This window comes from Shinella agrisoli, assembly GCF_046557955.1.
Classification (GTDB): Bacteria; Pseudomonadota; Alphaproteobacteria; order Rhizobiales; family Rhizobiaceae; genus Shinella.
Genome location: NZ_JBJIEP010000033.1, coordinates 1 through 46,470 on the forward strand (window position 1 = coordinate 1; position 46,470 = coordinate 46,470).

Annotated in this window: 46 protein-coding genes, 1 tRNA gene and 1 riboswitch; of the genes, 23 read left to right on the forward strand and 24 right to left on the reverse strand. The window is 67.4% G+C overall.

The genetic code is table 11. The annotated features are described in order from the left end of the window. Positions 1 to 214: 214 nt before the first annotated feature. Positions 215 to 991 (reverse strand): L,D-transpeptidase, encoded by a 777-nt coding sequence (locus ACIIOY_RS24320; RefSeq protein WP_411037263.1) that lies wholly within the window; start codon positions 989 to 991, stop codon positions 215 to 217. 237 nt (positions 992 to 1,228) lie between these two features. On the opposite strand from ACIIOY_RS24320, the gene ACIIOY_RS24325 reads away from it, so the two are divergent. The 3 genes from ACIIOY_RS24325 (at position 1,229) to ACIIOY_RS24335 (ending at position 5,362) form a co-directional block, all read left to right on the forward strand. Continuing rightward, a complete protein-coding gene (locus tag ACIIOY_RS24325; RefSeq protein WP_411037264.1) occupies positions 1,229 to 2,626 on the forward strand; it encodes a methylmalonyl-CoA mutase family protein in 1,398 nt (465 codons plus the stop codon). Between the two features lie 223 nt (positions 2,627 to 2,849). Then, complete coding sequence (scpA, locus tag ACIIOY_RS24330; RefSeq protein ID WP_411037265.1) at positions 2,850 to 4,982, forward strand: methylmalonyl-CoA mutase; 2,133 nt, start codon at positions 2,850 to 2,852, stop codon at positions 4,980 to 4,982. Positions 4,983 to 5,071: 89 nt separating this feature from the next. Continuing rightward, the gene (locus ACIIOY_RS24335; RefSeq protein WP_411037266.1) at positions 5,072 to 5,362 is read left to right on the forward strand and encodes a hypothetical protein; all 291 of its coding nucleotides are present in this window, start codon (positions 5,072 to 5,074) and stop codon (positions 5,360 to 5,362) included. On the opposite strand, the gene ACIIOY_RS24340 is transcribed toward ACIIOY_RS24335, so the two are convergent. The 4 genes from ACIIOY_RS24340 to ACIIOY_RS24355 form a co-directional block, all read right to left on the reverse strand. Next, positions 5,355 to 6,983 (reverse strand): cisplatin damage response ATP-dependent DNA ligase, encoded by a 1,629-nt coding sequence (locus ACIIOY_RS24340; RefSeq protein ID WP_411037267.1) that lies wholly within the window; start codon positions 6,981 to 6,983, stop codon positions 5,355 to 5,357. The two genes, ACIIOY_RS24335 and ACIIOY_RS24340, sit on opposite strands and share 8 nt — an antisense overlap. Positions 6,984 to 7,161: 178 nt before the next feature. Next, positions 7,162 to 8,172, reverse strand: a complete 1,011-nt coding sequence (locus tag ACIIOY_RS24345) for a ligase-associated DNA damage response exonuclease (RefSeq protein ID WP_411037268.1) — start codon at positions 8,170 to 8,172, stop codon at positions 7,162 to 7,164. A gap of 66 nt (positions 8,173 to 8,238) precedes the next feature. Next, positions 8,239 to 8,685: a MarR family winged helix-turn-helix transcriptional regulator gene (locus ACIIOY_RS24350; protein ID WP_411037269.1), complete on the reverse strand. Its 447-nt coding sequence runs from the start codon at positions 8,683 to 8,685 to the stop codon at positions 8,239 to 8,241. Between the two features lie 58 nt (positions 8,686 to 8,743). Next, positions 8,744 to 11,044: an EAL domain-containing protein gene (locus ACIIOY_RS24355; protein WP_411037270.1), complete on the reverse strand. Its 2,301-nt coding sequence runs from the start codon at positions 11,042 to 11,044 to the stop codon at positions 8,744 to 8,746. Between the two features lie 236 nt (positions 11,045 to 11,280). Between ACIIOY_RS24355 and ACIIOY_RS24360 the strand changes: the two genes are divergently transcribed. The 3 genes from ACIIOY_RS24360 to ACIIOY_RS24370 all read left to right on the forward strand — a co-directional run bounded on the left by ACIIOY_RS24360 (position 11,281) and on the right by ACIIOY_RS24370 (position 13,482). Next, positions 11,281 to 12,651: a TIGR03808 family TAT-translocated repetitive protein gene (locus ACIIOY_RS24360; protein WP_411037271.1), complete on the forward strand. Its 1,371-nt coding sequence runs from the start codon at positions 11,281 to 11,283 to the stop codon at positions 12,649 to 12,651. 166 nt (positions 12,652 to 12,817) lie between these two features. After that, positions 12,818 to 13,072, forward strand: coding sequence for a type II toxin-antitoxin system Phd/YefM family antitoxin (locus ACIIOY_RS24365; protein WP_411037272.1), 255 nt, complete (start codon positions 12,818 to 12,820; stop codon positions 13,070 to 13,072). Next, a complete protein-coding gene (locus tag ACIIOY_RS24370; protein WP_411037273.1) occupies positions 13,072 to 13,482 on the forward strand; it encodes a type II toxin-antitoxin system VapC family toxin in 411 nt (136 codons plus the stop codon). The genes ACIIOY_RS24365 and ACIIOY_RS24370 overlap by 1 nt, the downstream gene beginning before the upstream one ends. A gap of 28 nt (positions 13,483 to 13,510) precedes the next feature. Here ACIIOY_RS24370 and ACIIOY_RS24375 read toward each other — a convergent pair whose 3' ends face one another. Further along, positions 13,511 to 13,984: a copper chaperone PCu(A)C gene (locus ACIIOY_RS24375; RefSeq protein WP_411037274.1), complete on the reverse strand. Its 474-nt coding sequence runs from the start codon at positions 13,982 to 13,984 to the stop codon at positions 13,511 to 13,513. Positions 13,985 to 14,129: 145 nt separating this feature from the next. Then, positions 14,130 to 14,513, reverse strand: coding sequence for a hypothetical protein (locus ACIIOY_RS24380; protein WP_411037275.1), 384 nt, complete (start codon positions 14,511 to 14,513; stop codon positions 14,130 to 14,132). A gap of 249 nt (positions 14,514 to 14,762) precedes the next feature. Here ACIIOY_RS24380 and ACIIOY_RS24385 point away from each other — a divergent pair, with 249 nt between their 5' ends. Then, complete coding sequence (locus ACIIOY_RS24385; RefSeq protein ID WP_411037276.1) at positions 14,763 to 15,422, forward strand: glutathione S-transferase family protein; 660 nt, start codon at positions 14,763 to 14,765, stop codon at positions 15,420 to 15,422. On the opposite strand, the gene ACIIOY_RS24390 is transcribed toward ACIIOY_RS24385, so the two are convergent. Next, positions 15,382 to 16,323 (reverse strand): LysR substrate-binding domain-containing protein, encoded by a 942-nt coding sequence (locus tag ACIIOY_RS24390; RefSeq protein WP_411037277.1) that lies wholly within the window; start codon positions 16,321 to 16,323, stop codon positions 15,382 to 15,384. The two genes, ACIIOY_RS24385 and ACIIOY_RS24390, sit on opposite strands and share 41 nt — an antisense overlap. A 103-nt stretch (positions 16,324 to 16,426) precedes the next feature. Between ACIIOY_RS24390 and ACIIOY_RS24395 the strand changes: the two genes are divergently transcribed. After that, positions 16,427 to 16,627 (forward strand): hypothetical protein, encoded by a 201-nt coding sequence (locus tag ACIIOY_RS24395; protein ID WP_411037278.1) that lies wholly within the window; start codon positions 16,427 to 16,429, stop codon positions 16,625 to 16,627. Positions 16,628 to 16,781: 154 nt separating this feature from the next. Here ACIIOY_RS24395 and ACIIOY_RS24400 read toward each other — a convergent pair whose 3' ends face one another. Continuing rightward, positions 16,782 to 17,177, reverse strand: a complete 396-nt coding sequence (locus tag ACIIOY_RS24400; protein WP_411037279.1) for a VOC family protein — start codon at positions 17,175 to 17,177, stop codon at positions 16,782 to 16,784. 117 nt (positions 17,178 to 17,294) lie between these two features. After that, positions 17,295 to 18,302 (reverse strand): asparaginase, encoded by a 1,008-nt coding sequence (locus tag ACIIOY_RS24405; protein WP_411037306.1) that lies wholly within the window; start codon positions 18,300 to 18,302, stop codon positions 17,295 to 17,297. Positions 18,303 to 18,386: 84 nt separating this feature from the next. Between ACIIOY_RS24405 and ACIIOY_RS24410 the strand changes: the two genes are divergently transcribed. Together ACIIOY_RS24410 and ACIIOY_RS24415 are read left to right on the forward strand one after the other, a co-directional pair. Next, the gene (locus ACIIOY_RS24410; protein WP_411037280.1) at positions 18,387 to 19,124 is read left to right on the forward strand and encodes a DUF3750 domain-containing protein; all 738 of its coding nucleotides are present in this window, start codon (positions 18,387 to 18,389) and stop codon (positions 19,122 to 19,124) included. Between the two features lie 86 nt (positions 19,125 to 19,210). Then, positions 19,211 to 19,636, forward strand: a complete 426-nt coding sequence (locus ACIIOY_RS24415) for a GFA family protein (RefSeq protein WP_411037281.1) — start codon at positions 19,211 to 19,213, stop codon at positions 19,634 to 19,636. A gap of 17 nt (positions 19,637 to 19,653) precedes the next feature. Here ACIIOY_RS24415 and ACIIOY_RS24420 read toward each other — a convergent pair whose 3' ends face one another. Beyond that, a complete protein-coding gene (locus ACIIOY_RS24420; RefSeq protein ID WP_411037282.1) occupies positions 19,654 to 20,520 on the reverse strand; it encodes a sigma-70 family RNA polymerase sigma factor in 867 nt (288 codons plus the stop codon). 108 nt (positions 20,521 to 20,628) lie between these two features. Here ACIIOY_RS24420 and ACIIOY_RS24425 point away from each other — a divergent pair, with 108 nt between their 5' ends. The 3 genes from ACIIOY_RS24425 to ACIIOY_RS24435 all read left to right on the forward strand — a co-directional run bounded on the left by ACIIOY_RS24425 (position 20,629) and on the right by ACIIOY_RS24435 (position 23,730). Further along, on the forward strand, positions 20,629 to 21,087 hold the full coding sequence (locus tag ACIIOY_RS24425; RefSeq protein ID WP_411037283.1) for a carboxymuconolactone decarboxylase family protein: 459 nt from the start codon (positions 20,629 to 20,631) through the stop codon (positions 21,085 to 21,087). A 115-nt stretch (positions 21,088 to 21,202) separates the two neighbouring features. Next, the gene (locus ACIIOY_RS24430; protein ID WP_411037284.1) at positions 21,203 to 22,639 is read left to right on the forward strand and encodes an MFS transporter; all 1,437 of its coding nucleotides are present in this window, start codon (positions 21,203 to 21,205) and stop codon (positions 22,637 to 22,639) included. A 116-nt stretch (positions 22,640 to 22,755) separates the two neighbouring features. Beyond that, the gene (locus ACIIOY_RS24435) at positions 22,756 to 23,730 is read left to right on the forward strand and encodes a sensor domain-containing diguanylate cyclase (protein WP_411037285.1); all 975 of its coding nucleotides are present in this window, start codon (positions 22,756 to 22,758) and stop codon (positions 23,728 to 23,730) included. 5 nt (positions 23,731 to 23,735) lie between these two features. Here the strand turns inward: ACIIOY_RS24435 and ACIIOY_RS24440 are convergent, their stop codons facing one another. The 6 genes from ACIIOY_RS24440 to ACIIOY_RS24465 form a co-directional block, all read right to left on the reverse strand. Next, a complete protein-coding gene (locus tag ACIIOY_RS24440; RefSeq protein WP_411037286.1) occupies positions 23,736 to 24,737 on the reverse strand; it encodes an NAD(P)H-quinone oxidoreductase in 1,002 nt (333 codons plus the stop codon). Positions 24,738 to 24,826: 89 nt separating this feature from the next. Beyond that, positions 24,827 to 26,641, reverse strand: a complete 1,815-nt coding sequence (locus ACIIOY_RS24445; RefSeq protein WP_411037287.1) for an EAL domain-containing protein — start codon at positions 26,639 to 26,641, stop codon at positions 24,827 to 24,829. A gap of 122 nt (positions 26,642 to 26,763) precedes the next feature. Beyond that, positions 26,764 to 27,201, reverse strand: coding sequence for an EamA family transporter (locus tag ACIIOY_RS24450; RefSeq protein WP_411037288.1), 438 nt, complete (start codon positions 27,199 to 27,201; stop codon positions 26,764 to 26,766). Beyond that, positions 27,198 to 27,587 carry a fluoride efflux transporter CrcB gene (crcB, locus tag ACIIOY_RS24455; RefSeq protein ID WP_411037289.1) on the reverse strand — a complete coding sequence of 130 codons (390 nt, stop codon included), beginning with the start codon at positions 27,585 to 27,587 and terminating at the stop codon, positions 27,198 to 27,200. Before crcB ends, ACIIOY_RS24450 begins: the two co-directional genes overlap by 4 nt. A gap of 103 nt (positions 27,588 to 27,690) precedes the next feature. Further along, positions 27,691 to 27,754: riboswitch (Fluoride riboswitch) on the reverse strand. 38 nt (positions 27,755 to 27,792) lie between these two features. Further along, positions 27,793 to 28,959: an acetyl-CoA acetyltransferase gene (locus ACIIOY_RS24460; RefSeq protein WP_411037290.1), complete on the reverse strand. Its 1,167-nt coding sequence runs from the start codon at positions 28,957 to 28,959 to the stop codon at positions 27,793 to 27,795. 243 nt (positions 28,960 to 29,202) lie between these two features. Further along, positions 29,203 to 29,751 carry an HdeD family acid-resistance protein gene (locus tag ACIIOY_RS24465; RefSeq protein WP_411037291.1) on the reverse strand — a complete coding sequence of 183 codons (549 nt, stop codon included), beginning with the start codon at positions 29,749 to 29,751 and terminating at the stop codon, positions 29,203 to 29,205. Between the two features lie 152 nt (positions 29,752 to 29,903). On the opposite strand from ACIIOY_RS24465, the gene betI reads away from it, so the two are divergent. The 5 genes from betI to ACIIOY_RS24490 all read left to right on the forward strand — a co-directional run bounded on the left by betI (position 29,904) and on the right by ACIIOY_RS24490 (position 35,736). Further along, positions 29,904 to 30,500 carry a transcriptional regulator BetI gene (gene betI / locus ACIIOY_RS24470; RefSeq protein WP_411037292.1) on the forward strand — a complete coding sequence of 199 codons (597 nt, stop codon included), beginning with the start codon at positions 29,904 to 29,906 and terminating at the stop codon, positions 30,498 to 30,500. A gap of 49 nt (positions 30,501 to 30,549) precedes the next feature. Further along, positions 30,550 to 32,079, forward strand: a complete 1,530-nt coding sequence (gene betC, locus ACIIOY_RS24475) for a choline-sulfatase (RefSeq protein WP_411037293.1) — start codon at positions 30,550 to 30,552, stop codon at positions 32,077 to 32,079. 1 nt (position 32,080) lies between these two features. Beyond that, positions 32,081 to 33,544 carry a betaine-aldehyde dehydrogenase gene (gene betB, locus ACIIOY_RS24480; RefSeq protein ID WP_411037294.1) on the forward strand — a complete coding sequence of 488 codons (1,464 nt, stop codon included), beginning with the start codon at positions 32,081 to 32,083 and terminating at the stop codon, positions 33,542 to 33,544. A 199-nt stretch (positions 33,545 to 33,743) separates the two neighbouring features. Then, on the forward strand, positions 33,744 to 35,396 hold the full coding sequence (gene betA / locus ACIIOY_RS24485) for a choline dehydrogenase (RefSeq protein ID WP_411037295.1): 1,653 nt from the start codon (positions 33,744 to 33,746) through the stop codon (positions 35,394 to 35,396). Between the two features lie 58 nt (positions 35,397 to 35,454). Beyond that, a complete protein-coding gene (locus tag ACIIOY_RS24490) occupies positions 35,455 to 35,736 on the forward strand; it encodes a hypothetical protein (RefSeq protein ID WP_411037296.1) in 282 nt (93 codons plus the stop codon). On the opposite strand, the gene ACIIOY_RS24495 is transcribed toward ACIIOY_RS24490, so the two are convergent. Then, positions 35,729 to 36,199 (reverse strand): DUF2214 domain-containing protein, encoded by a 471-nt coding sequence (locus ACIIOY_RS24495; RefSeq protein WP_411037297.1) that lies wholly within the window; start codon positions 36,197 to 36,199, stop codon positions 35,729 to 35,731. The two genes, ACIIOY_RS24490 and ACIIOY_RS24495, sit on opposite strands and share 8 nt — an antisense overlap. 10 nt (positions 36,200 to 36,209) lie before the next feature. Next, on the reverse strand, positions 36,210 to 36,542 hold the full coding sequence (locus tag ACIIOY_RS24500; RefSeq protein ID WP_411037307.1) for a DUF6152 family protein: 333 nt from the start codon (positions 36,540 to 36,542) through the stop codon (positions 36,210 to 36,212). A 331-nt stretch (positions 36,543 to 36,873) separates the two neighbouring features. Here ACIIOY_RS24500 and ACIIOY_RS24505 point away from each other — a divergent pair, with 331 nt between their 5' ends. The 3 genes from ACIIOY_RS24505 to cysN are packed head-to-tail and all read left to right on the forward strand — an operon-like array spanning position 36,874 to position 40,119. Then, the gene (locus tag ACIIOY_RS24505) at positions 36,874 to 37,626 is read left to right on the forward strand and encodes a phosphoadenylyl-sulfate reductase (RefSeq protein ID WP_411037298.1); all 753 of its coding nucleotides are present in this window, start codon (positions 36,874 to 36,876) and stop codon (positions 37,624 to 37,626) included. Positions 37,627 to 37,676: 50 nt separating this feature from the next. Next, complete coding sequence (cysD, locus tag ACIIOY_RS24510) at positions 37,677 to 38,630, forward strand: sulfate adenylyltransferase subunit CysD (protein WP_411037299.1); 954 nt, start codon at positions 37,677 to 37,679, stop codon at positions 38,628 to 38,630. Position 38,631: 1 nt separating this feature from the next. Beyond that, positions 38,632 to 40,119, forward strand: coding sequence for a sulfate adenylyltransferase subunit CysN (gene cysN / locus ACIIOY_RS24515; RefSeq protein ID WP_411037300.1), 1,488 nt, complete (start codon positions 38,632 to 38,634; stop codon positions 40,117 to 40,119). Positions 40,120 to 40,511: 392 nt separating this feature from the next. On the opposite strand, the gene ACIIOY_RS24520 is transcribed toward cysN, so the two are convergent. After that, positions 40,512 to 41,033 carry an MgtC/SapB family protein gene (locus ACIIOY_RS24520; RefSeq protein WP_411037301.1) on the reverse strand — a complete coding sequence of 174 codons (522 nt, stop codon included), beginning with the start codon at positions 41,031 to 41,033 and terminating at the stop codon, positions 40,512 to 40,514. A gap of 160 nt (positions 41,034 to 41,193) precedes the next feature. Here ACIIOY_RS24520 and ACIIOY_RS24525 point away from each other — a divergent pair. Beyond that, positions 41,194 to 41,270: transfer RNA gene (locus ACIIOY_RS24525), tRNA-Pro, on the forward strand. A gap of 84 nt (positions 41,271 to 41,354) precedes the next feature. On the opposite strand, the gene ACIIOY_RS24530 is transcribed toward ACIIOY_RS24525, so the two are convergent. Further along, the gene (locus ACIIOY_RS24530) at positions 41,355 to 41,795 is read right to left on the reverse strand and encodes a site-specific integrase (RefSeq protein ID WP_411037302.1); all 441 of its coding nucleotides are present in this window, start codon (positions 41,793 to 41,795) and stop codon (positions 41,355 to 41,357) included. A 499-nt stretch (positions 41,796 to 42,294) separates the two neighbouring features. Here ACIIOY_RS24530 and ACIIOY_RS24535 point away from each other — a divergent pair, with 499 nt between their 5' ends. Continuing rightward, entirely contained in the window at positions 42,295 to 42,948 is a 654-nt protein-coding gene (locus tag ACIIOY_RS24535; protein WP_411037303.1) for a DUF1698 domain-containing protein, read from the forward strand. A gap of 46 nt (positions 42,949 to 42,994) precedes the next feature. Here the strand turns inward: ACIIOY_RS24535 and ACIIOY_RS24540 are convergent, their stop codons facing one another. The 3 genes from ACIIOY_RS24540 to ACIIOY_RS24550 all read right to left on the reverse strand — a co-directional run bounded on the left by ACIIOY_RS24540 (position 42,995) and on the right by ACIIOY_RS24550 (position 46,161). Continuing rightward, a complete protein-coding gene (locus ACIIOY_RS24540; protein WP_411037304.1) occupies positions 42,995 to 43,342 on the reverse strand; it encodes a hypothetical protein in 348 nt (115 codons plus the stop codon). A gap of 336 nt (positions 43,343 to 43,678) precedes the next feature. After that, entirely contained in the window at positions 43,679 to 44,362 is a 684-nt protein-coding gene (locus tag ACIIOY_RS24545) for a pyocin knob domain-containing protein (RefSeq protein ID WP_411037305.1), read from the reverse strand. A gap of 1,331 nt (positions 44,363 to 45,693) precedes the next feature. Further along, positions 45,694 to 46,161 (reverse strand): BA14K family protein, encoded by a 468-nt coding sequence (locus tag ACIIOY_RS24550; RefSeq protein ID WP_411037308.1) that lies wholly within the window; start codon positions 46,159 to 46,161, stop codon positions 45,694 to 45,696. Between the last annotated feature and the right edge of the window lie 309 nt (positions 46,162 to 46,470).

Consider the following 46,470-nt stretch of genomic DNA (forward strand, 5'->3'; position numbering starts at 1 on the left):
ACGATCCTAAACGCCATCGCAAGAACAGACCCAGCCTTCAAACCATAACTCCACGGTTGCTTGACCCGAGGATCCATACGGCAGGCACGGCGGTTGTGGTGTGGATCCTCGGGTCAAGCCCGAGGATGACGGAGGAGAGGTGGGCGGACGAAAGAGAGACCGCCGGGACGAGGGAAGGCCGGAGGGGCAGAAGAGGCCGCCACACGCTCCCCCGTCAGATCACCAGGATCGGCGCCTTGCCCTTCACGCGGTCGTAGAGGTCGATGATGTCCTGGTTGAGCAGGCGCACGCAGCCGGAGGAGACGGCGCGGCCGATCGATCGCCATTCCGGCGAGCCGTGCAGGCGGTAGAGCGTGTCCTTGCCGTTCTGGAAGATGTAGAGCGCGCGCGCGCCGAGCGGGTTGTTGAGGCCGCCGGGCATGCCGCCGTTGGCCGCGGAATACTTGACGAGCTCCGGCTGGCGGCGCACCATCTCGTCCGGCGGCGTCCATTTCGGCCAGGCCTGCTTCCACTGGATGACGCCGCGCCCGGACCAGGCGAAGCCGTCGCGGCCGATGCCGACGCCGTAGCGCATGGCGCGGCCGTTCGGCAGGATGAGGTAGAGGAAGCGGTTGCCCGTGTCGACGATGATCGTGCCCGGCCTCTCGGCGAAGGGGCTCTCGACCTCCTGCCGGTAGAAGCGCGGATCGATCTCCTGGTAGGGCACGGCCGGCACCTGGTAGCCGCCGTCGTAGAGCGGGCCGTAGATCGCGGCGTAGCGCGAGGATTCCGGCAGCAGGCCCGAAGGCGGCGTCTGGCCGTAGAGGCCTATCGGGCCTCGGCCGCCCAGATATTCCGGCCGCCCTTCCAGCGCGGGATTGCGGAAATAGGGCCGGGTCTCGTAGCGGAAACGGTCCGTGCTCATGGAGGAGGTGCAGCCGGCAAGGCCGGTCGCCATGGCGAGCCCGGAGAACTGGAGGAAGCGGCGGCGGGAAAGCGCGGTGTCTGTCATGGGGTCAGGTCGATGTCCGTTTGACGGAAAGGCAGGATGCATGAGGAGGCTGAATCACTCCCTAACGAAAGGCAATTAGGTCCGCAACCCTGCCCTAATTGTGGCAATTGCGGCGGTCAGCCGGCCTGCGCGCCGCAATTTCCCGCCGGCTGTCGCCCGCGCGTCACTCTACCAAAGTGGCGCTTTACGCGGTATCCGGGATGGATATGAATGCCGGAAAACGGAGAACGCGACGGGATGGACGCGAGCATCTTGAAGGACGCGGGCTTTGCCCCCGTGGATGAGGCAAGCTGGCGGACGCTGGCGCTGAAGGCGCTGAAGGGCGCGGATTTCGAGGAAACGCTCGTCTCGCACAGCGACGACGGCCTGGAGATCCGGCCGATCCATACCCGCCGGAAGGATCCCCTTCCCCTCGCCCACGGCCACGCCTCCACGCCGCATGCCGGCGACGCCTGGACCGTCAACCAGCGCCGCGACGACGCCGACCCCGCCCGCGCCCGCGCGCAGATGGCCGACGACCTCGAAAACGGCGCGACCGGCATCGCGCTCGTCTTCTCGGGCAGCGCCGCCGCCCACGGTGCGGGCCTTGCGGCCGGCGCCGAGACCGCCTTCCGCAAGACGGCCGCCGCGCGCGCCGCGGCCCCCTTCTCGCTGCGCCTCGAAGCGGATTTTGCCGACCGGGCGCTTGCGGTCACGCTCGCCCGCGCGCTCGACGAAGCGGGCGCGCGCAAGGCGCCGGTGCATTTCGGCCTCGATCCCTTCACCGCCGCGCTCGCCGGCGCGCGCATCGAAGCCGACGCCCTCGCCCCGCTCGCCGGGACGTTGGCGGGCTTCAACCTCTCCGGCTCCGTGCTCAATGCCGACGGCCGGCTGGCGCACAATGCCGGCGCGGGCGAGGCGCTGGAGCTCGCCGTCGTCGCGGCGGCGCTCTCGGAGAACCTGCGGCTGCTCGATGCGGCGGGCATCGCGCCGGAAGACGCCTTCGCCATGACCTCGCTGTCGCTTTGCGCCGACCAGGACCAGTTCCTCACCACCGCGAAATTCCGCGCCGCGCGGCTGATCCACGCGAAGATGCAGGCCGCCTGCGGCATCTCCCGCCCGAGGCCGGCGCACATCCACGCCGAGACGAGCTGGCGCATGCTGACCCGGCGCGATCCGGAAACGAACATCCTGCGCAACACCATCGCCGTCTTTGCCGCCGGCACGGCGGGGGCGGACGAGATCACCGTGCTGCCGCACACGCTCGCCCTCGGCGTGCCGGACCCGTTCGCCCGCCGCATCGCGCGCAACACGCAGGTCGTGCTGATCACCGAGAGCAACCTCGCCCATGTCGCCGACCCGGCCGCCGGCGCCGGCGGCATCGAGGCGCTGACGGATGCGCTGGCGCAGAAGGCCTGGGAGATTTTCGCGGGCATCGAGAAGAAGGGCGGGCTGTCGGCCGCCATCGCCTCGGGCGCGGTGCAGGCCATGGTCGAGGCGGCGCGCGCGGCGCGGCGGGCGAAGCCGATCGTCGGCACGACGCTGTTCGCGCTGAAGGAGGAGCGGCCGGTGACGGTGCTGGCGCCGCTGGCGGACGCGAAGGCGAGCGGCGGGCTGCGGCCGGCGCTGCTTGCCGATTGCGTGGAGGCGGCGTGATGGGGACGGTGGCCGGACGCCGTGCGGATGCATGGGTCCTCGGGCCGAGCCCGAGGATGACGGAGCGTGCGGGAACATTCGGCGGCAAAAGGAAGCGTTGCAGAACGTTGCCGCCCCCTCCGGAGCAATATGGCACACCTTATCGATCGTCATCCTCGGGCCCGGCCCGAGGATCCACGCACCCGCACCGCCCTGTCGCGCTGCCCACCGCAGGAGCCGCCGCATGAGCCGCATCCCCGACTTCTCCGCCCTCCCCTGGTCGCGGGACGCCGCGCCCGCCGCGGCGACGGGCGAGGCCGCCTGGCTGACGCCGGAGGGCATTCCGGTGCGCGGGGCCTACGGCGAGGCGGACCTTGCCGGCCTTGCCTTCCTCGACACCTGGCCGGGCGCCGCGCCCTATATCCGCGGCCCCTACCCGACCATGTACGTCCAGCAGCCCTGGACGATCCGGCAATATGCCGGCTTCTCGACGGCGGAGGAATCGAACGCCTTCTACCGCCGCAACCTCGCGGCCGGACAGAAGGGCCTTTCCGTCGCCTTCGACCTTGCCACCCACCGCGGCTACGACAGCGACCATCCGCGCGTTGCCGGCGACGTCGGCATGGCGGGCGTCGCCATCGATTCCATCCTCGACATGCGCCAGCTCTTCGACGGCATCCCGCTCGACGAGATGAGCGTGTCGATGACCATGAACGGCGCGGTGCTGCCGATCATGGCGCTCTTCATCGTGGCGGCGGAGGAACAGGGCGTCTCGGAGGACAAACTGTCCGGGACCATCCAGAACGACATCCTCAAGGAGTTCATGGTCCGCAACACCTACATCTACCCGCCGCAGCCCTCGATGCGGATCATCTCCGACATCTTCAGCTATACCAGCCGGAGGATGCCGAAGTTCAACTCCATCTCGATCTCCGGCTACCACATGCAGGAGGCCGGCGCGACGGCGGACCTGGAGCTCGCCTACACGATCGCCGACGGCATCGAATATGCCCGGGCCGGGGTGGCCGCCGGGCTCGACATCGACACCTTCGCCCCGCGCCTTTCCTTCTTCTGGGCGATCGGCATGAACTTCTTCATGGAGGTCGCCAAGATGCGCGCCGCGCGCCTCATCTGGGCCGCGCTGATGAAGAAGAACTTCTCCCCGAAGGACGCCCGGTCGCTCGCCTTGCGCACCCATTGCCAGACCTCCGGCTGGTCGCTGACGGCGCAGGACCCGATGAACAACGTCATGCGCACCATGGTGGAGGCGATGGCGGCGACGCAGGGCCATACGCAGTCGCTGCACACCAATTCCTTCGACGAGGCGCTGGCGCTGCCGACCGACCATTCCGCCCGCATCGCCCGCAACACGCAGATCCTCCTGCAGAAGGAAAGCGGCACGACGCGCATCATCGACCCCTGGGGCGGCTCGGCCTATGTCGAGCGGCTGACGCACGACCTCGCCGCCCGCGCGCTCTCCCATATCGAGGAGGTGGAGGCGCTCGGCGGCATGGCGAAGGCCATCGAGAAGGGCATCCCCAAGCTAAGGATCGAGGAGGCCGCCGCCCGAACGCAGGCGCGCATCGATAGCGGCCAGCAGACCGTCGTCGGCGTCAACTTCTCGAGGCCGGAGCGCGACATCGAGGTGGACGTGCTGAAGGTCGACAATTCCGAGGTGCGCGCCCGCCAGCTCGCAAAGCTCCAGCAGTTGAAGGGCACGCGCGACACGGCGGCGGCCGAAAGCGCGCTCGACAGGCTGACGGAGGCGGCAAGGAGCGGCGAAGGCAACCTGCTCGAATTCGCGGTGAAGGCGGCGCGGGCGCGGGCGACGGTGGGCGAGATCGCCACCGCGCTGGAAAAGGCCTTCGGCCGGCATGTCGCGGAGATCCGCACGATCTCCGGCGTCTACCGCAAGGAGATGGGCGCGAACGACCGCGCCTTCAACACCGCCGTCGGCAAGGTCGCCGCCTTCGAGAGGCTCAGGCGCGAGAAGCCCTCGATCCTCGTCGCCAAGATGGGGCAGGACGGGCACGACCGCGGCCAGAAGGTCATCGCCACCGCCTTCGCCGACCTCGGCTTCAACGTCATCGTCGGGGCCATGTTCCAGACGCCCGAGGAGGTGGCGGAACTCGCCATCCGCGAGGGCGCGCACATCGTCGGCGCCTCCTCGCTCGCTGCCGGGCACCTGACGCTGGTGCCGGAGCTGAAGGCGGCGCTCGTCCGGCGCGGGGCGCGCGACATGCTGATCGCCGTCGGCGGCGTCATCCCGCCGCAGGATTTTCCCGCGCTGGAAGAGGCCGGGGCCGATGCGATCTTCCCGCCGGGAACCGTCATCGCCGATGCCGCCTCGGCGCTGATCGACCGGCTGATGGCGTAAGCCGCTCGACCTTCCCGGCGTGCGCGGCACGGTCGATCACGTCGCTGAACCCGAACCTCGGCGCTGGGGCTGTTAGCAGGCGGGACGGCTTGACCATCGGTCCCGGCCGCGGGATTGTCGGCCCGATGACATCCCGCCGGTTCCCCTATGCAAGCATCGCCGTGATCGCGCTTTCAGCGATCGCCCTTGCGGTTTCGGGCATGATTTCCCGGCGCTACTGCGCGTTCGGATTCGGCGGCTTTCAGTGCAACAGCCCGTTCACCGGGCATGGCGGCACGCTCCTCGCCGCGGTGGCCGTGTCCGTCGCGGCCCTTGCTGCCGCGGGGGCGGTCTTCCTCTGGAGGTTCGTCCGCTGGCTGCGCGCCGCGCGGATCAGGTGACCTCCTTCGCCTCCACCATCGCCATCAGCGTCTCCAGCCGGTCGGCGTCGGCCGGCAGCTTGTCCTGCCGGAGGCGGGCGATGCGGGGAAAGCGCATGGCGACGCCCGACTTGTGGCGGGTGGAGCGGTTGATGCCCTCGAAGGCGACCTCCAGCACGAAGCCGTAGCCGGGCTCGGCGCGCACGGCCCGCACCGGGCCGAAGCGCTCGGTCGTGTTGTTGCGCACGTAGCGGTCGAGCACTTCGAGCTCGGCGTCCGTGAAGCCGAAGTATGCCTTTCCGACCGGCACCAGCACGTCGCCGTCCGGCCCTTCCGTCCAGACGCCGAAGGTGAAGTCGGAATAGTAGCTCGACCGCTTGCCGTGGCCGCGCTGGGCGTACATCAGCACGGCGTCGATATTGTAAGGATCGCGCTTCCACTTGAACCACGGCCCCTTCATGCGGCCGGCCTGGTAGGGGCTGTCGAGCCGCTTGATCATCACGCCCTCGATCACCGGGTCGGGCGGCTCGCGGCGGATTTCCTCCAGCTCCTGCCAGGAGCCGAAAGGCACGAGCGGCGAGAGGTCGAAGCGGTCGTGCGGCGCCCTGTCGATGAGGTCGGCAAGGCGGGCGCGGCGTTCCAGGAACGGCGCGGGGCGGACGTCGACCTCGCCATGGAAGAGCACGTCGTAGGCGCGCACGAAGGCGGGGTATTCGTCGAGCATCCTTGCCGTCACGGTCTTGCGGTTGAGGCGCTGCTGGAGGTCGGAGAAGGTGCGCGTCGGGCTGTTCATGCGCGCCGTGCCGCCGACGAGCAGCTCGCCGTCGACCACACCCTCGAAACCGATGGCGTCGAGCACGTCCGGGAAGGCGGCGGAGATGTCGTCGCCGGAGCGGGAATAGAGCCGACGCGTCGTGCCGGACGAGGAGAGCTGCACGCGGATGCCGTCCCATTTCCACTCGGCGGCGAAATCGGCGGGGTCGAGATCGTCGAGGTCCCCCTCGCCCACCGGATTGGCGAGCATGACCGAGTGGAAGATCGCCGGCGTCGCCAGAACCGGGCGCTCCGCGCGGCCCTCCAGCCAGGCGAAGAGCGGCTCGTAGGGCGGGGCGAGCCCGTGCCACAGGGTCTCGATCTCGGTGACGTCCCGGCCGGAGAAATCGGCGAGCGCCTGCTTGGCGAGGCGGGCGGAGACGCCGATGCGCAGGCCCCCGGTCGCGAGCTTCAGGAAGGCGAAGCGGGCGGAGGGATCGAGCCGGTCGAGGAGGTCGCGCACGGCGCCGCGCACCTCGGTGCGGCCGAGCGCGTTCATGCGGGAAACGACCGCGCCGAGCCGCGGCTGCCCCTCGTCCGGCACGCGCTCCTTGCGCTCCTGGTCCCAGACGAGCGCGATGGTCTCGGCGAGGTCGCCGACATAGTCGTAGGAATAGCGGAACAGCACCTCGTCCATGCGCTCCAGCACCAATTCGCGCAGCAGCGCCGGCTTGACGCTCTTCAGGTCCAGCGTGCCGGCGATGGCGGCAAGGCCGTAGCCGCGGTCGGGATCGGGCGTGTCGCGGAAATAGTCGGCGAGCAGCTTCAGCTTGCCGTTGCGCGAAGGAGTGAGGACGAGCCGGTCGAGGAGGGTCGCGAAAGCTCTCATGGGCGGAGCCGGCCTTTCGCGAGGCCGCGGCGCAGATGGGATACCCCCCTCTGCCCTGCCGGGCCGGTGTCGATGCGGGTGCCGGACCACCCTCCTCTGTCATCTGCGACGACATCTCCCCCGCAAGGGGGGAGAAGGGAGAGTGCCGCTGCCGGCGGAATGGGGACGTCCCGCCGCATCAATCCCCCTCGTCCTCGTAGCCGACGAGATGCAGCGGGCGGGCCGGCAGGCCGGCGAGCTCGCACCAGCGCACCAGCGCCTCCTCGCGGCCGTGCGTCACCCACACTTCGCGCGGGGCGAGCTCGCGGATGGTCTCGGTCAGCTCGGGCCAGTCGCAATGGTCGGAGATGACGAGCGGCAGCTCGACGCCGCCCTGCTTGGCCCGCTGGCGCACCATCATCCAGCCGGAGGCGAAGGCGACGAGGGGTTCGTTGAAGCGCCGCGCCCAGCGGTCGGCGAAGGCGGATGGCGGACCGACGATGACGGCGCCGCGGAAATCGGCCGGGCTCATCTTCTCCGTCGTGGCGGGGCGCAGGTCGCCGAGGTCGATGCCGCGGCCGACATAGTAGTCGCAGAGCCTTGCCAGCGAGCCGTGGATATAGACCGGCGCATCGTAGCCGCAATCGCGCAGCAGGCGGATGACGCGCTGCGCCTTGCCGAGCGAATAGGCGCCGAGAAGGTGGCTGCGCTCGGGGAACTGCTTCAGCGAGGTGAGCAGCTTGCCCATCTCGGCCTTCGGCTCCGGGTGGTGGAAGACCGGCAGGCCGAAGGTCGCCTCGGTGATGAAGACGTCGCAGGGGACCGGCTCGTAGGGCGCGCAGGTCGGGTCGGCGCCGCGCTTGTAGTCGCCGGAAGCGACGATGGTGAGGCCCGCCTTCTCAACGGCGATCTGGGCCGAGCCGAGCACATGGCCGGCCGGATGGAAGGAGACGGCGACGCCGCCGAGGTCGATGCGCTCGCCGAAGGCGGCCGCCTGCATGGTGCCGCAGAACCCCTCGCCATAGCGGATGCCCATGATGTCCAGCGTCTCGCGCGTCGCCAGCACCGCCCCGTGGCCGGCGCGGGCATGGTCGGAATGGCCGTGGGTGACCAGCGCCCTCGCCACGGGGCGGACCGGATCGATGTAGAAATCGCCTGCGGGGCAGTAGAGGCCGGCGGGCGCCGGATGGAGGAGCTGGTCGGGCTTCATGGCGGGAAAGATAGCGGCTTTCGCGCGCTCTGCCAGGGGGGAGCCGTTCGCGGCGTGCCGCGCCGTTCAGGCGATCGCCAGCATGCCGGCGCGCAAGGCGGCGATGTCGACGGCGGAGAGCTGGGCGTCGACCTTCTCGTGCGTCTCCCGCCAGATGGGGAAGGCCCGGGTCAGCAGGCGGCGTCCCTCCTGCGTCAGCCGCAGCAGGCGGCCGCGCCGGTCGCGCGGGTCGGGCTCGATGCGCACGAGGCCGCGGCGCTCGAGCGGCTTCAACGCCGCCGTCAGCGTCGTGCGGTCCATGGCGAGCACGGCGGCGACCGGCCCCATGGGCGGCGGCTCGGGGCGGTTCAGCGCCATCAGCAGCGAGAACTGGCCGTTGGTGAGCCCGACCGGGCGAAGCGCATCGTCGAAACGGCGCGCGAGCGCCCGCGCCGCGCGCTGCGCATGCAGGCACAGGCAATGGTCGCGCACGAACAGCGTCGCCTCGTAGGGAATCAGCGCATCGTCGGTCATGCCCATCACTGTTGATATCAACGTAACAATGTCAAGAGCCTTGCGCCCGGGCACATCGTCACAGGTCGGGAATGCACAGGATCGCCTGGAGGGCGCGGGCGTCGATCGGACGGCTGAGGTAATAGCCCTGGATCTCGTCGCAGCCGGCCTCGCGCAGGAAATCGACCTGCTCGCGGGTTTCCACGCCTTCCGCGATGACGCGCAGCTGCAGCGTGTGGGCAAGCGAGATGACGGCGCGGGCGATGGCCGCGTCGTCGGCATCGTCCGGCAGGTCCTGCACGAAAGACCGGTCGATCTTGAGCCGGCCGACCGGAAAGCGCTTCAGCGAGGCGAGGCTGGAATAGCCCGTGCCGAAATCGTCGATGGCGAGGTGCACGCCGAGCCGTTCCAGCCGGTGCATGGTCTCCACCGCCTGCTGCACGTCCTGCATGATCATGCTCTCCGTCAGCTCCAGCTCGAGGTAGCGCGCTTCCAGGCCGCTTTCCGCAAGGGCCGCGGCGACGCGCTCCACCCAGTCCTTTTCCTGGAACTGGCGCGCGGAGACGTTGACGCTGACCACGACGGGCGGCAGGCCGGACTCCTGCCAGGCCTTGTTCTGCCGGCAGGCGGCGCGCAGGGTCCAGTCGCCGATGGGGCCGATCAGGCCGGTTTCCTCGGCAAGCGGGATGAAATCGCCGGGGCCTACGAGGCCGCGCTCGGGATGGCGCCAGCGGATCAGCGCCTCGACGGCGAAGATGCGCCCGGTCGCAAGGTCCAGCTGCGGCTGGTACTGCAGGAAGAGCTCGCCCTGCGCGAGCGCGCGGCGCAACTCCTCCTGCCGCTCCAGCTTCTCATGGGCGCGGTTGGCGAGCTCGGCGGTGAAGACCTGCATGGCGTCGCGGCCGATCTCCTTGGCGCGGTACATGGCGGCGTCGGCGCGGGCGAGCAGCTCGGTGGCGTTGCGGCCGTGCTCGGGATAGGCGGCGACGCCCATGGAGCAGGTGACCTGGAAGGAGCGGCCCTCGATCTCCACCGGCTCGGCGACGGCCTCGCGCACGGCGCGCAGCCGGTCCTCCACCGCCTCGCCCGAGCGCATCGCGTCGCCGACGATGACGACGAACTCGTCGCCGCCGAGGCGCACGATGCTGTCGCCCTCGCGCAGGCAGCGCAGCATGCGGGCGGCGACGATCTTCAGGAGCGCGTCGCCGGCGTGGTGGCCGAGGCTGTCGTTGACCAGCTTGAAGTTGTCGAGGTCGATGAAGGCGAGCGTCACGGTGCCGCCGCCCTCGTCCGCCGCCTCGATGGCGGAGGCGACGCGCTCGTCGAGCATGCTGCGGTTCGGCAGGCCCGTCAGCGTGTCGTGGTGCGCCATGAACTGGATGCTGTCTTCCGCCTCCTTGCGCTCGATGGCGATGCCGGCGATGTGCGTCGCCATGCCGACGAGCTTGATGCATTCGGCCGAAGGCTCGCCGGGGGTGCGGGAATAGAGCGCGAAGGAGCCGAGCACCTTGCCCTGGTAGGAGCGGATCGGTGAGGACCAGCAGGCGCGGAAGCCGTAGGGCGCGATCAGCGCCCTGGCATCCTCCCAGAGCGGGTCGGTCTCGATATCCGACACGATGACCGGCTCGCCGCGCCACATCGCCGTGCCGCAGGAGCCGACCTTGGGGCCGATGACGAGACCGTCGATCAGCCTGCAATAGTCCGGGTCGAGATTGGGCGCGGCGCCGTGGAGGATCGTCCTGCCGTCGGCCGCAAGCATCAGCACCGAGCCGGTGACGTCCGGCACATGCGCCTCGATGAGCAGGATGAGGGAGGAGAAGACCTCGACCAGCGGCGCGCCGAGCGCGATCATCTTCAACAGATGCGCCTGGCCGAGGTGCAGGCTCTCGGCGCGCTTGCGCTCCGTGATGTCGCGGGCGATGCCGACGATGCCGATCACCTCGCCCGCGCCGTCGCGCACCGGCAGCTTGGACGTCAGCAGCCATTTGAGGTTGCCCCGGGAATCGCGGATCAGCTCTTCCATGTCGAGCATGGCCCGGCCGGTGCGGATGATCTCCTGCTCGGTCTCGAAGAAGCCGCGCGCGACGTGCTCGGGGTGGATGTCGAAGTCGGAAAAGCCTTCGAGACTGTCGAGCCCCTCGCGCCGGTTGTCGTTGACGATGGCGCGGTTGGCGACGACGAAGCGGCTGTTCCTGTCCTTGAAGTAGAGGTAGTCCGGCACCTCGTCGATCATGGCTTCGAGCCAGATCGTGCGGTCGTTCTGGGCCGCGGCCAGCGGGAAGAGCCGGGCCGCCTCGTCGATGAGGCGCCGGCTGGCGGAGATCAGGCGCGCCGTCGCATCGGCGTCGTCGTTGCCAAGGTGGGACAGTTTCGTCGACATGGATCCCTGCACATCCCAAACGCAAGGAAGGACACGACCGGCCGCCTCCTCTTCCCGGAACAGCCGAACGTACACCTGAAGTCGTTATCCAACCCTAAAGGAAACCGGAGAAATGCCGCCGATCCGGCACATGCCGCGATCGGGCGACAACCCCAGCGGGCAATGCCCGGATTGTTCCGTTCCGGCACAGGAGCGGCTGGCACGTTTCCTGCTCCCCGAGCGGCAAGGAGCTTTGCATGGTTACCAGACGGTTGTTTCTTTCGGGCCTCGGCCTCGGCGCGGCAGGCATCGCCACCGGCGCGGCCGGTAAGGCGCCGCGCCTGCCGGTGGTCGACGTCGACCTCAGGGGCAGCATCGACGCGGCGGCGCACGGCATCCGCCCCGGCGCGGACGACCGCAAGAGCAAGGCCTTCGCCAAGCTGCTGAAGGACGCGGCCGCCAGGAACATGCCCGTCTTCCTGCCGCCCGGCGACTATGCGATCTCCAACGTCACGCTGCCGGACAACACGCGGCTCACCGGCGTGCCGGGCGCGACCCGCATCGTCTACGGTGGCGGCGGCCATCTCTTCGCCGCCGACGACGCGAGCCGGATCGAGCTTGCCAATCTCGTCATCGACGGCGCGAACCGCTGGCTGGACGATACGGTGCAGGGCCTCGTGCACCTCAGCGGCGTCGCGAACGTCACCATCGAGAACTGCGAGATCCAGGGCTCGTCGAAGACGGCCGTCAGCCTGGAGCGCTCGGGCGGGCGCATCGAGCGCAACCGGCTTTCGGGCGCGGCCGAATACGCGCTCCACGCGGTCGAGAGCCACGACCTCTCCGTCACCGGCAACCACGTCTTCGACTGCGGCAACGGCGGCATCCTCATCCACCGTTGGCAGAGCGGCCGCGACGGCACGATCGTCTCCGGCAACCGCATCGCCCGCATCTTTGCCACCCGCGGGGGCACCGGCCAGTACGGCAACGGCATCAACGTCTTCCGCGCGGACGGCGTGATGATCTCGGCCAACCACGTCTCGGGCTGCGCCTTCTCGGCCATCCGCGCCAATGCCGGCTCGAACGTGCAGATCGCCGGCAACACCTGCCTCGACAGCGGCGAGACGGCGATCTATTCCGAGTTCGGCTTCACCGGCGCGATCGTCAACGGCAACCTGATCGACGGGGCGGCCAACGGCATCCTCATCGTCAACTTCAACGAGGGCGGGCGGCTCGCCACCGTCACCGGCAACGTGGTGCGCAACCTCCGGCTCGACGGCCCCTACGTGCACGAGGGGGCGGGCTTCGGCTTCGGCATCGCGGCGGAGGCCGACACGGTCGTCTCCGGCAACACGGTGGAGAACGCGCCGAAATGGGGCCTCATGCTCGGCTGGGGGCCCTATATGCGCGGCCTCGTCGTCAGCGGCAACCTGGTGCGCAAAAGCCCGGTCGGCTGCGCCGTGACCGTGGTGGAGAACGCGGGCTCGGCCCTCATCTCCGGCAACGTCTTCGAGGAAACCCCGGACGCCGCCATCGCCGGCTACCGCTGGAACGAGCGCACGACGGGCGACCTTGCGAACGAGGACGCGGCCTACGCGCACCTGACGATCGAACGGAACCGGACGGGCTGAGCCCGTCCCCGGCATGCGCCTCCCCTTCCTGCCCGAACGGAGAGGCGCCATGGTGGATGAGGGGGCACCTTCCGCATCGCCCCCTCATCCGCTTTTCTTGCGGGCAAACTTGTGCAAGCCTCCCGCCACGCCTATTCTAGCTAGACAGTCTAGCCAGGAGCCTCCCATGGAATGGCAGTTGCAGGATGCGAAGAACCAGTTCTCGAAGGTCGTGCAAAAGGCGCGCACGGAAGGCCCGCAGGTCGTGACGCTGCGCGGCGAACGGACGGCCGTGGTCCTTTCGATCGAGGACTACGACGCGCTGAAGGCGGACAGGCCGAGCTTCGTCGACGATCTCCTCGCCGGCCCCGCCTGGGATGACGCACTGGCCGAGGCGATCGGCGAAAGGCCGGCCTGGCGGCACCGGGACGGCGCGCTCTGATGTACCTGCTCGACACGAACGTGCTTTCCGAAGCCCGCCGCGGCACGCCCGCCGCGCTCGACTGGATGCGGTCGGCGGACCCGAACCGTCTCTATCTCAGCGTCGTCACGCTCGGCGAGATCATGCGCGGCATCGCCTTGAAGGAGCGGTCCGATCCGCAGGCGGCCGCGCACCTTGCCGCATGGCTCACGCGCCTCCGGCAGGACCACGCGGCGCGCATCCTGCCGATCACCGACCGGATCGCCGTCGAATGGGGCCGCCTTTCCGCGCAGCGCCCCCGCGGCGGGGCGGACGGGCTGATCGCCGCCACCGCCATCGTGCACGACCTGATCGTGGTGACGCGGAACATCGCCGACTTCGCCGATACCGGCGCCGCCTGCCTCGATCCGTGGGATATTCCGGGCGCCTGAGCCCGGAACATCCTGCGCTCCGACGGCCTCAGCCGCCGTGGCCGTGCTTGGCGCCGGGCTTTGCCGCCTCGACGTCGAAGTCCACGTCGACGGTGCCGGCCTTCTCGAAGGTCAGCGTCGCCTTGAACGTTTCGCCCTCCTTGAAGGGACGCTTGATCTTCATGAACATGACGTGCAGTCCGCCGGACTTCAGCTCGACGGTGGCGCCGGCCGGGATATCGATGCCGTCCGGCAGCTGGCGCATCTTCATCACGTCGTTCTCGACGGCCATCTCGTGCAGCTGCACGTCGTCGGAAACGTCCGGCGCGGCGACGGAGACGAGGCGGTCGGGCTCGGCGCCCTTGTTGGTGATGGTCATAAAGCCGCCGCCGACCGGCTGGCCGGGCAGCGTCGCCCTGGAGGCCGGATGACGGATCTCGAGGCTGCCGAGCGTGAAATCGTGGGCGAAGGCGGCCGGGGCAGAGAGCGCCAGCGCGAGGAGGGTTGCGAGGATGCGTTGCATGGAAATGTCCTTTCGGCTTTCGGATCGGGAGAAGCGGCGCCGCAGCGGCGGCGCCGGCGATGACGGGATTGCGCCTGCGGCGACGCCTTGCGCGGCCGCCCCGGCGAGGGAATGCGCGGCGGCACACCGGCGCGCGGGCAGGAGGTCAGACGGAGAGGACGGGGGGCGCGCGGGGCGGGGCGCCGGGGCGCTCGCGTCTTGAAGGCCGCGCCTCGCCGACGTAAGGCAGCGCCGCCACGCGGCTGAAGGCGAGCGCGACGCCGACAAGATCGGACGGCTCAGGCACCAGCATGGCGTTGCCGATGCGGCAGGCCTCGCATTTCAGCGGCCCCGCATGCTTGACCCTGCCGTCGACCCTGTCGCCGATGCAAAGGTCCGGCATGGTGCCGTCCGGCAGCACATGGGCGGCGAATTCGAGAATGCCCGGCTGCGCGGCCGAGGCCGGGCGGTGCGCGAAGCCGACGGACAAGAGGGCGAGCGCGCAGAGAATGCGCAGGCATGCGGCCCAGCGTGTCATGCGTCGTGTCATCGTCGTCCCCGTCCGCAGCCGCGGATACATCGCCCTTAGTCCCATGCCGGCGCGAGGTCAATGCGGCAAAGCCGGCCCGCCATCACGACAATTCATGGATCGATCAGGCGCATGCCCTACCGCCGGACCGAGCCGCCGCCTATGATGGGGGCGAGGCTCGTGCGGCTCGGCTTGCCTTCTAGCCGCAAGAATGCCCCGGCTGTTTGTTCCCGCGCAAGCCGCAAGAAGCCTGCCATGCCAGGAGGACCCATGCTCACCATCTACGGCGTCTACCGCTCCCGCGCCTCGCGCACATACTGGCTCGCCGGCGAGCTCGGCCTGCCGTTCGTCCCGGTCCCGGTCATCCAGGCGCGCCGCCTCGACGACCCGCTGGCGGCGGACGCCCCGCTCAACACGCAGTCGCCGGATTTCCTCGCGGTGAACCCGACGGGCCTCATCCCCTGCATCGACGACGGCGGCTTCGTGATGACGGAATCGCTGGCGATCAACCTCTACCTCGCCCGCAAGCACGGCGGCCCCCTCGCCGGCCGGACGCTGACGGAGGAGGCGGAGATGCTGCAATGGACGATGTGGGCGGCGACGGAGGTGGAGCCGCACGCCGTGAAGATCATCCTGGCGCGCGACGAGAAGGCTGCCGGAAGCGAACAGGGACGCCTTGCCATCCGCGCCGCCGCCAGGGCGCTCAAGAAATGCTTCCGGCGGCTCGACCGGCATCTTGCGGCGACCGGCCACGTCGTCGCCGACCGCTTCACCGTCGCCGACCTCAACCTCGCGGAGGTCTTCCGCTACGCGACGGGCCAGCCGCAGCTCTTCGACGACGCGCCGAACGTCAAGGCCTGGCTCCAAGCCTGCCAGGCGCGGCCGGCGTTCAAGGCGATGATGGAGAAGCGTCTTTCAGAGCCGGAATGACCGCGCCGGCAAAGCCGTCCTCCTCCGCGGCGATCGCCGCCCGCAGCCAGCCCTTGAAGAGCGAGACCTTGCGCGGCTCCGGCGCGCCGGGCGCCGTCACGAAATAATAGCCCATGCCGGTTTCCACCCGGATGGGGAACGGCGCGACGAGCCGCCCCTCCTTCAAGGCCCAGGAGGCGAGGATCGGCCAGGCGAGCAGCACCCCCTGCCCCGCCAGCGCCGCATCCAGGCACAGCGAGGCGTCGGAAAAGACGTGGCGCGCCTTCGGCGCCGGCACGTCGAGGCCCGCCGCCTTCAGCCAGCGCTCCCAGGTGAAGGCGTCGTTGCCGTCGACGACCGCCGGCTGGTCGGCAAGGTCCGCGGGCGTCGCGATCCTCTTCGCGAGCGCCGGCGCGCAGACCGGGAACATGACCTGCGGCATGAGGAACTCCGCCTTGACATCCGGCCAGCCGCCCGGACCGACGCGGATGCAGAGGTCCACGTCCGAACGCGCGAGGTCCACCAGCGTCGTCGTCGCCTCGATGCGCAAGCTGATGTCCGGGTGGGCGGCGCTGAAGCGGTCGATGCGGTGGATGAGCCAGCGGGAGGCGAAGATCGGCGCGACGGAGATCGTCAGGATCGCATCGTCGCGGCGCCGGGCGGTGGCGACCGTCTCGGAGAGCTGGCGGAAGGCAGCGGAAAGGCGGGCGAGGAAGGGCGCGCCGAAGGCCGTCTGCGTGAGGCCGCGGGGCGTGCGCTCGAAGATCGCCCGGCCGAGCTGCTCCTCCGCCTTGATGACCTGCTGGCTGACCGCGCCCGCCGTGACGCCGAGCTCGTCGGCCGCCGCCTGGAGCGAGCCGAGCCGCCCCACCGCCTCCAGCGCGCGAAGGCCGTTGAGATGCACGCGGTTGAGGTTCCTCATATAGGTTTTCTATACCCTCGTCCTGAACTACTCGATTGCGGGTTTCGCCCCACGGCGCGATTATCAGGCATCGCCCATGGTAACGAACCGCAAGGAGAAGGCAATGTTCAAGATTTTCTCCAGGATGGCGGAGACGCTCGGGACCGGGGCCGACGCTGCGGAGACGCCCGTCTGGATACGCGATCCGCTGTCCCACCCCGATATAGAGGCGATGGATTCCCGCGCGCTCGGCGACCTGCCCTTCGGGCTCTTCCGCACGCGCGACCTGACGGACGACGTCCGCCCGCACCGCCGCCCGGCCTGATCCGATCCTCCCTTAAAGTCCTGCGCTCCCCGGTGTAGGCTGGCGGGGGAGGCCTGCCGATGACGGACGACGAGAACGGCCCGCTCCTGGCGCGGCTCCAGCGCCTCTCGCAGCATCTTCCGGGTGTCGGGACGGGCACGTCGCGCGGGGGCGGTCAGCCGCCCGACTGGTCCATGTGCATGACCTCCCAGACATGGCCGTTGACGTCCTGGAAGGAGCAGCCGTACATGGGGCCGAACTCGATGTTCGGCTTCCATTCGCGCCCGCCGGCGGCGAGCGCCCTGGCCTTGAAGTCGTCGACCTCCTGGCGGCTCGTCGCGGAGAGGCAGGTCAGCACCTGCGTCGCCTTTTCCGGATCGCCCACCTCGCCCGTGACGAACGCGGCGAACTTCGCCTCCGTCAGGTGCATGACGAAGATGTTCTCCTCCACGACCATGCAGGCGGCGGTGTCGTCGCTGAACGCTTCGTTGAAGGTGAATCCCAGCGCATCGAAGAAGCGGCGGGTGGCCGGCAGGTCCTTGACGGGCAGGTTGACGAAGATCATGCGCATGGAAATCCTCCTGGTCTCTCGTTGGCGGCGCGGGGCCTTGCGCCCCGCCGTGCCCCAAGGACGCAGGACGCCGCCCCTTCCCGACAAAGGACGAGGATTTTTCTCACGCGCCTCCGCTCAGGCGGCGAGCGCTTCCGTCACGCGAATGTCGCCGACATGGATGCCGTTCCAGTTGGACATCGCGCGGTTGGCCTGCGCCATCAGCGCGGCGTGGATGTCCGGCTCGTCGGCGAAGAAGCGGGCGAGCGCGGCGGCGACCATGCTTTCGGCGGCGCGGGTCGTGCCGTCCTCGCATTTGAGGGCGATGGCGATGCCCTTTTCCGGGATGGCGGCGCAGAAGACGCCTTCCGCGCCGGTCTTGGCGAAGATGCGGCCGGGGGCGGTCTGCATGAGGCGCGTGCAGGCGCGCCTGGTGCCGGCGACGTAGAATGGCTCGGCCATGCAGGCCTCGACGAGGCGGCGCGAGGCCGCGGCGCGCCCGGGGGCGAGGCCCGTGCCGGTCGCCATCTTCGCAAAGCCGTGGGCGAGGCTTCTCAGCGGCACGGCATAGGTCGGGATCGAGCAGCCGTCGACGCCGCAATTGTCGACCGCCAGCGCGGCGCCGGTCAGGTCTTCCATGATGCCGCGGATCTCCGCCTGGACGGGGTGCTCGTAGCGCACGTAGCCCTTGAGGTCCTTGCCGGTGTGGCAGGCGGCGCAGACGAAGCCGGCATGCTTGCCCGAGCAGTTGTTGTGCAGGGCGCCCGGGCGGTCGAGCAGGCGCGCCTGGCTGATCAGCACCGGCTGCTCGAAGGACCAGTGGGCGCCGCATTCGAGCACGCTCTCGTCGACGCCGGCGGCGGCGAGCATGGTGCCGGCAAGGCGCACATGGGCCGGCTCGCCGCTGTGGGAGGAACAGGCGAGCGCCAGTTCCCGGTCGCCGAAGGCATGGGCATCCGCCGCGCCGCTTTCGACGAGCGGCAGGGCCTGCATGGCCTTGCAGGCCGAGCGCGGGAAGACGACCGCCTCGGCATCCCCTTGCGAAAACACCACCTTGCCATCGCCGTCGACCGCGACCACCATGCCGCGGTGGCGGCTTTCGACGAGATTGCCGCGCGTGACTTCGACAAGGACCGGGTTTGCCATGATCATGCCCTCAAATTTCCGATTTCCGCTGCGGTATTATCGGAAAACATGATCCGGCACACCCGATTTCGGAGAGTACCCCGCATGAAATTGCTGAGGAACGTCCTGGCCGTCTTTCTCGTGATCTACCTCATGCCGGCGCTCGCCTCGGCGGGCTACTGGTACGTCAAGGACCGGCCGCAGAGCTGGCGGGAGGCGACCTGGACCTCCGCCGGCATCCTGCCGAAGGCCGAGGACACGCCGCAGGCGACGATCCACATCTTCTCCGCCGCCACCGGCGGCATGAAGGGCGCGGTGGCGAGCCATGCCTGGATCGTCACCAAGGCGGCGAACGCCAAGGGCTACAACCGCTACGACAAGGTCGGCTGGGGCACGCCGGTGCGCAGGAACGGCTATGCGCCGGACGCCTACTGGTATTCCAACACGCCGCGCGTCGTCGTCAGCGTCAGCGGCGAGGAAGCGGCGCGGCTGATCCCGAAGATCGAGAAGGCGATCGACGCCTATCCCTATTCCAGGCCCGGCGGCTACCGCATCTGGCCGGGCCCGAACTCCAACACCTTCGTCGCCCATGTGCTGCGCTCCGTGCCGGAGCTCGGCGTCGTGCTGCCGCCGGATGCGGTCGGGCGCGACTACCTGCCGGAAGGAAAGCTCTTCGCGGTCGATCCGGACGGCAAGGACGTGCATGCCACGCTCTACGGCCTCCTCGGCGTTTCCGCCGGGGTCCGCAGCGGGCTGGAGCTGCACGTCATGGGCCTCGTCGCCGGCGTCGACCTCGCACGGCCGGCGATCAAGATACCGGCGATCGGGCGGATCGGGATCTAGGGCGTGCGGACCCTCGACGCTGGACATCCCGGTGTCATCAACCGATTGTAGGCCGCAATGCGGCTGAAGCAGGAACGGAGCACACCATGAGCGACGAGAGAAAACGGCACGCGGCGGCCTGTCATTGCGGCACGGTCCGGTTCCGCGTGCGGCTGACGGACGCGTTCAACACGATCCGCCGCTGCTCGTGCTCCTACTGCCGCATGCGTGGCGCGATTGCCGTCTCCGCCCAGCTCGCGGATATCGAATTCGAGCAGGGCGAGGACAATCTGACGCTCTATCAATTCAACACGGGTACAGCGAAGCACTACTTCTGCAAGACCTGCGGCATCTACACGCATCATCAGCGCCGCTCCGATCCAAGCCAGTTCGGCATCAACGTCGCCTGCATCGAAGGTGTCAGCCCCTTCGACTTTACGTCGGTGACGGTCATGGACGGCGTCTCCCATCCCGCCGATTCCGGAGCCGGCCCGCGGGTCGCCGGGATTCTCCGGTTCGAGCCGGCGGTCTGACGCCGGATCGAACGGCGTCAGATATATTCCACCTCGAAGGCCGCGATCCGTGCCGGGTCGGCGATGGATTCGATCTCGACGATCCGCCCGCCCTCCAGCTCCATGCGCACGACGATCCTGAGCGCGCCGCCGAGGATGACGGCAAGGCCGAGGTCTCCGTCGATGAGGGCGAGCCTGGCGGCGGTCGCCTTGCCCTTGAAGTCGGCGGCCACGGCCTGCGCGCCGTGGATCTCGGCAAGCGCGCCGAGCCGTACCGCATCGGCATCCGCGTGGAAGACGACCTCGGGGTCGAGCACGGCGAGCAGGCCGGAAAAATCGCCGTCGCGCGAGGCGGCGAGGAATGCGGCGACGACGCCCTTGCGGCGCTCGTAACCGGCCGACGGCGCCTGCCGCAGGCCCTGCACGCGGCGGCGGGCGCGGCTTGCGAGCTGGCGGGCGGCGGCGGGCGAGCGGTCGACGATGCGGCCGATCTCCTCGAAGGGCACGCCGAACATGTCGTGAAGGACGAAGGCGAGGCGTTCGGCCGGCGCGAGGCGCTCCAGCACCACGAGGAGCGCGAGGCCGACCGAATCGGCCAGCGCCGCCTGCTCGTCCGCCGGCACGCCCGGGTCCGCAGGCCGCACCTCGCCCTCGTCGCCCTCGATGGGCTCCTCGCGCCGCCTGGTGCGGGCGCGCAGCATGTCGAGGCAGATGCGGCCGACGACGGTGGTGAGCCAGCCGGCGGGGTTGTCGATGCCGCCCTCGCCCGCCCGCTCCAGCCGCAGCCAGGCCTCCTGCACCGCGTCCTCGGCCTCCGCGTGCGAGCCCAGCATGCGCAAGGCGACGGCGCGCAGGCGCCCGCGCTCGGCCTCGAAACGCTCGGCCCAGAATTTTCTTTCGTCCATCGGTCACACTCCTTCGTCCAGCGGCGTCATGGCCATGACGAACGAAGCCGCACCGGTGTGACAGGGTTCGCAGCCGTCGAAACCGAAATCAATGCAAGGAGCCAGAAAATGCAATCCCGTATGACCAGTATCGTCACCCTCCTGCCCGATGTCATGGCCGCGATGAACGCGCTGCAGGGCGCCGCGCAGAAGACGGACCTGCCGGAGAAGACCGCCCACCTCGTGCACCTTCGCGCAAGCCAGATCAACGGCTGCGGCTTCTGCGTCGACCTTCATCCGCGCATGATGAAGAAGGCCGGCGAGACCGACCGGCGCATCCTCTCCGTCGCCGCCTGGCGCGAGGCGCCGTTCTACACGGATGCCGAACGCGCCGCGCTGGCGCTCACCGAGGCGCTGACGCGCATCGCCGACCGCGAGGAGCCGGTCCCGGACGCGGTCTGGAACGAGGCCGCCCGCCATTACGACGAGAAGGCGCTCGCCGCCCTCGTCGTCGAGATCGCGGCGATCAACGTGTGGAACCGCCTCAACGTCGCCACGCGCCAGGTCGCGGGCGAGTGGACCCCGTAAGGCAGCGGGGCGAGCGCCTTCGCGAACGTTTCCAGTGAAAAGTCGCGGCTTGAACTGCGGTTCGGGCCGTGCAACGTCTGTCCCACCCTCATTTCGCATGCCAAGGCCCGATCCCATGTCCGAAAGCGTCACCACTGCGAAGGAGGCCGCGCCGCGGCTCTCCAGCCTGTTTTCCCGCGCCTACCTGTTCGGGACGCTGATGCTCGGCGGCGGCATCATGCTGCATGCGGTGGAAACCTACATCACCGCGACGCTGATGCCCTCGATCGTGCGCGACATCGGCGGCCTGCCGCTCTTCGCCTGGGCGACGACGATCTATGTCGCGGCCTCCGTGCTCGGCTCCACCTTCGTCGCCGTGCGGCCGCAGGGCGTGACGCTCAACCGCTGCTACGTCTTCGGCGCGGTGCTCTTCGGCATCGGCAGCCTCGTGTGCGCCGTCGCGCCGAGCATGGAGACGGTACTCGCCGGCCGCGCCGTCCAGGGGCTCGGCGCGGGCTTCCTCGTCGCGCTCGGCTATGCCTTCATCCGCTTTGTCTATCCAGAGCCGCTGTGGAGCACGGCCTCGACGCTCTATGCCGCCGCCTGGGGCATCGCGACCTTCCTCGGCCCGACGATCGGCGGTGTCTTCGCAGCCGGCAGCGCCTGGCGCGAGGCCTTCGCGCTGCTCATCCCGCTCTCGGCCCTCATGGCCGTTTCCGCGCCCAAACTGCTGCCGTCGGGCGAAGGCGAACGGGTGACGACGAAGACGCCGTTCGTCCAGATCCTGCTGCTGGTGGCGGCCGTCGTGCTGCTCTCCCTCGCAAGCTCGGTGAATGCGCCGGCCCTGCGCGGCGCCCTGGCCGGGGCCGCCGTCGCAGGCGTCGCCGCCGCCGTCGCGATCGAGCGGCGCACCGCCGCGCGCCTGCTGCCGGCCGGCACGATCCGCCTCTCCTCCCCGCTCGCCCGCGTCTACCTCATCATGCTGATGCTGCTGGTGACGGTCTGCTCGGACGTCTACATCCCCTATTTCCTGCAGGTGCTGCACGCGGTGACGCCCCTCGTCTCCGGCTATCTCGTGGCGCTGCTGGCGCTCGGCTGGACGGCGGCCGCCTTCGCGACGGCCGGCCTCAAGGGGCGGCGCGCCAACCGGGTCATCGTCGCCGGCGCGGCCCTCGAAGCGCTGGCGACGGCCCTGCTCGTCCTCACGCTCGCCCGGCACAATCCCGCAGGCAGCCTGCCGCTGCTGGCGCTCGCCACCCTCTTCATCTTCCTGATGGGCTTCGGCATCGGCATGGGCTGGGCCCACCTCGTCACCCATGTCCTGCACCTTGCGCCCGCCGGCGAGACCGACAAGGCCTCGGCGGCGATTACCACCATGCAGGCGCTCGGCGCGGCCTTCGGGGCGGCGCTCGCCGGCATCATCGTCAACACGACCGGCCTTGTCGAACCCGGCGGCACCGAGGGCGCGCTGATGGCGGCGCGCTGGCTCTACGCCCTGCTGGCGCTTCCCGCGGCGCTGGCGATCCTGCTTGCCGTCACCCTTCCGCACGGAAGGACGGACCCGGCGGGTTGAGGATTTGTTAACGGCGTCCGGCAGTCCCGATTGCGGCACTGCCTCCTTCTGCCACAAAGGGCACCTATCGTCCGGCGCGACATCCGACGATTCAGCCTTGAGGAGGAAAGAGGCCGGTGAGACGCAGCCAGGAACAAACGCTGCCGGACGCAGGCGGCATGGCGCCCCCCGACAAGATCCTGCCGCTCGCGCTCATCCGTGACCGGGCCACCACGGACCTCATCCTCTCCGGGCTCGACGCCTCCGGCGTCGCCTTCGCGCTGTTCTCGCCCGAGGACGAGCTTTCCTACGGCTCGACGGCCTTCAAGGCGCTCTTCGACGTGCAGCCCGGCGCGCGCACCTTCGCCGACATCATGCGGCACTGCCATGTGAAGAGCGTCGGCCCCAAGGTGGCGGCGCCGATCGAGGACTTCCTGGAGATGGCGCGCGCGAAACGGCGCAGCAGCCCGCAGCGCGACTTCGAGATCGACATGAACGACGACCGCTGGTTCCTGGTGAACGAGACGCTGCTGCCGGGCGGCTGGCTGTGGCACGTCTTCACCGACATCACCGTGCTGAAATACAACGAGCAGCTTTTGCAGCGCGCCCGCGACGCGGCGCAGCTCGCCGCCGATACGGACCCGCTCACGGGCCTGCTCAACCGCCGCGCGGCGATGGAACGGCTGGAGGCGGAAATCCAGGCCGCCTTCCGCGACTGCACGCAGCTTTCGCTCGCCCTGATCGACCTCGACCACTTCAAATCGATCAACGACCGCTACGGCCATGCCAAGGGCGACGACGTGCTGCGCCACTTCGCGGCCGCCGGCCGGCAGCAATTGCGCGGCGGCGACATCTTCGCGCGGATCGGCGGGGAGGAGTTACTGGTGCTGATGCCGGGCGCCGGCATCCGGGAGGCGACGAACGCGGCCGAGCGTCTGCGCGAGCACATCGCGCGCGCGGAGACCCGCGCCGGGCTCGGCTGCGCCTACACCATGTCGGCCGGCGTCGCGGAATATTGCGGCAACGCGGCGGAGGACCTGTTCCAGCGGGCCGACCGCGCGCTCTACCGCGCCAAGCATCTCGGCCGGGACCGGACCGAACAGGCGGACTGACGCCGTCAGTCGAAGGTCAGCACGATCTTGCCGATATGATCGCCGTGCTCCATCATGCGGTGGGCGGCGGCGGCCTGCCCGAACGGCATGACGGCATGGACGACCGGGGCGACGCGTCCCTCCTCCAGGAGCGGCCAGACCTTTTCCAGAAGCGCGTCGCGGATCTCCTGCTTTTCGGCCGCCGTGCGCGGGCGCATGGCCGAGCCCATGAGGTGCAGACGCTTTTGCAGGATGGGCGCGAGGCTGACCTTTTCCGCGAACGTGCCGCCGAGGAAGGCGATGATCGACAGCCGCCCGTCGCGGGCGAGCGATTTCAGGTTGCGCTCGAAATAGGCCGCGCCGATCATGTCGAGGATCACGTCCACGCCCGCCTTGCCGGTCTCCTGCGCGACGGCCGCGCAGAAATCCTCGCTGCGGTAGTTGATCGCGCGGACGGCGCCGAGCCCGAGGCACGCATCGCACTTCTCCGCCGTGCCGGCCGTCGCGAAGACGCGCGAGCCGAAGGCGGCGGCCAGCTGGATCGCCGTCGTGCCGATGCCGCTCGATCCGCCGTGGACAAGCACGCTTTCGCCGGGTTTCAGGCCCGCCATCATGAACAGATTGGCCCAGACGGTGAAGAAGGTCTCCGGCAGCGCCGCCGCCTTCACCGCGTCGTAGCCCTTCGGAAAGGGCAGCGCCTGCGTCGCCGGCACGGCGCAATACTGCGCATAGCCGCCGCCGTTCGCCAGCGCGCAGACCCTGTCGCCGAGCGCGTAGCCGGTGACGTCCTCGCCGATCGCCACGACCTCGCCGGCGATCTCCAGGCCGAGGATGGGGCTGGCATCGGGCGGCGGCGGATAGTCGCCCTTGCGCTGGAGCACGTCCGGCCGGTTGATGCCGGCCGCCTCGACCCGCACGAGGATCTCGCCGCTGCGCGGCTGCGGCGTCCTGCCCTCCATCACCGCCAGGTTGTCCGGGCCGCCGTGTTCGCTGAGCCCGACATAGGACATGGACGATGGAAGTGACATGGGCGTATCTCCGGGATGCGGGGTATCGTTCGCGGCGATCCTAGCCCAAAGCGTCCGCCATTTGAATCCGCGCAGGCGCCCCTGCGGCATCAGGCCCCGGCCGCGGGGTGCGGCCCGGCCGATGCCGAGGACAGGACGAGCCCCGCCTCGCTCGCCTTGGCGTCCGCCTTCAGGGCGGCGATGCGGCTGCTGATCTGCCCCGCCTCGCCGATCACCTCGCCTTCCGGCACGACAAGGACGACGGCCGAGCAGCGCATCAGCGGGAAGGTCGTCGGGTTGCCGGCCCGGTCGCGCCCGCGGATTTCGCCGGCGAGCTGGTCCTCGGGCGAATAGAGCGCGCGCACCTCGCGGGAGAAATCGGCGAGCATGCGCTCCAAAATCCCCCGCACCGCCTCGACCGGCCGGCCGGAGACGCCGGCGAAGAAATCGTCGCCGCCGACATGGCCGACGAAGACGTCCTCGCCGACGAACTCGCGGCGGAGCAGCGAGGCGAAGAGCGAGATCGCAAGGTCGCCCTTCTGGAAGCCGTAATGATCGTTGAACGGCTTGAAGTTGTCGAAGTCGAAATAGCACAGGCACCGGAGCTGGTCGCCGTCGAGCGCCCTGTCCTGGAGGTAGTCGCGGATCGAGCGGTTGCCGGGAAGGCCGGTCAGCGGGTTCTGGTCCTCCGCCGTCTTCAGCCGCTTCTCGTTGATGATCTTGAGAAGCGAGGAGGCCGAGAGGATGCCGGCATAGCGCAGGTTCTCCGTCAGGATGACGCATTCGTTGCCGCCCATGCCGGTGAAGACGTCGAGGAGCTGTTCGGCGGGCGTATCGAGGTCGGCGATCGGCGCGGTGGTGACGAAGTGCGACAGGCTCTTCTGGTAGAGCCTGTTCTTCAGCAGGTCGCGGCCGAAGGGGTGATAGCTCAGCTCCTTCACGTGGTACTCGTGCAGGATGCCGCGCGGCTCGTCGTTGGCGTTGAGCACCGGGAAGAAGGTGCGCTTGGGGTCGCGGCGGAAGAACTCGAAGACCGATTCCAGGCTCTCGTTCTCGCGCAGCACCGCGACATGCTCGATCTCGCGGCGGATGAGGATGCTGTCGAGCGTGCGCGAATTGCGGCGCGTGCCGCCGGCGCGGGCGACCTGCGCATAGACCGGCCCGAGCGCCGAGAAGTCCGTGACCGGGCGGGAGACGAACCAGCCCTGCACGAGGTCGCAGCCCGCCTCGCGGCAGGCGACGAACTCCGCCTCGCTCTCCACACCTTCCGCGATCACGCGGATGCCGAGCACGTGGGCGGCGTTGACCGTGTTGCGCACCAGATGGCGCTTGCGGGCGTCGGCCTCCATGCCGGAGATGAAGTGGCGGTCGATCTTGAGGTAATCGACCGGGTGGTCGCAGAGCAGCTTCAGCCCGTTGTGGCCGACGCCGAAATCGTCGATGGCGAGCTTGAAGCCGGCAAGGCGCAGCTTGCGCACGAGGACGGCGAAATCCGGCAGCGTGTCGTTGTCGAAGCGCTCGGAGATCTCGAAACAGATCGAGGAGGCCGGGATGCCGGCGCGGGCGAGATGGCCGGCAAGGCGTTCGACGAGGTCGGCGCCCTCCGGCACGAGGCGGGAATCGAGGTTGATGAAGAGCGTGCGCGAGCGGAAGTCCGGCAGGGCGGCGAAGGCGGCGATCGCCCGGCTGTTGACCATGTGCTCCAGCGCCAGAAGCTGGCCCGCCTCGTGCGCCCGGTCGATGAGGTCGAGCGGCGAGCGGAAGCCGAGGCGTTCGAAGCCGCGCATCAGCGACTCGTAGCCGAAGACCGCGCCGGTCGCGGCCTCCACGATCGGCTGGAAGGCCGTTTCGATCACCAGTTTGGCGAGCGTGACGATCTCGCCGTCGCCAAAACGGCGAAGGGCGAGCAATTCGGCGGCGGACATGGGCTACTCCGGGGCGTGGACTTTGCCGCGAAGTGTCCGCCCATATCCCTGAACAATCCGTTTCCTTAGTATGACAATTCGATGAAACTTCAACGACTACAAGGAGTTGAAACAGAATTTCCTCATATGGGGAGCGCCAGCAGCAAGGCGCCTCCGCCGATCATCAGCACGGCCAGCCAATGGGCGGGCGAAAGCTGCTCGCCGAGGAAGAGGACGGCGAAGACGGCGACGAGCACGACGGAGAGCTTGTCGACGGGCGCCACCTGCGCGGCCTTGCCGATCTGGAGCGCGCGGAAATAGCACAGCCAGGACGCGCCGGTCGCCAGGCCCGACAGGACGAGGAAGACCCAGCTCCTCCCCGGCACGGAGCCGGGCGCCTGCCAGTTGCCGGAAAGCGTCAGCATGAGGGCGATCGCCAAAAGGATGACGACGGTGCGCACGAAGGTCGCAAAGTCCGAATGGACCCCGGCGATGCCGACCTTGGCGAAGATCGCGGTCAGCGCGGCGAAGACGGCCGAGCCGAGCGCCCAGACCTGCCAGGATGTCAAGAGCGCCTTCACGTTGCACCTCCAGCGAGCACCATGCGCGTCATCGCAAGCCCGGCCGCGACGGCCGCGAGCGACAGGACGACCGAGGCGCCGACATAGAGCGCCGCAAGCCCGGCCTCCCCCCGCTCCCAGAGCAGGGCGGCATCGAGCGAGAAGGCGGAAAAGGTGGTGAAGCCGCCGAGGATGCCCGTCGTCAGGAACAGCCGCAGCTCGGCGGGCAGGTGGCCGCGGAAGGCGAAGACCCCGGCGACGAGGCCGATCAGCAGGCAGCCGAGCACGTTGATGGCGAGCGTTCCGGCCGGAAAGGCCGTGCCGAAGAACCGCGCCGACAGCACGTTCACCCCATGCCGGCCCGCGCCGCCGAGGCCCGCGCCGAGAAAGACGATCAGATAGTTCATGTCCGTTGCCCTCAAAGTTCAGCGATCCGACATCCGGACAACAAAAAACCGCCCTCGGGCGGTCGCCAAACATGCTCCCGCCGTCGACGGCCATCGCTGGCCGGTTCTGGCAGGAGCTATCAGCCGGTGAACGGCGGTTGTCGGGGAGCTCCATCCCCATCCCACGGGGAATTTCTAGGCGCTGGCGGGGCCGCTGTCAAACGGCTCAATGCCGCCGTTCGAGGATCGAGACGTAGTTGGCGACCGCCGTGCCGCCCATGTTGAAGAGGCCGCCGAGGGTGGCGCCGGGGACCTGGATGCCGCCCGCCTCGCCGGCGAGCTGCATGGCCGCCAGCACGTGCATGGAGACGCCCGTCGCGCCGATCGGGTGGCCCTTGGCCTTGAGGCCGCCGGAAGGGTTCACCGGCAGCCGCCCGTCCCGGCCCGTCTCGCCGGAGAGCGCCAGCCGGCCGCCCTCGCCGGGCCTTGCCAGCCCCATCGCCTCGTATTCGATGAGCTCGGCGATGGTGAAGCAGTCGTGCGTCTCGACGAAGGAGAGGTCGGCGAGCCTCGCCCCCGCCTCCGCCAGCGCCTGGCGCCATGCCTCCGCGCAGCCCTCGAAACGCAGGATGTCGCGCTTCGACAAGGGCAGGAAATCCTGCACATGGGCGGCGGCGCGCAAGGCGATGGCGCGCGGGGCGCTTGCGGCGGCGTCCGCAGAGGCGAGCACGAGGGCGGCCGCGCCGTCGGAGACGAGCGAGCAGTCCGTGCGCTTCAGGGGGCCGGCGACGAAGGGGTTCTTCTCGCTCTCGGTGCGGCAGAAATCGAAGCCGAGGTCCTTCCGCATCTGGGCATAGGGGTTCGCGGCGCCGTTCCTGTGGTTCTTGGCGGCGATGGCCGCGAGCGCGTCCGACTGGTCGCCGTGGCGCTGGAAATAGGCGGAGGCGATGCGGCCGAAGACGCCGGCGAAGCCGGCGGGCGTGCCGCCGTCCTCCGGCAGGTAGGAGGCCTTCAGCAGGTTGGCGCCGATCTCGGCCGGCGGCGTTGCCGTCATCTGCTCGACGCCGACGACGAGCACATGGCGCGCCGCCCCGGCGCGGATGGCGCGGATGCCCTGGTGCACGGCGGCCGAGCCGGTGGCGCAGGCGTTCTCCACCCGCGTGGCGCGCTTGAAGCGCAGGGCGTCGTCCGCCTGGAGCACGAGGCTGGCGGTGAAATCCTGCGGCGAGAAGCCGGCGTTGAAGTGGCCGAGCACGATCTCGTCGATCTCCGCCGGGCCTATGCCGGCATGGGCGACGGCCTGGCGGGCGACGGTGACGATCAGGCTCTCGACCGTCTCGCCTTCGAGCTTGCCGAAGCGCGTGTGCGCCCAGCCGGTGATGCAAACGTCCATGAAGAATCCTCCCGCCGGCATGATGGGCCGACGGCGGCGGGAGGTAAAGGGCGGAGCGGCGCAGATGCCGCCCCTCATCCGCCTGCCGGCACCTTCTGCCCGCAAGCGGGGCGAAGGGGTATGCCGCGCCGGTTTCCTCAAGCGATGGCGGTTCGTGGGGCAAGTCCCCTCTCGCGCTTGCGGGGAAAGGGCCAGGGCGAGGGGCGGACGCCGCTTGCCAAGAGCGCAGACGTACCGGAGCGCCTATTTCCTCAGCGCCAGGCCGAAGGCGATCAGCGCCCAGCCCTGCATGGCCAGGTCGAAGGCGAGGAAGAGGCCGAGCAGCCACAAGCTGTTGACCGGCCAGCCGAGGAGGAAGACAAGGCCCGCCAGCGCCGTGACGATGCCGCCCGCCATCAGCCAGCCCCAGCCCTTTTCCGGCCGGACGCGCCAGGCGGCGAAGATGCGGAAGACGCCGGCCACCAGCAGGGCCGCCGCCATCAGCAGGGTCAGCACGGCCGAGGTCAGCACCGGGTTGACGAAGGCGAGCACGCCGGCCGCCAGATAGAGCAGCGCGCTCAGCGCCCAGGCGATCGTCTCCCGCCAGGCCTTGACCTGGAAGGCGTGCGCCAGGTGCACCGCGCCGCCGACGATCATCAGCATGCCGACGTAATAGACCGAGGCGACCGTGGCGACGAAGAGGTTGGCGGCGGCGATGCCGCCGAAGACGAGCAGGACGACGCCGAGGGCGACGAACCACCCCCATTTGGCGCGGACTTCCGAGAGGGGGTTCATTCCGGGAGACAGGACCATGGCACACCTCGAAAACTGAATGAAAACAGCGGGAGGCTAACACGAGTCCGCCCTTCATTGCGATGCCTGATTGCATCTTGGAAGAGCCGAAGATTTTTATTGATTGATCACTCAATTAAAAATATCCTCGACGAAGAACAAAGGGGAACGCCGTGCCGAAGGTCGGAATGGAGCCGGTGCGCCGCAAGGCGCTGGTGGACGCGACGCTGAGAGCCGTCGGCGATCACGGGTCGCTGACCGTCACCATGTCGGAGATCGCCCGCCATGCGGGCGTGTCGCCTGCCCTGGCGCACCACTATTTCGGCTCGAAGGAGCAGCTCGTCATCGAGACGATCCGCAGCCTGCTGCGCACGCTGCGCGCGGATGCCGCGGCGGCGCTGAAGGAGGCCGCAACGCCGCGCGAAAAACTTTCGGCGGTCATCCGCGTCAATTTCCAGGCGCACCAGTTCGCGCCGGAGACCGTCGCCGCCTGGCTCGCCTTCTATACGGAAGCGCAGCGTTCGGAAGCGGTGCGGCGCCTCCTCGTCGTCTATGCGCGGCGGCTCAACTCCAATCTCCTGTCCAACCTCAAGCAACTCTGCTCCGCCGAGAAGGCGGCCGCCATCGCCGACGGCGCGGCGGCGATGATCGACGGGCTCTACCTGCGGCAGGGGTTGCGCTCGGCGCCCGTCAGCATCGAATCCTCGATCGCGCTGACGGAGAGCTATGTGGACGCGCAGCTCCGGGCCTGCGGGGTGGAGGCGGAATGATGGGTAGAGCCAGCCATACCATCCTGTTCCACACCCGAGGATCCCACCCGTGACCGCCAGCAAGCCGAACATCCTGATCATCATGGTCGACCAGCTCAACGGGAAACTCTTTCCGGACGGGCCGGCGGACTTCCTGCACGCGCCGCACCTCAAGGCGCTCGCCGCGCGCTCGGCGCGCTTTGCCAACAACTACACTTCCTCGCCGCTGTGCGCGCCGGCCCGCGCCTCCTTCATGGCGGGACAATTGCCGAGCCGCACGCGGGTTTACGACAATGCGGCCGAATATATCTCCTCGATCCCGACCTTCGCGCATCACCTGCGCCGCGCCGGCTACTACACGGCGCTTTCGGGCAAGATGCATTTCGTCGGGCCGGACCAGCTGCACGGCTTCGAGGAGCGGCTGACCACCGACATCTATCCCGCCGATTTCGGCTGGACGCCGGATTACCGCAAGCCCGGCGAGCGCATCGACTGGTGGTACCACAACATGGGCTCGGTGACGGGCGCGGGCGTCGCGGAGATCACCAACCAGATGGAATATGACGACGAGGTCGCCTTCCTCGCGGGCCAGAAGCTCTACCAGCTCGCGCGCGAGAACGACGACGCGGGCCGCCGCCCCTGGTGCCTCACCGTCTCCTTCACCCATCCGCACGATCCTTACGTGGCGCGCAGGAAATTCTGGGACCTCTACGAGGACTGCGAACACCTGATGCCGGAGGTCGGCATGCTGGAGGTGCAGGACCCGCATTCCGAGCGGATCCTCAAATCCTGCGACTATGCCGCCTTCTCCATCACCGAGGAGAACGTGCGCCGCTCGCGCCGGGCCTATTTCGCCAACATCTCCTACCTCGACGAGAAGGTGGGCGAACTCCTCGACACGCTCGAGCGCACGCGCATGCTCGACGACACGCTGGTCCTCTTCTGCTCGGACCACGGCGACATGCTCGGCGAGCGGGGCCTGTGGTTCAAGATGAACTTCTTCGAGGGCTCGGCCCGCGTGCCGCTGATGATCGCCGGCCCCGGCGTCGCGCCCGGCCTCACCCTCGCGCCCACCTCCAACCTCGACGTGACGCCGACGCTCTGCGAGCTTGCCGGCATCTCGATGGAGGAGGTCCTGCCCTGGACGGACGGGGAAAGCCTCGTGCCGGTGATCGGCGGGGCCGAGCGGGTTTCGCCGGTGCTGATGGAATATGCGGCGGAAGCCTCCTATGCGCCGCTCGTCGCCATCCGCGAGGGCAAGTGGAAATATGTCCATTGCGAGCTCGACCCGGAGCAGCTCTACGACCTCGACGCCGATCCTCTGGAGCTCACCAACCTTGCCGCCTCCGAGGACCCGGTGATCCGGGCGACGCTGGAGGCCTTCCGGCAGATGCGCGAGGCGCGCTGGGACATGGCGGCCTTCGACGCGGCCGTGCGCGAGAGCCAGGCGCGGCGCTGGGTGGTCTACGAGGCATTGCGCAACGGCGCCTACTATCCGTGGGACCACCAGCCGCTGCAGAAGGCCTCCGAACGCTACATGCGCAACCACATGAACCTCGACAACCTCGAAGAATCCAAACGCTATCCGCGGGGAGAATGAGATGAGAGCCCAACCGAAAGCCTCGCACTTCATCGACGGCGAATACGTCGAGGACGTTGCCGGCACGCCCTTCGAGAGCGTCTATCCCGCCACCGGCGAGGTGATCGCGCGCCTCCATGCGGCGACACCCGCCATCGTGGAAAAGGCCGTCGCCTCCGCCAGGCGGGCGCAGAAGGAATGGGCGGCGGCGAGCCCCACCGCGCGCGGGCGCGTCCTCAAACGCGCGGCGGAGATCATGCGCGAGAGGAACCGGGAGCTTTCCGAGCTGGAGACGCTGGACACCGGCAAGCCGATCCAGGAGACCATCGTCGCCGACCCGACATCCGGGGCGGACGCCTTCGAGTTCTTCGGCGGCATCGCGGCGGCGGGGCTCAACGGGGATTACATCCCGCTCGGGCAGGACTTCGCCTTTACCAAGCGCGTGCCGCTCGGCGTGTGCGTCGGCATCGGCGCGTGGAACTATCCGCAGCAGATCGCCTGCTGGAAGGGCGCGCCGGCCCTCGTCTGCGGCAATGCCATGGTGTTCAAGCCCTCGGAGAACACGCCGCTCGGCGCGCTGAAGATCGCCGAGATTCTTGTCGAGGCCGGGTTGCCGAAGGGGCTCTACAACGTCATCCAAGGGGATCGGACGACCGGGCCGCTGCTCGTCAACCACAAGGACGTCGCCAAGGTCTCGCTGACCGGCTCCGTGCCGACGGGCCGGAAGGTGGCGGGGGCGGCCGCCTCCGACCTCAAGCATGTGACCATGGAGCTCGGCGGCAAGTCGCCGCTCATCGTCTTCGACGACGCCGACCTCGAAAGCGCCATCGGCGGGGCGATGCTCGGCAACTTCTATTCGACGGGGCAGGTCTGCTCGAACGGCACGCGCGTCTTCGTGCAGAAGGGCATCAAGCAGAAATTCCTGTCGCGTCTCAAGGAGCGCACGGAGAAGATCCTGATCGGCGACCCGATGGACGAGGCGACGCAGCTCGGCCCGATGGTCTCGAAGGCCCAGCGCGACAAGGTCCTCGACTATATCGGGAAGGGTAAGGCCGAGGGCGCGACGCTCCTGACCGGCGGCGGCATCCCCAACGACGTCTCGGGCGACGGCTACTACATCCAGCCGACCGTGTTCTCCGATGTCACCGACGGCATGACCATCGCGCGGGAAGAGATCTTCGGGCCGGTCATGTGCGTGCTCGACTTCGACAGCGAAGAGGAAGTCGTCGCGCGCGGCAACGCCACGGAATTCGGCCTGTCCGGCGGCGTCTTCACGGCGGACATCACCCGCGCGCACCGCGTGGCCGACCGGCTGGAGGCCGGCACGCTGTGGATCAACACCTACAACCTCTGCCCCGTGGAAATCCCCTTCGGCGGCTCCAAGCAGTCCGGCTTCGGACGCGAGAACTCGCTCGCCGCGCTGGAGCACTATAGCGAGCTGAAGACGGTCTACGTGTCGATGGGCAAGGTCGAGGCGCCGTATTGAGGTGATCGGGATTGCCCCTCATCCCGCTGCCGCGACCTTCTCCCCGCAAGCGGGGCGAAGGAGGCTGGACGCGTCGTTTTCCGCCGCATCGGCGCCACGCGGATCGGAATGAGCGATCGCCACATCGTCCTTCTCCCCGCTTGCGGGGAGAAGGTGCCGGCAGGCGGATGAGGGGCTTAAACGCAGGAAAGAAACGGTCATGCAGAACGCGGACTACATCATCATCGGCTCCGGCTCGGCCGGCTCGGCGCTGGCCTACCGGCTTTCGGAGGACGGCCGGCATAGCGTCATGGTGCTGGAATACGGCGGGTCGGATTTCGGGCCGTTCATCCAGATGCCGGCGGCGCTCGCCTGGCCGATGAGCATGAAGCGCTACAACTGGGGCTATCTCTCCGAGCCGGAGCCGCACCTCAACAACCGGCGCATCACGGCGCCGCGCGGGAAGGTGATCGGCGGATCGTCCTCGATCAACGGCCTCGTCTACGTGCGCGGCCATGCGGAGGACTTCAACCGCTGGGAAGAGCTCGGCGCGCGCGGCTGGGCCTATGCGGACGTGCTGCCCTACTACAAGCGCATGGAGACCTCGCACGGCGGCGAGGACGGCTGGCGGGGCACGGACGGGCCGCTGCACGTGCGGCGCGGCCCGGTGACGAACCCCCTCTTCCACGCCTTCATCCAGGCCGGACAGCAGGCAGGCTTCGAGCTGACGGACGACTACAACGGCTCCAAGCAGGAGGGCTTCGGCCTGATGGAGCAGACGATCCACAACGGCCGGCGCTGGTCCGCGGCGAACGCCTACCTGAAACCGGCGCTGAAGCGGCCGAACGTCTCGCTCCTGCGCTGCTTCGCCCGCAAGATCGTCATCGAGGACGGCCGGGCTACCGGCGTCGAGATCGAGCGGAACGGCGTCATCGAGGTGGTGAAGGCGAACCGCGAGGTGATCGTCTCGGCCTCCTCCTTCAACTCGCCGAAGCTCCTGATGCTCTCCGGCATCGGCCCGGCGCAGCACCTCAAGGACATGGGGATCGAGGTGAAGGCCGACCGGCCGGGCGTCGGCGCCAACCTGCAGGACCACATGGAATTCTACTTCCAGCAGGTCTCCACCAAGCCGGTCTCGCTCTATTCCTGGCTGCCGTGGTTCTGGCAGGGGGTCGCCGGGGCGCAGTGGCTGCTCTCCAAGGGCGGGCTCGGCGCCTCAAACCAGTTCGAGGCCTGCGCGTTCCTGCGCTCCGCGCCGGGGCTGAAGCAGCCGGACATCCAGTACCATTTCCTGCCCGTCGCCATCTCCTACGACGGCAAGGCGGCGGCCAAGAGCCACGGTTTCCAGGTGCATGTCGGCTACAACCTGTCGAAGTCGCGCGGCACCGTCACGCTGCGCTCTCCCGATCCGATGGCCGATCCCGTCATCCGCTTCAACTACATGAGCCACGAGGAGGACTGGGTGAAGTTCCGCCATTGCGTGCGCCTCACCCGCGAGATCTTCTCGCAGAAGGCGTTCGACGAGTTCCGCGGGCCGGAGATCCAGCCGGGCGAGACGGTGCAGACGGACGCCGAGATCGACGCCTTCCTGCGCGAGCACCTGGAAAGTGCCTACCACCCCTGCGGCACCTGCCGCATGGGCGATCCGGACGACCCGATGGCCGTGGTCGATCCGCTGACGCGCGTCATCGGCGTCGACGGCCTGCGCGTGGCCGATTCCTCGATCTTCCCGCACGTGACCTACGGCAACCTCAACGCACCGTCGATCATGACCGGGGAGAAGGCGGCCGACCACATCCTCGGCAAGCAGCCGCTGCCCCGCTCCAACCAGGAGCCGTGGGTGAACCCGCGCGCGGCCGTGAGCGACCGGTAACACTTCGGAACCATATTCGATCGCAGGGATTTACGCCGGCATTGCCCGGAGGAAGCCCATGCCGATCTACCACAAGGTTTCGCGAAACGACGTCAGCAAGGAGACCGATCTGGTCGTCACGCTGATCGAGGGCGTGACCGGCCCCTGCGCCTTCATCACCGATCCGGCGCAGGCGCGCGACACGATCCCCATACCGGTGGAAGAGGCCCTTGCCAGCGCTGAGCGGATGATCGCCGGCGACGTCAACCCGCGCAACCTCGTCGTCGTCGACGAGGAGGACCTGTGGGACGAGCGCTGGGGCCGGCTCCTGCCGCACCCGGCCCGCAGCGCCGTCAGATGAAGGCGATCCAGCGCCCCGCCAGCACCGCGCCGATCCAGAGGACGAGCGACAGCAGCGCCTGCACGCGCAGGGCGGGCGTCACCGCGCCTGTCGCAAGCGCCCGGCGCCAGCCGCCGAGCCGGTGCAGGACGAGCGCATTGGCGACGCCGAGGGCGACGAGCGAGACCTTCGCCAGGAAGGCCGGGTTTTGCGCATATTCCTGCGGGCGGACGGAGAACAGGCAGAGGCCGGTGAGGACCGCCAGCACGACGCCGGCCGCCGCGGTGCACGACAGGAGCGGGCCGACGGCGGCTATCGGCGCGGAGCGGATCACGCCGGCGAGCCTGAGGTCGAGCGGCACGATGGCGCCGACGACGAGGCCGATCGCAAGGACATGCGCGGCATTCACGACGAGGTAGAGCCGCGCCGACCCTTTCAGGGCGGCGGCGACCGGCGTTGCGGCGAACCAGTCGAGCGCCTCCATCCCGGCCCCGTCAGTTCGTCCGGATCCGTTCCGGGTAGATGTCGTAGACCTTGCCGGCCACCGTGATGCGCACCGCCTTCATGCGCTTCTCGCTTCTGTCCAGCGAGCGGTTGCCGAGCACCACGACCTCGTCGCCCGGCTTGGCGGACGTCTCGTCGAAGCCCGAGCGCTCCGTCTGGCGCGGATTGCCGAGCTCGATCTTCCACAGCCCGTCCGCGGCCTCGACGTCCAGCGAGGGATGCGGCGGCGCGACGGTGACGGAGACGACCTTGCCGGTCAGTTCCGTCTGCGCCTCCTCCGCCCAGCCCCAGCCGTGATGGGCAAGAGCCGTCGCGCACGTCATCGCGACAGCGGCGGCGGCGGCGGCGAGCGTCTTTCCTGCAATCTGCATGGCATGCTCCTTCCTTAAAACCTTGAGGTAGATAGAATACACGCCCCGTCCGGCGAGGCCGTTCAAGCATTGTTGAACGGCCGGCGCGTGGCCTTGCCGAACAATAGTCCACTATTTTTGTAGAATAATTTCAAAGCGTTCGGCGGCGGCAGGATTTCTGCTGCGGGCGGCAGATGGAGAGATATTTGCTCCTGCGCCCGAGGCTTTGGAAATCCGTTTTGCTGTCCCCTTCCGCCCGGGGCTGCGATAATCCCGCAAATTCTTGCGAAGGCTTTGAAACGGAATGACTGCTCTTACCGGAAACGGGACCGCCGAGGCCCTGAACGCCAAACTCGCCGGCCTCGACCTTGCCGGGCGCCTCGCGCTCGTGGCCGGGCTCGGCGGGCGCGCCGTCTTCACCACCAGCCTCGGCATCGAGGACCAGGTCATCACCGCCGCCATCGGCACGCAGCGCCTGCCGATCGACGTGGTGACGCTGGAGACCGGCCGCCTCTTCAAGGAGACCGTCGACCTCATCGACGAGACCGAGGGCCAGTACGGCATCACCATCACCCGCTATCATCCGGTGCAGGACGACATCGACGCCTATGCCGCGAAATACGGCCTCAACGGCTTCTACGAGAGCGTGGAAGCGCGCCACGCCTGTTGCGGCGTGCGCAAGCTGAAGCCGCTTGCGCGCGCGCTCGAAGGGGCATCCTTCTGGATCACCGGCCTTCGCCGCGGCCAGTCCGGCAACCGCGCCGACACGCCCTTCGCGGAATTCGACGCCGAGCGGAACCTCGTCAAGATCAACCCGCTGGCCGACTGGGACATCGAGCGCATCAAGGCCTATGTGGCCGACAATGCCGTGCCGGTGAACCCGCTGCACGCCCGCGGCTATCCCTCCATCGGCTGCGAGCCCTGTACGCGCGCCATCAAGCCGGGCGAGCCCGAGCGCGCCGGCCGCTGGTGGTGGGAGAACGACGAGAAGCGCGAATGCGGCCTGCACGTTCCCGAAGCCGCCGCCTCCCCCATCCGGGCCCCGAGCGCGGCCTGAGCGAACGCACCGCCCCTCCCAAGGCGCCCCATCCGGAGTTGAGAGTCCAAATGTCCGATATCCGTCACGAAGCGGAAGCGAAGCACAACGCAACGCCGAAGCCGCCGCTCGATCCGCACCTGAAGGCGCTGGAGAACGAGGCGATCCACATCTTCCGCGAGGTCGCCGCCGAATTCGAGCGGCCCGTCATGCTCTATTCGATCGGCAAGGACTCCTCGGTCCTGCTGCACCTTGCGCGAAAAGCCTTCTATCCCGGCCGCGTGCCCTTCCCGCTGCTGCACGTCAACACGGGCTGGAAGTTCGCCGAGATGATCGCCTTCCGCGACAACATCGTGAAGGAATACGACCTCGACCTCACCGAGCACATCAACCCGCGCGGGGCGGCGGAGAACATCACGCCCTTCACGCACGGCTCGGCCCTCTATACGGACATCATGAAGACCGAAGCGCTGCGCCAGGCGCTCGACGCCGGCAAGTACGACGCGGCCTTCGGCGGCGCGCGGCGCGACGAGGAGGCTTCGCGCGCCAAGGAGCGCATCTACTCCTTCCGCACGCCGGACCACCGCTGGGACCCGCGCAACCAGCGCCCGGAGCTGTGGAACATCTACAACGGCATGATCCGCCAGGGCGAGAGCGTGCGCGCCTTCCCGCTCTCAAACTGGACCGAGGTCGACATCTGGCGCTACATCCAGGCCGAGGACATCCCGATCGTGCCGCTCTACTTCGCCAGGAAGCGCCCCTATGTGGAGCGCGACGGCATGATGATCCTCGCCGAGGACCCGCGCCTCGAACTGCTGCCCGGCGAAACGAAGCAGGAAGGCGTCATCCGCTTCCGCACGCTCGGCTGCTTCCCGCTGACCGGCGCCATCCGCTCCGACGCCGCGACGCTCGACGACATCATCGCCGAGCTGGAGACCGCCACCGTCTCCGAACGCCAGGGCCGCGCGATCGACCGCGACCAGTCCGGCTCCATGGAAAAGAAGAAACGCGAAGGGTATTTCTGAGATGACCGTGTCCGCCACCGCAACCGCCGAGGTGCTTCCCGTGGAAGAGCCGGTCCACGAACAGGCGCGGGCGATCCGCGATTCCCGCCCGCTCCGCCTCATCACCTGCGGCTCGGTCGACGACGGCAAGTCGACGCTGATCGGCCGCCTGCTCTGGGACACCAAGGCCGTCAAGGAAGACCAGGCCGCCACGCTCCACCGCGACAGCGGCAAGCAGAACGACCTCGGCCTGCCCGACTTCGCGCTGCTGCTCGACGGCCTGCAGGCCGAGCGCGAGCAGGGCATCACCATCGACGTCGCCTACCGCTACTTCTCGACGGACCGCCGCTCCTTCATCGTCGCCGACACGCCCGGCCATGAGCAGTACACCCGCAACATGGCGACCGGCGCCTCGACGGCGGACCTCGCCGTGCTCCTGGTCGATGCCCGCGCCGGCATCCTCGAGCAGACCCGCCGGCACGCCACCATCGCCACGCTGATGGGCATCCGCCAGTTCGTGCTCGCCGTCAACAAGATCGACCTGACGGACTACGACCGCGCCCGCTTCGATCAAATCGCGCACGAGTTCCGCGAATTCGCGCTGACCCTCGGCGTCAAGCAGATCACCGCCATCCCCATGTCGGCGCTGAAGGGCGAGAACGTCGTCTACGACGGCAGCAAGGCCATGCCCTGGTACGACGGCCCGACGCTGGTGGAAACGCTGGAGAAGGCGACGACCCGCGCCGGCCAGACGGTCGGCTTCCGCCTGCCGGTGCAGCGCGTCTCGCGCCCCGGCGAAAGCTTCCGCGGCTACCAGGGCACGGTCGCCGGCGGCTCGGTCAAGCCGGGCGACAGCGTCGTCGTCCTGCCCTCGGGCATGGTGGCGAACGTCACCAAGATCGTCACCTTCGACCTCGTGCGCAACGCGGCCGTGGCGGGAGACGCCGTCACGCTGGTCCTCGACCGCCAGGTGGACGTTTCGCGCGGCGACATGATCGTCGCCATCGACAGCCAGCCGATGACCGGCCGCGGCTTCGACGCCCAGCTCGTCGCCCTCCAGCCGGAGGGCATCGAGCCAGGAAAACGTTACTGGCTGAAGAGCGGCTCGCGCCGCCAGCGCGTCAGCGTCGCGCCGGTGAGCCAGCTCGACCTTGCGACCTCGAAGTGGAATCCGGCCGAAAGGCTGGGCATGAACGCGATCGGCAAGGTGCGCCTCACCTTCGACGAGCAGGCGATCTTCGACACCTACGAGCAGAACCGCACGACCGGCGCCTTCATCCTGATCGACCCCGACACCAACAACACGGTCGCCGGCGGCATGATCACCGGCCGCCGCTCGGAGATCGGCGGCATCCACAAGGACGACCAGCGCGTGCTGCTGTCGCTGCCCGCCGACCTCGCGGAGAAGATCATGGCGACCGAGCTCTTCGCGGGCCGCCGCCAGGACGTCGACGTGCGCCACACCAGCGCCGGCCGCGCCGCGGAGCTGCTGGCGGACCTCGACGAATAGCGCCCGCCGAATCGGGCATGAAAGGCGATCGGGCATGAAAAAGGGGCCGGAAGGCCCCTTCGGTCTTGTGACGACAGTGCCCCAAGCACGCCGTCATCCTCGGGCTTGACCCGGGGATCCATTCCTTTCGAAGGCTTATGGATGCTCGGGTCAGGCCCGGGCATGACGGAGGAGAGGCTGGTGGAGCCTTCCGGCCCCTTTTATCCCATCGTCTTTATCCCGTCGTCTGCCCGCTCAGAAGAAGAAGTACCAGAGCAGGAGGACGACGAAGAGCGGCACGCCCATCAACCAGAGAATCAAAGCCCGAGCCATTGGATTTTCCTTTCCTCATTGCGTTGACCTGGAAACGCGCGCGGGCGCGGATTGTTCCATCAGGGGTTGATGGAAAGGCCCTACTTTTCCTCGCCCGCCTTGGAGGGCGGCCCACCGTCCTGCGGCGCGTCGGAACCGTTGCCGATCTCGATCTTGGCGAGGATGAAGAGCACGACGAAGCAGGCGGCCGTGGCGACGACGGCGACGAACCAGTAGCCGAGCCCGACCGCCAGGCCGACGGCGCCGGCAAGCCACATGCCCGCGCCCGTCGTCAGCCCCTTCACCTGCCCGCGCGAAAAGACGATCATCCCGGCGGCAAGGAAGGCGACGCCGGAGGTGACGGCTTCGATGACGCGCAGCGGATCGATGCGCACCTGCTCGTCGGAGAAGCCGGCCATGTGCACGCTCTCGATGGAAAGGAGCGCGAAGACGCAGGCCGCGAGCGCCACCAGGATATGCGTGCGAAGGCCTGCCGGATGGTCCTGGTATTCCCGTTCCGCGCCGATCACCGCGCCGAGCAGGATCGCCCCGACCATGCGCGCGAGGATGACGGGATAGGGCACTTCGGTCCTCGGAAAGAGGTCGGCGATGATCTGTTCCATGGCTCGCCAAACGCCGCAGCCGCCATCCTGTTCCCCCCGCACAAGGCCGGCGCGGAAAAATCCCCCGCCATCCCGGCACTTTCGCCAACATGGCGGATTTTTTTGATATTTTGCGCTTGTCGAAACGAAAAGCCTGTTCTATAGGAAGCGCCGCTGGTCACGGAGTGTAGCGCAGTCTGGTAGCGCACCACGTTCGGGACGTGGGGGTCGCGTGTTCGAATCACGCCACTCCGACCAGCGGAAACCGCTAAAAGATCAGGCGGTTGAATGTTTCCCGAAAATCCTCTTGAAAAATCACGGCAATGAATACGGCAACGATTGCTACTTCATTCGCCCTGCCCTCCCTGTTGTAAACGCTTCCCCGACACCGGCCTGATGATCCGGGTGATGATGGCCGTAGGTCTTCTCCAGCGTCTCCAGGGTCATCCCCAGATAGCCGGACGCCTCCCACTTGTCGGTGGCTGCCTGCATGAGCCATGTGGCGGCTGTATGTCGCAAGGTGTGGCGGACGACGCCATCAGCTCCCTCACCCAATACCTCGTCGACCAAGTTCCGGAAGGCCCGCTTGGGGTCCGCCGGCTTCCCGTTGTACTCGACGACATACCTGGCGCCGTTCGAATGCCACCGTCTCATGTGGGCGAGCAGACGAGCAGGAAGGCGGATCGGCGGCGCACGTTTATTCGAGGCCACCATCTCGCCTTCCCACGCGCGATAGAACATGCCGGCATCCAGATCGATGTACGGACGCCCCTGCTCCTTCACGAACGACGCCTGCCATATCCGCGAGAATAGCGATGAAGAAGCGTACGCCTGGTTTCTTGTGGTGGAGGCCGTCGACATCGATTGCGCAAGTGAATTTGCAGAGGCGATCGGGATATCAAACGCCGCACCTTGGACCGCATTGTGAAACCCTGACCGATCGTCGGAACGCCAACGGGGTCCAGATAACAAGTCAGCGGGTTGCCTTCATGGGCGCGCAGAAACGCGCGGCCACGCTGAGACGTGGTCGTAATGGTCATGGTTGATCCTCTGGTGGTTAGGTTAGGCGCGTGGCGATGCAGACGTGCCGAAAATGCCGGACGTGCGCTGGCACCCCGACACGTAGAATGCGGAGCGGTTCATGATGGGGTCCTTTCGTGCGAGATTTGGGAGTTGCCCTTAGCCAAGGCTCATTTAGCACGGCAAGGTTACATTTGTGCCTTGACGAGAATGTCTAGGATATTCCTAATGAATCCAACTTCAGCATACGGGATGACATTCGATGCTTGAAAAAAGCGAATTCAAAGAAAAGCTCAATGAACTTGGTGACTTCTGGGAACGCATCGAGTTTCCTAATGGAGTGGTTGTCGGTCCTGGCCGCAACAAAGAGCTTTTGTGGAAGAAATATCTTTCAAAACACATCAGCAAGGAAAGTCTGTCCGGGAAGAAAGTTCTGGACTTGGGGTGCAACGCTGGCGGCAATCTCATAGAGATAGCCAAAGCTTGTCCCTCGCGTCTTGTTGGTGTTGAGGGTAACGAGAAGTTTTACAACCAAGCTAAGTTTGTCGTAAAGACATTTTCCATTGACGCGGAAGTGCTTCATTATCGTATTTCTTCCGACACACCCCCTGAGAAATATGCCAAAGATCTCGGCAAGTTCGACGTGATCTTCTACCTGGGCGTCTTGTATCACCTCACGCGCCGAGCCAACCTCAATATCCTGCGATATATCAGGCAGAACTCACAACGCTCGTTCTTCTCGTCCCAACTCTTCATGAGTGAGGCAAGGAGTAATGTTGATTGGGAATTGACTGAGGATGGCCACAGGAAATTGTTTGAGGAGGCTGGCTTCTCGGAGATCATAACGATCCACAAGAAGACCGAAAGCGAAAACTGGTCAGCTTTGACAAACCAATGGTATTTCGAAGCGAAGTAGCCTTTTACGTGTTGTGCGTGAGGCATAAACACTACTTCGTCAATCGTCACCCTCCCTCACCCTGTCCCGGCCACTCGAACGCCGGCAGTTCATCAATGAAATCCTCGATGGTCGGCACCTGCCGCTCGCCGACGGCGACCTTGCCAAGCTCGGTCGTGGAATAGCTCCATACCGCGGATCGCCAGGCGAACAGCGCCTCGGCCTCGGCCGCGAATGTCGGATTAGGATCGTTCCGATACGAGACGGCCGTCTGCACGCTGTCGTACTGGCGTTCCCTGGCTTTGGCGTCGAGTTGGGCCTGGATGGCGCCTGAGAACTGCGCCAGGAGCGCAGCCTTGGCCTGCTCGGCCTTCGCCTCGGCCGTGATGATGATCGCGGGATCAGGCGTCCACATCGGTGTTCTCCTCGTTCACGGGTTCAGGATCGTGCGGCAGATCGAGCGGCCCGTCCGGCGGATCGACGATCGGCGCGGGGTTCGTCACGGCCTGGGACGGGTTGTCGCCCGAATAAGGAAGCCGAATAGTGAGGACGAGGTGCCCGCCCTCGCGCCTGACAGGGCCGCGGATAAAGTCGCAGGATACGGCAAAATCCGCGATCTAGGCGCCATCCGGCAGGCTCGAAAAGTCGTAAGCCTCGCCGTTGATCGTAAGGCAGTCACCCGACTTGACGATCTCGACGGCCGACCCGTCATAGAGCGGCGATAGGTTGATGATCATTGCTATGCTCTCCTTTAGAACCAGCGGCCGACCGCTGTGATCTTAAGCCCAACCGTCTGCCCTGCCAGCGACGACGATGCCATGAGACGGCACTGGGCAGCGCCGACGGCCGAGGCTCTTTGGAAGCCCACCCAGATATTGCCCACGGCGAGCTGATCGGGCGAAATCGATACCGATGTCGTTGCGGCGGATACGAAGTTCGAAGCCAGCGAGAGGCCAATGAGGGCGGACACGAATGCATTTCCCGTCGCCGTGTTTATGTCGTAGGTCTCTGTGACGACGCCGGTGCAGATCTGCGTGCCGTCAGCGAAGCGCACCCATTCGCCGTTGGCGTTGCTGCCGCGCTGCATGACCCCGCCGGTCGGGACGCCGCCTGACTGGCCTACGGGCCGGAGAATGGTTCCCTGATGGATAACCTCGCACCACGGCGTCCAGCCGGAATTGCCGTAGCTGCGGATGAAGACGCGAAGACCTGCCGCCGTAGAGTCTCCCCCATACGACACGAACATCTGCGTGTGCCTGTTCGTCTGGGAATAGTTGACGTAAAGCGCACCTGCGGAAGAGATCGGGTAATTGTTGTTGGGCGTGTTGGCGCCGGTCGGATTGTAGTAGAGGCCGCCTGCCGTCAGGTTGTCGAGGTTGTCGGACGCCGTCAGAATGACCGCGAAGCCATTCCCGAAGTCGCTGGCCTTAAGCAACCGCCCGCCGGTCGTGTCCGTCTGGCTCTGCGTGACGACCGTACCGAGGAGCCGGCCGTCAAGGGTGTAGTTGGTGCCGGATCGAGGAAGAGTGCGAGGTCGCCCTTGTGGTCCCGCTTGTGGTGCGCGACCGGAGCGTCCGGTGCCTTGCCCTTCCCTATCAGTAGCTTGCCGCAGCCGTGCCACTGGCAGGTGTAGTTGTCGCGAAGGAAGATCTTCTTGCGGAGCGGTTGCCAGGCCGGATGCTTGTAAAGCGTCTGGTGCTCTGGCCGGAAGCGTTTAGGCGCCACGCAGACTCTCGACTTCAAGCCAGTGGTCGTTGATGCGGACCAGGGCCTTGCCGTCGGGCTGAACAGCCTGGGCGTCCACAGTGCCAGCGATACGGTTGACGGGGCAGTAAAGGTTCATGCCAATCACGGGGAGACCGTTCTTAGGAGGGACCGGGAGGAGGATGGCCGTCGGGAGATCCCGAACCCGACGGCCGACCAGCGCACGAACGGAGAGGACGTGCGAGGTGATTGAAGCTATCGACTCCTGCCCCCAGACGTTGCATCATTCAACCGTTGTCATTTACAGGGGAACGAAGATGAGATTTTCATTTCTGCATCGGGTCGCCATTTGCACGATAGTAGCGTTCACGGCAGCGCATGCATCCGCAGAGACTCGGTTCGAAAGAATGGGCATCAAATACTGCGCGGCAGCGCCAGATGCACCTACTTTTGTCCAAACATACAGAATTGTTGATCGGCGGATAGGGTCACGTGACGGGAGAAAACGTGAGACCGTCACTATTACAGTGGCGCCTGGCTACCGCGTGGTAGATACAGATATCGCGGTGGGTCGACGGCACAGAGCTGGCGTCGAACTTGCCAACATTGAATATGCCGGACAACTCGGGTTTGACAACAATGTGGTTACGCGCTTTCGCAAAGCCGTTTCGAAGTCATCAGCAAGTGGTAAGCTCGTTCTTGGCCCTAACTCAAAGTATTCATGAGGCGCAAACAAAAGCAGCGATGATCTGATACGAGACTTTCTCGCTTCGCAGCGCGTTTATGCCAATACTCATACCACAATCAAGGTGAAATACAGCATGAGTCCCAGATGGGGAAGGAGCGGATCGTGGATTACGGCTGATCTTCATGTCGTCGTTCAGCGGGTGCCGACTGAGGATCATATTGAACGAGCTACCCGATTTATCGAACGTGCAATTGAAGCCGATCTAGTGGTTGATACGGACACTGTGATGGCTGAAATATTGAAACAATGAAACGACTATCGTGATCTGAGAAGCCGGACCTAAGCCCGGCTCCCGCCGATGTGGATACTCCCCGTTAGTTGTAGGGAGAATTACAATACGCCCTTACACCGACCCGCGGCACATACGTGTTGTCGGACACGCGATATGTCCTGTAACGGTTGGCGCACCACTGCTCGTGACTGCCGCCGTAGCTCGTCGAAGGCTGGGACATCGCGCCTCCAATAATGGCTCCTGCCCCGAAAGCAGCAAGCGGATACCACCATCCGTCACTATGGCGGCGGTAACCCCGGCGATGTTCTCGGTAACCCCGCTGGCCGTTGTACCAGCCCTGGCGGTCTCGGCCATACCGACGAACTTCCCGCCTGTCTCGCCTGTCCCTACCGTCCCGCCAGTCGCGCCTATCGCGTCGGAACTCACGCCCGCGAAGCCATTCACGCCTGTCTTGGACCTGCTGCACGTCGCTTTGGACAATGATCGGGCTAGTCGGCACACCGATCGGTGTAGCCATTGCCGGCGACAGACCGGAGAACGCCGTTGCCATGGCAATTGCAATTATCGATAATTTCTTCACGCTCTTGTCCTTTCAATTGATGACCAAGCCTATGGGTCATCAATTGAACGCTGGATGAACGCGAAGTTTCCCGCGGTAACGTTATCGTGTGCCGTTTGGCCAATGTCTAGGGATGGAAAGTGTGAGTATCCGCTTTCGAAGCTGATTGCCGGCCTACCATAATGGAAGCGGCAGCCGAAGACGCATGAGCTATATTCACCCCCTAGAGCGAACTGATCTTGGGTTGAATCGGAGTAGGATTCCCAAGTCGCCGTATTTGTGATTCAAGATGCTGGCTGG

Excerpts from the sequence above, each read along its gene's own strand:
- ACIIOY_RS24320 (WP_411037263.1), bottom strand. The coding sequence starts at position 991 with ATGACAGACACCGCGCTTTCCCGCCGCCGCTTCCTCCAGTTCTCCGGG.
- ACIIOY_RS24325 (WP_411037264.1), top strand. The coding sequence starts at position 1,229 with ATGGACGCGAGCATCTTGAAGGACGCGGGCTTTGCCCCCGTGGATGAG.
- scpA (WP_411037265.1), top strand. The coding sequence starts at position 2,850 with ATGAGCCGCATCCCCGACTTCTCCGCCCTCCCCTGGTCGCGGGACGCC.
- ACIIOY_RS24340 (WP_411037267.1), bottom strand. The coding sequence starts at position 6,983 with ATGAGAGCTTTCGCGACCCTCCTCGACCGGCTCGTCCTCACTCCTTCG.
- ACIIOY_RS24345 (WP_411037268.1), bottom strand. The coding sequence starts at position 8,172 with ATGAAGCCCGACCAGCTCCTCCATCCGGCGCCCGCCGGCCTCTACTGC.
- ACIIOY_RS24350 (WP_411037269.1), bottom strand. The coding sequence starts at position 8,685 with ATGACCGACGATGCGCTGATTCCCTACGAGGCGACGCTGTTCGTGCGC.
- ACIIOY_RS24355 (WP_411037270.1), bottom strand. The coding sequence starts at position 11,044 with ATGTCGACGAAACTGTCCCACCTTGGCAACGACGACGCCGATGCGACG.
- ACIIOY_RS24360 (WP_411037271.1), top strand. The coding sequence starts at position 11,281 with ATGGTTACCAGACGGTTGTTTCTTTCGGGCCTCGGCCTCGGCGCGGCA.
- ACIIOY_RS24365 (WP_411037272.1), top strand. The coding sequence starts at position 12,818 with ATGGAATGGCAGTTGCAGGATGCGAAGAACCAGTTCTCGAAGGTCGTG.
- ACIIOY_RS24370 (WP_411037273.1), top strand. The coding sequence starts at position 13,072 with ATGTACCTGCTCGACACGAACGTGCTTTCCGAAGCCCGCCGCGGCACG.
- ACIIOY_RS24375 (WP_411037274.1), bottom strand. The coding sequence starts at position 13,984 with ATGCAACGCATCCTCGCAACCCTCCTCGCGCTGGCGCTCTCTGCCCCG.
- ACIIOY_RS24380 (WP_411037275.1), bottom strand. The coding sequence starts at position 14,513 with ATGACACGACGCATGACACGCTGGGCCGCATGCCTGCGCATTCTCTGC.
- ACIIOY_RS24385 (WP_411037276.1), top strand. The coding sequence starts at position 14,763 with ATGCTCACCATCTACGGCGTCTACCGCTCCCGCGCCTCGCGCACATAC.
- ACIIOY_RS24390 (WP_411037277.1), bottom strand. The coding sequence starts at position 16,323 with ATGAGGAACCTCAACCGCGTGCATCTCAACGGCCTTCGCGCGCTGGAG.
- ACIIOY_RS24395 (WP_411037278.1), top strand. The coding sequence starts at position 16,427 with ATGTTCAAGATTTTCTCCAGGATGGCGGAGACGCTCGGGACCGGGGCC.
- ACIIOY_RS24400 (WP_411037279.1), bottom strand. The coding sequence starts at position 17,177 with ATGCGCATGATCTTCGTCAACCTGCCCGTCAAGGACCTGCCGGCCACC.
- ACIIOY_RS24405 (WP_411037306.1), bottom strand. The coding sequence starts at position 18,302 with ATGGCAAACCCGGTCCTTGTCGAAGTCACGCGCGGCAATCTCGTCGAA.
- ACIIOY_RS24410 (WP_411037280.1), top strand. The coding sequence starts at position 18,387 with ATGAAATTGCTGAGGAACGTCCTGGCCGTCTTTCTCGTGATCTACCTC.
- ACIIOY_RS24415 (WP_411037281.1), top strand. The coding sequence starts at position 19,211 with ATGAGCGACGAGAGAAAACGGCACGCGGCGGCCTGTCATTGCGGCACG.
- ACIIOY_RS24420 (WP_411037282.1), bottom strand. The coding sequence starts at position 20,520 with ATGGACGAAAGAAAATTCTGGGCCGAGCGTTTCGAGGCCGAGCGCGGG.
- ACIIOY_RS24425 (WP_411037283.1), top strand. The coding sequence starts at position 20,629 with ATGCAATCCCGTATGACCAGTATCGTCACCCTCCTGCCCGATGTCATG.
- ACIIOY_RS24430 (WP_411037284.1), top strand. The coding sequence starts at position 21,203 with ATGTCCGAAAGCGTCACCACTGCGAAGGAGGCCGCGCCGCGGCTCTCC.
- ACIIOY_RS24440 (WP_411037286.1), bottom strand. The coding sequence starts at position 24,737 with ATGTCACTTCCATCGTCCATGTCCTATGTCGGGCTCAGCGAACACGGC.
- ACIIOY_RS24445 (WP_411037287.1), bottom strand. The coding sequence starts at position 26,641 with ATGTCCGCCGCCGAATTGCTCGCCCTTCGCCGTTTTGGCGACGGCGAG.
- crcB (WP_411037289.1), bottom strand. The coding sequence starts at position 27,587 with ATGAACTATCTGATCGTCTTTCTCGGCGCGGGCCTCGGCGGCGCGGGC.
- ACIIOY_RS24460 (WP_411037290.1), bottom strand. The coding sequence starts at position 28,959 with ATGGACGTTTGCATCACCGGCTGGGCGCACACGCGCTTCGGCAAGCTC.
- ACIIOY_RS24465 (WP_411037291.1), bottom strand. The coding sequence starts at position 29,751 with ATGGTCCTGTCTCCCGGAATGAACCCCCTCTCGGAAGTCCGCGCCAAA.
- betB (WP_411037294.1), top strand. The coding sequence starts at position 32,081 with ATGAGAGCCCAACCGAAAGCCTCGCACTTCATCGACGGCGAATACGTC.
- betA (WP_411037295.1), top strand. The coding sequence starts at position 33,744 with ATGCAGAACGCGGACTACATCATCATCGGCTCCGGCTCGGCCGGCTCG.
- ACIIOY_RS24490 (WP_411037296.1), top strand. The coding sequence starts at position 35,455 with ATGCCGATCTACCACAAGGTTTCGCGAAACGACGTCAGCAAGGAGACC.
- ACIIOY_RS24495 (WP_411037297.1), bottom strand. The coding sequence starts at position 36,199 with ATGGAGGCGCTCGACTGGTTCGCCGCAACGCCGGTCGCCGCCGCCCTG.
- ACIIOY_RS24500 (WP_411037307.1), bottom strand. The coding sequence starts at position 36,542 with ATGACGTGCGCGACGGCTCTTGCCCATCACGGCTGGGGCTGGGCGGAG.
- ACIIOY_RS24505 (WP_411037298.1), top strand. The coding sequence starts at position 36,874 with ATGACTGCTCTTACCGGAAACGGGACCGCCGAGGCCCTGAACGCCAAA.
- cysD (WP_411037299.1), top strand. The coding sequence starts at position 37,677 with ATGTCCGATATCCGTCACGAAGCGGAAGCGAAGCACAACGCAACGCCG.
- cysN (WP_411037300.1), top strand. The coding sequence starts at position 38,632 with ATGACCGTGTCCGCCACCGCAACCGCCGAGGTGCTTCCCGTGGAAGAG.
- ACIIOY_RS24520 (WP_411037301.1), bottom strand. The coding sequence starts at position 41,033 with ATGGAACAGATCATCGCCGACCTCTTTCCGAGGACCGAAGTGCCCTAT.
- ACIIOY_RS24535 (WP_411037303.1), top strand. The coding sequence starts at position 42,295 with ATGCTTGAAAAAAGCGAATTCAAAGAAAAGCTCAATGAACTTGGTGAC.
- ACIIOY_RS24540 (WP_411037304.1), bottom strand. The coding sequence starts at position 43,342 with ATGTGGACGCCTGATCCCGCGATCATCATCACGGCCGAGGCGAAGGCC.
- ACIIOY_RS24550 (WP_411037308.1), bottom strand. The coding sequence starts at position 46,161 with ATGGCAACGGCGTTCTCCGGTCTGTCGCCGGCAATGGCTACACCGATC.